General features: G+C 64.3%; 51 protein-coding genes and 1 pseudogene (1 of these 52 running past the window's edge). 25 read left to right on the forward strand and 27 right to left on the reverse strand.

The annotated features are described in order from the left end of the window. Together hydA and XH85_RS07110 are read right to left on the reverse strand one after the other, a co-directional pair. A protein-coding gene (gene hydA / locus XH85_RS07105) for a dihydropyrimidinase (protein ID WP_128931322.1) crosses the window boundary here: on the reverse strand, positions 1 to 322 show its start. The gene continues 1,133 nt to the left of window position 1, outside the view; 322 of the gene's 1,455 nt are visible here — the first part of the coding sequence; the start codon lies at positions 320 to 322; its stop codon lies off the left edge, out of view. Positions 323 to 436: 114 nt separating this feature from the next. Continuing rightward, positions 437 to 1,045, reverse strand: a complete 609-nt coding sequence (locus XH85_RS07110; protein ID WP_128931323.1) for a TetR/AcrR family transcriptional regulator — start codon at positions 1,043 to 1,045, stop codon at positions 437 to 439. Positions 1,046 to 1,146: 101 nt separating this feature from the next. Between XH85_RS07110 and XH85_RS07115 the strand changes: the two genes are divergently transcribed. From XH85_RS07115 to XH85_RS07125, 3 genes are all read left to right on the forward strand, one after another. Next, a complete protein-coding gene (locus tag XH85_RS07115; protein ID WP_128931324.1) occupies positions 1,147 to 1,842 on the forward strand; it encodes a PspA/IM30 family protein in 696 nt (231 codons plus the stop codon). Between the two features lie 55 nt (positions 1,843 to 1,897). Beyond that, positions 1,898 to 2,173, forward strand: a complete 276-nt coding sequence (locus XH85_RS07120; RefSeq protein WP_061846546.1) for a YiaA/YiaB family inner membrane protein — start codon at positions 1,898 to 1,900, stop codon at positions 2,171 to 2,173. Between the two features lie 276 nt (positions 2,174 to 2,449). Beyond that, on the forward strand, positions 2,450 to 2,656 hold the full coding sequence (locus XH85_RS07125; RefSeq protein ID WP_025033895.1) for a hypothetical protein: 207 nt from the start codon (positions 2,450 to 2,452) through the stop codon (positions 2,654 to 2,656). 439 nt (positions 2,657 to 3,095) lie between these two features. Here XH85_RS07125 and XH85_RS07130 read toward each other — a convergent pair. Then, positions 3,096 to 3,655, reverse strand: a pseudogene (locus XH85_RS07130) (SDR family NAD(P)-dependent oxidoreductase); the annotation flags it as partial. 191 nt (positions 3,656 to 3,846) lie between these two features. On the opposite strand from XH85_RS07130, the gene XH85_RS07135 reads away from it, so the two are divergent. The 4 genes from XH85_RS07135 to XH85_RS07150 all read left to right on the forward strand — a co-directional run bounded on the left by XH85_RS07135 (position 3,847) and on the right by XH85_RS07150 (position 9,246). Next, positions 3,847 to 5,343 (forward strand): aldehyde dehydrogenase family protein, encoded by a 1,497-nt coding sequence (locus tag XH85_RS07135; RefSeq protein ID WP_128931325.1) that lies wholly within the window; start codon positions 3,847 to 3,849, stop codon positions 5,341 to 5,343. 117 nt (positions 5,344 to 5,460) lie between these two features. Beyond that, entirely contained in the window at positions 5,461 to 6,588 is a 1,128-nt protein-coding gene (locus XH85_RS07140; protein WP_128931326.1) for an alkene reductase, read from the forward strand. Between the two features lie 222 nt (positions 6,589 to 6,810). Next, the gene (locus XH85_RS07145; protein ID WP_128931327.1) at positions 6,811 to 7,314 is read left to right on the forward strand and encodes a GFA family protein; all 504 of its coding nucleotides are present in this window, start codon (positions 6,811 to 6,813) and stop codon (positions 7,312 to 7,314) included. Positions 7,315 to 7,584: 270 nt separating this feature from the next. Continuing rightward, positions 7,585 to 9,246: a thiamine pyrophosphate-binding protein gene (locus tag XH85_RS07150; RefSeq protein ID WP_128931328.1), complete on the forward strand. Its 1,662-nt coding sequence runs from the start codon at positions 7,585 to 7,587 to the stop codon at positions 9,244 to 9,246. 183 nt (positions 9,247 to 9,429) lie between these two features. On the opposite strand, the gene XH85_RS07155 is transcribed toward XH85_RS07150, so the two are convergent. Further along, a complete protein-coding gene (locus XH85_RS07155) occupies positions 9,430 to 10,809 on the reverse strand; it encodes an LLM class flavin-dependent oxidoreductase (protein ID WP_128931329.1) in 1,380 nt (459 codons plus the stop codon). 264 nt (positions 10,810 to 11,073) lie between these two features. Here XH85_RS07155 and XH85_RS07160 point away from each other — a divergent pair, with 264 nt between their 5' ends. The 6 genes from XH85_RS07160 to XH85_RS07185 all read left to right on the forward strand — a co-directional run bounded on the left by XH85_RS07160 (position 11,074) and on the right by XH85_RS07185 (position 16,807). Next, on the forward strand, positions 11,074 to 12,459 hold the full coding sequence (locus tag XH85_RS07160) for a M20 family metallopeptidase (protein ID WP_128931330.1): 1,386 nt from the start codon (positions 11,074 to 11,076) through the stop codon (positions 12,457 to 12,459). Positions 12,460 to 12,545: 86 nt separating this feature from the next. Further along, positions 12,546 to 13,457, forward strand: a complete 912-nt coding sequence (locus XH85_RS07165; protein WP_128931331.1) for an amino acid ABC transporter substrate-binding protein — start codon at positions 12,546 to 12,548, stop codon at positions 13,455 to 13,457. Positions 13,458 to 13,572: 115 nt separating this feature from the next. Further along, positions 13,573 to 14,304, forward strand: coding sequence for an amino acid ABC transporter permease (locus tag XH85_RS07170; RefSeq protein WP_128931332.1), 732 nt, complete (start codon positions 13,573 to 13,575; stop codon positions 14,302 to 14,304). A 3-nt stretch (positions 14,305 to 14,307) separates the two neighbouring features. Beyond that, positions 14,308 to 15,000: an amino acid ABC transporter permease gene (locus XH85_RS07175; RefSeq protein ID WP_091887045.1), complete on the forward strand. Its 693-nt coding sequence runs from the start codon at positions 14,308 to 14,310 to the stop codon at positions 14,998 to 15,000. A 12-nt stretch (positions 15,001 to 15,012) separates the two neighbouring features. Further along, complete coding sequence (locus tag XH85_RS07180) at positions 15,013 to 15,744, forward strand: amino acid ABC transporter ATP-binding protein (RefSeq protein WP_128931333.1); 732 nt, start codon at positions 15,013 to 15,015, stop codon at positions 15,742 to 15,744. A gap of 202 nt (positions 15,745 to 15,946) precedes the next feature. Then, entirely contained in the window at positions 15,947 to 16,807 is an 861-nt protein-coding gene (locus XH85_RS07185) for a D-amino-acid transaminase (RefSeq protein WP_128931334.1), read from the forward strand. A 146-nt stretch (positions 16,808 to 16,953) separates the two neighbouring features. Here XH85_RS07185 and XH85_RS07190 read toward each other — a convergent pair whose 3' ends face one another. The 3 genes from XH85_RS07190 to XH85_RS07200 are packed head-to-tail and all read right to left on the reverse strand — an operon-like array spanning position 16,954 to position 20,250. Next, positions 16,954 to 17,415 (reverse strand): carboxymuconolactone decarboxylase family protein, encoded by a 462-nt coding sequence (locus XH85_RS07190; RefSeq protein WP_128931335.1) that lies wholly within the window; start codon positions 17,413 to 17,415, stop codon positions 16,954 to 16,956. Between the two features lie 26 nt (positions 17,416 to 17,441). Beyond that, positions 17,442 to 19,052 (reverse strand): DHA2 family efflux MFS transporter permease subunit, encoded by a 1,611-nt coding sequence (locus XH85_RS07195; protein WP_128931336.1) that lies wholly within the window; start codon positions 19,050 to 19,052, stop codon positions 17,442 to 17,444. A 16-nt stretch (positions 19,053 to 19,068) separates the two neighbouring features. After that, entirely contained in the window at positions 19,069 to 20,250 is a 1,182-nt protein-coding gene (locus tag XH85_RS07200) for an HlyD family secretion protein (protein ID WP_128931337.1), read from the reverse strand. Between the two features lie 301 nt (positions 20,251 to 20,551). Here XH85_RS07200 and XH85_RS07205 point away from each other — a divergent pair, with 301 nt between their 5' ends. Then, positions 20,552 to 21,463: a LysR family transcriptional regulator gene (locus tag XH85_RS07205; protein ID WP_128931338.1), complete on the forward strand. Its 912-nt coding sequence runs from the start codon at positions 20,552 to 20,554 to the stop codon at positions 21,461 to 21,463. Positions 21,464 to 21,470: 7 nt separating this feature from the next. Here XH85_RS07205 and XH85_RS07210 read toward each other — a convergent pair whose 3' ends face one another. Further along, positions 21,471 to 24,902, reverse strand: a complete 3,432-nt coding sequence (locus tag XH85_RS07210; RefSeq protein ID WP_128931339.1) for an indolepyruvate ferredoxin oxidoreductase family protein — start codon at positions 24,900 to 24,902, stop codon at positions 21,471 to 21,473. A 154-nt stretch (positions 24,903 to 25,056) separates the two neighbouring features. Here XH85_RS07210 and XH85_RS07215 point away from each other — a divergent pair, with 154 nt between their 5' ends. Continuing rightward, positions 25,057 to 25,512, forward strand: a complete 456-nt coding sequence (locus XH85_RS07215) for an Lrp/AsnC family transcriptional regulator (protein ID WP_091887029.1) — start codon at positions 25,057 to 25,059, stop codon at positions 25,510 to 25,512. Between the two features lie 25 nt (positions 25,513 to 25,537). Here the strand turns inward: XH85_RS07215 and XH85_RS07220 are convergent, their stop codons facing one another. The 3 genes from XH85_RS07220 to XH85_RS46130 form a co-directional block, all read right to left on the reverse strand. After that, on the reverse strand, positions 25,538 to 26,302 hold the full coding sequence (locus XH85_RS07220; protein ID WP_245473897.1) for an MFS transporter: 765 nt from the start codon (positions 26,300 to 26,302) through the stop codon (positions 25,538 to 25,540). A 65-nt stretch (positions 26,303 to 26,367) separates the two neighbouring features. Continuing rightward, a complete protein-coding gene (locus tag XH85_RS07225; protein WP_245473390.1) occupies positions 26,368 to 26,961 on the reverse strand; it encodes a hypothetical protein in 594 nt (197 codons plus the stop codon). A 74-nt stretch (positions 26,962 to 27,035) separates the two neighbouring features. Next, on the reverse strand, positions 27,036 to 27,506 hold the full coding sequence (locus XH85_RS46130; protein ID WP_128931341.1) for a hypothetical protein: 471 nt from the start codon (positions 27,504 to 27,506) through the stop codon (positions 27,036 to 27,038). A 62-nt stretch (positions 27,507 to 27,568) separates the two neighbouring features. Here XH85_RS46130 and XH85_RS07235 point away from each other — a divergent pair, with 62 nt between their 5' ends. Continuing rightward, positions 27,569 to 28,489 carry a LysR substrate-binding domain-containing protein gene (locus XH85_RS07235; protein ID WP_128931342.1) on the forward strand — a complete coding sequence of 307 codons (921 nt, stop codon included), beginning with the start codon at positions 27,569 to 27,571 and terminating at the stop codon, positions 28,487 to 28,489. 1 nt (position 28,490) lies between these two features. Here the strand turns inward: XH85_RS07235 and XH85_RS07240 are convergent, their stop codons facing one another. From XH85_RS07240 to XH85_RS07250, 3 genes are read right to left on the reverse strand one after another with little or no spacing between them, the layout of a single operon-like run. Then, complete coding sequence (locus tag XH85_RS07240; RefSeq protein WP_128931343.1) at positions 28,491 to 29,276, reverse strand: fumarylacetoacetate hydrolase family protein; 786 nt, start codon at positions 29,274 to 29,276, stop codon at positions 28,491 to 28,493. A gap of 15 nt (positions 29,277 to 29,291) precedes the next feature. After that, on the reverse strand, positions 29,292 to 30,659 hold the full coding sequence (locus XH85_RS07245; protein WP_128931344.1) for an LLM class flavin-dependent oxidoreductase: 1,368 nt from the start codon (positions 30,657 to 30,659) through the stop codon (positions 29,292 to 29,294). 21 nt (positions 30,660 to 30,680) lie between these two features. After that, positions 30,681 to 31,733: an Ldh family oxidoreductase gene (locus XH85_RS07250; protein ID WP_128931345.1), complete on the reverse strand. Its 1,053-nt coding sequence runs from the start codon at positions 31,731 to 31,733 to the stop codon at positions 30,681 to 30,683. 296 nt (positions 31,734 to 32,029) lie between these two features. Here XH85_RS07250 and XH85_RS07255 point away from each other — a divergent pair, with 296 nt between their 5' ends. Then, positions 32,030 to 36,145, forward strand: a complete 4,116-nt coding sequence (locus XH85_RS07255; protein WP_128931346.1) for a sensor domain-containing phosphodiesterase — start codon at positions 32,030 to 32,032, stop codon at positions 36,143 to 36,145. Here XH85_RS07255 and XH85_RS07260 read toward each other — a convergent pair. From XH85_RS07260 to XH85_RS07280, 5 genes are all read right to left on the reverse strand, one after another. After that, positions 36,119 to 36,460, reverse strand: coding sequence for a hypothetical protein (locus tag XH85_RS07260; protein ID WP_128931347.1), 342 nt, complete (start codon positions 36,458 to 36,460; stop codon positions 36,119 to 36,121). The two genes, XH85_RS07255 and XH85_RS07260, sit on opposite strands and share 27 nt — an antisense overlap. Positions 36,461 to 36,688: 228 nt before the next feature. Next, positions 36,689 to 37,681: a UDP-glucose 4-epimerase GalE gene (gene galE / locus XH85_RS07265; RefSeq protein ID WP_128931348.1), complete on the reverse strand. Its 993-nt coding sequence runs from the start codon at positions 37,679 to 37,681 to the stop codon at positions 36,689 to 36,691. A 19-nt stretch (positions 37,682 to 37,700) separates the two neighbouring features. Further along, positions 37,701 to 38,504, reverse strand: a complete 804-nt coding sequence (locus tag XH85_RS07270; protein ID WP_128931349.1) for a WecB/TagA/CpsF family glycosyltransferase — start codon at positions 38,502 to 38,504, stop codon at positions 37,701 to 37,703. Continuing rightward, on the reverse strand, positions 38,497 to 40,872 hold the full coding sequence (locus XH85_RS07275; RefSeq protein ID WP_128931350.1) for an exopolysaccharide transport family protein: 2,376 nt from the start codon (positions 40,870 to 40,872) through the stop codon (positions 38,497 to 38,499). Before XH85_RS07275 ends, XH85_RS07270 begins: the two co-directional genes overlap by 8 nt. Before the next feature lie 279 nt (positions 40,873 to 41,151). Beyond that, positions 41,152 to 41,952 carry a class I SAM-dependent methyltransferase gene (locus tag XH85_RS07280; RefSeq protein WP_128931351.1) on the reverse strand — a complete coding sequence of 267 codons (801 nt, stop codon included), beginning with the start codon at positions 41,950 to 41,952 and terminating at the stop codon, positions 41,152 to 41,154. Between the two features lie 396 nt (positions 41,953 to 42,348). Here XH85_RS07280 and XH85_RS07285 point away from each other — a divergent pair, with 396 nt between their 5' ends. After that, positions 42,349 to 43,377 (forward strand): glycosyltransferase family 2 protein, encoded by a 1,029-nt coding sequence (locus XH85_RS07285; protein WP_128931352.1) that lies wholly within the window; start codon positions 42,349 to 42,351, stop codon positions 43,375 to 43,377. A 15-nt stretch (positions 43,378 to 43,392) separates the two neighbouring features. Here the strand turns inward: XH85_RS07285 and XH85_RS07290 are convergent, their stop codons facing one another. Next, positions 43,393 to 44,379 (reverse strand): glycosyltransferase, encoded by a 987-nt coding sequence (locus tag XH85_RS07290; protein WP_164940096.1) that lies wholly within the window; start codon positions 44,377 to 44,379, stop codon positions 43,393 to 43,395. Positions 44,380 to 44,726: 347 nt separating this feature from the next. Between XH85_RS07290 and XH85_RS07295 the strand changes: the two genes are divergently transcribed. Next, positions 44,727 to 46,079: an O-antigen ligase family protein gene (locus XH85_RS07295; RefSeq protein ID WP_128931353.1), complete on the forward strand. Its 1,353-nt coding sequence runs from the start codon at positions 44,727 to 44,729 to the stop codon at positions 46,077 to 46,079. Positions 46,080 to 46,197: 118 nt separating this feature from the next. Next, positions 46,198 to 47,331, forward strand: coding sequence for a GNAT family N-acetyltransferase (locus XH85_RS44765; protein WP_164940095.1), 1,134 nt, complete (start codon positions 46,198 to 46,200; stop codon positions 47,329 to 47,331). A gap of 38 nt (positions 47,332 to 47,369) precedes the next feature. Here XH85_RS44765 and wrbA read toward each other — a convergent pair whose 3' ends face one another. The 3 genes from wrbA to XH85_RS07315 all read right to left on the reverse strand — a co-directional run bounded on the left by wrbA (position 47,370) and on the right by XH85_RS07315 (position 49,576). Beyond that, a complete protein-coding gene (gene wrbA, locus XH85_RS07305) occupies positions 47,370 to 47,969 on the reverse strand; it encodes an NAD(P)H:quinone oxidoreductase (protein WP_091887000.1) in 600 nt (199 codons plus the stop codon). A 118-nt stretch (positions 47,970 to 48,087) separates the two neighbouring features. Further along, a complete protein-coding gene (locus XH85_RS07310) occupies positions 48,088 to 48,786 on the reverse strand; it encodes a pirin family protein (protein WP_128931354.1) in 699 nt (232 codons plus the stop codon). A 37-nt stretch (positions 48,787 to 48,823) separates the two neighbouring features. Then, positions 48,824 to 49,576: an SDR family NAD(P)-dependent oxidoreductase gene (locus XH85_RS07315; RefSeq protein ID WP_128931355.1), complete on the reverse strand. Its 753-nt coding sequence runs from the start codon at positions 49,574 to 49,576 to the stop codon at positions 48,824 to 48,826. 118 nt (positions 49,577 to 49,694) lie between these two features. Between XH85_RS07315 and XH85_RS07320 the strand changes: the two genes are divergently transcribed. Then, positions 49,695 to 50,630 carry a LysR family transcriptional regulator gene (locus tag XH85_RS07320; RefSeq protein ID WP_128931356.1) on the forward strand — a complete coding sequence of 312 codons (936 nt, stop codon included), beginning with the start codon at positions 49,695 to 49,697 and terminating at the stop codon, positions 50,628 to 50,630. A 114-nt stretch (positions 50,631 to 50,744) separates the two neighbouring features. Here the strand turns inward: XH85_RS07320 and XH85_RS07325 are convergent, their stop codons facing one another. Further along, positions 50,745 to 51,002: a hypothetical protein gene (locus tag XH85_RS07325; protein ID WP_128931357.1), complete on the reverse strand. Its 258-nt coding sequence runs from the start codon at positions 51,000 to 51,002 to the stop codon at positions 50,745 to 50,747. A gap of 147 nt (positions 51,003 to 51,149) precedes the next feature. Here XH85_RS07325 and XH85_RS07330 point away from each other — a divergent pair, with 147 nt between their 5' ends. Both XH85_RS07330 and XH85_RS07335 read left to right on the forward strand, forming a co-directional pair. After that, complete coding sequence (locus XH85_RS07330) at positions 51,150 to 52,136, forward strand: tripartite tricarboxylate transporter substrate binding protein (protein ID WP_128931358.1); 987 nt, start codon at positions 51,150 to 51,152, stop codon at positions 52,134 to 52,136. Between the two features lie 96 nt (positions 52,137 to 52,232). After that, positions 52,233 to 52,577: a hypothetical protein gene (locus XH85_RS07335; protein ID WP_091887079.1), complete on the forward strand. Its 345-nt coding sequence runs from the start codon at positions 52,233 to 52,235 to the stop codon at positions 52,575 to 52,577. Between the two features lie 6 nt (positions 52,578 to 52,583). On the opposite strand, the gene XH85_RS07340 is transcribed toward XH85_RS07335, so the two are convergent. The 3 genes from XH85_RS07340 to XH85_RS07350 all read right to left on the reverse strand — a co-directional run bounded on the left by XH85_RS07340 (position 52,584) and on the right by XH85_RS07350 (position 54,889). Further along, positions 52,584 to 53,051 carry a YbaK/EbsC family protein gene (locus tag XH85_RS07340; RefSeq protein ID WP_128931359.1) on the reverse strand — a complete coding sequence of 156 codons (468 nt, stop codon included), beginning with the start codon at positions 53,049 to 53,051 and terminating at the stop codon, positions 52,584 to 52,586. Positions 53,052 to 53,092: 41 nt separating this feature from the next. Continuing rightward, positions 53,093 to 53,824, reverse strand: a complete 732-nt coding sequence (locus XH85_RS07345; RefSeq protein ID WP_128931360.1) for a haloacid dehalogenase type II — start codon at positions 53,822 to 53,824, stop codon at positions 53,093 to 53,095. A 180-nt stretch (positions 53,825 to 54,004) separates the two neighbouring features. Then, positions 54,005 to 54,889: an amidohydrolase family protein gene (locus tag XH85_RS07350; protein ID WP_128931361.1), complete on the reverse strand. Its 885-nt coding sequence runs from the start codon at positions 54,887 to 54,889 to the stop codon at positions 54,005 to 54,007. Positions 54,890 to 55,195: 306 nt separating this feature from the next. On the opposite strand from XH85_RS07350, the gene ykgO reads away from it, so the two are divergent. Both ykgO and XH85_RS07360 read left to right on the forward strand, forming a co-directional pair. After that, positions 55,196 to 55,321, forward strand: a complete 126-nt coding sequence (gene ykgO, locus XH85_RS07355) for a type B 50S ribosomal protein L36 (RefSeq protein WP_006611362.1) — start codon at positions 55,196 to 55,198, stop codon at positions 55,319 to 55,321. 104 nt (positions 55,322 to 55,425) lie between these two features. Beyond that, positions 55,426 to 56,067 carry a tetratricopeptide repeat protein gene (locus XH85_RS07360; protein WP_091886982.1) on the forward strand — a complete coding sequence of 214 codons (642 nt, stop codon included), beginning with the start codon at positions 55,426 to 55,428 and terminating at the stop codon, positions 56,065 to 56,067. Positions 56,068 to 56,094 lie beyond the last annotated feature (27 nt).

The following is a 56,094-nucleotide window of genomic DNA, read 5'->3' on the forward strand; positions in this document are numbered from 1 at the left end:
TCTGATAGGCGGCGAGCATCGACTGACCGGGATCGGGCAGGCAGAAATCCACCACCATGGTGGTGCCGCCGGCGAGCGCCGCCTTGGTTCCTGATTCGAAATCATCGGCGGTGACGGTGCCCATGAACGGCATTTCGAGATGGGTATGCGGGTCGATGCCACCAGGGATGACATAGGCGCCGCCGGCGTCGATCACTTCAGTGCCGGTGGGCGCATCGAGCGAGGCCCCGATCGCGACGATGATCTCGCCGTCGATCAGCACGTCCGCGCGGCGCGAATGATCGTGATTGACGACGGTGCCGCCGCGGATGAGGAGGGGCATGGAGGGCTCCGGGAGAGGTGAGGGGACGTCTCGCTGCGAAGGCTAGGCGCGGCGACAGCGATGCGACAGGCGAAATTTTAGTCAGCCTCCGCCGATGGTTTCACCGCGCTGTGTCTACTTTGCGTGGGCGACCAGCCCATCCAGCATTGCGCGCACGAGGCCTGCGATCTCCTTGCGCAGCGCCGGCAGCGGCACGGCGACCAACTTCTGTTCCAACCCCAGCGCCACCATGCCATGAACCGCCGAGAACAGGCTGCGCGCGGTGATGCTCAACTCCTCCGGACCGCGCTTGGGAAGTAGCGCGGCCAGCGGCTGGTAGATGTGGCGGAACAGCTGCATCTGGTCGTGGATCGACCAGTCGGGGACAATCTTGTCGGCCTCCATACGATGCTCGAACAACGCGCGCCAGAGCTGGAGATTTTCGGCGGCGAAATCGCAATAGGCGATGGCGATGCGAACCAAGGCTTCTTGTGGCGAGGGCTCGCCAGCGCTCTCCGCCGCGCTGAGCGCCTCGTCGAGCCGAAGCAGCGTGCGCGAGCCGACGCGCAGGATCAATTCGTCGACATCGGCCACAAGATTATAGACCGCGCCATTGGCGCAGCCGATCTCGCGGGCAAGATCGCGTGTCTTCAGGCCCGCCAATCCTCGTTCAGCGATCATCCGCTCCGCTGCCAGGATCAGGTCGGCTCGAAGTTTCTCTCGACGTTCCATGGTCTTAGACATCTATTTACCAGATTTGTGAACATCGTTCAAAAACATCTTGAGCATTGCTCAAGATGTGCTACAAAGCATCCGTGAGCAATGCTCATAACAGGGAGCAACAAATGTTCAAGACCGTAGTGACGCTTTTCCGCGGCAGCGTGGCCGCTGCGGGCGAGGAGCTGGAAGACCGGACCGCTCTTCTGATCCTCGATCAGCAGATGCGTGATGCGGCCGCGGCCGTCGAGCGCAGCAAGCGCACGCTGGCGCTGGCGATCGCGCAGGACCAGCAGGAGGGCCGCAAGCTCGAAGCGACGAATGCCCGCATCGCCGACCTCGAGACCCGTGCCGTTGCGGCGCTCGACGGCGGCCGCGAAGACCTCGCCAAGGATGCCGCCGAAGCCATCGCGGGCTTAGAGGCCGATCGCGATGCGGCGATGACGGCGCGCGCGCTGTTCGCGACCGAGATCGCGCGGCTGAAGCGCCACGTCACCAGCGCGCAGGCCCGCATCACCGAGCTCGACCGCGGCCGCCGTATTGCCCGTGCCTCGGAAGCGGTGCGCTCGCTTCGTCGCGGCGGCATCGAGGCTGCACGTCCCTACGAATCCACACTGCCGGAGGCGGAGGGCACGTTGAGGCGTCTGCGCGAGCGGCAGATGGAAGCCCAGGCCGCTGACGATGCCCTGGTCGAACTCGATGCGGCCACCGGTCCGCTCGCCACTGCCGAGAGGCTAGCCGAACAGGGCTTTGGTCCCCGGCTCAAGACGACCGCGGACGACGTGCTGGCGCGGTTGAAATCCAAGCGCATGCCGTCAGCCTGATCTCACATCCAATCCCTCGAACCCAATCATCATTCGAACCAACAGGAGACCCATCATGAACCAGAACGGCCAGCCCCACAGCAGCGCCTGGGTGAGCTTCACTTACGCGTCCTTCGCAGCCTCCGCCTTCCTCGTCGCCATCGGCATCTTCTTCCTGCCGATCGACCTCTGGATGAAGGGCTATCTCACCATGGGCATCGTCATGCTGATCCAGACCTGCATCACGCTGACCAAGACTGTGCGCGACAATCACGAGAGCAGCCGCCTCGTGAACCGCATCGAGGACGCCAAGGCCGAGCGTCTGCTGATGGAGGTGTCGAAGGCGGCTTGAGGAGACCAGCGCGGGAAAGGAGCGCTCTGCGCAGGGCGGCTGATGCCGAGCATCCGCCGCCCGCTGTATTTCCGGTCATTTGCCACAATCGCGGCATCGTCTGCGAAATGCAGTCGAGCCATCATGGCAGGGCGTTGCGCCCATATGTTGCCGAGAGCCTTCTCGTGCATGCCGAGGACTGGCACGTGATTGTCGAGGTCAGAGCAGGCTTTGCCGATTGTGATTTGAACGCAGGTGCGATATGGCTCTCGCGCTTTCCAGAGGCGGAGACGAGCTTTGTCGAAACAATCCCTGCGTGAGGAGGCCGAGCGCCTGATCCGCGAATCGATGGAAAAGAAGACCATCGTCGTCAAGCAGGGCACCACCCGCATCGAGGCCGTCTGCGGCAAGTGCGGCGCGCCGAACCGGGTGCAGGCGGAAAAGGGTCAGACCCGCGTCAAGTTCGCCTGCAAGAATTGCGGGCATAAGCAAGAGACGCTGTAGGGTCGTTCGCCCGAACTTACCGTGCGCGAAGACTCTAACCCTCATCCTGAGGAGCCCGCTGAGCGGGCGTCTCGAAGGATAGAGGCCGAGCTGCTGCAGCGAGGCCTGCATGGTTCGAGACGCGCGCAAGGGCGCGCTCATGAGGGTCTGCTAGTTACTCTCCCTTCACGAATTTCGCGAATGCATCCGCGTAATCCGGGTGCCAGCGCGAGAGCGGCGGGCGGTTCTCGATGATATCGCCGGCGGCCCACAGCATGCGCTTCTCGTCGAGTGAGCGGGGCACGTCATTGTCCGGGCACAGGATGTAGAAGTCGCCGACCTCGAGCCGCCTCAGCATGAAATCCACGGTCTGCTCCGGCGTCCAGGCGCCTGCGGGCTTCTCGGTGCGGCCCTTGGCGGTGAGGCCGGTGAAGACGAAGCCTGGAATGAGCAGATGCGCAGTGACGCGGCAGTCCCTGGTATTGCGCAGCTCGTGCTGGAGGGCTTCCGTAAAAGCCTTCACGCCGGCCTTGGAGACATTGTAGGCGGGATCGCCGGGCGGAGTGGTGATGCCTTGCTTCGAGCCGGTGTTGATGATGAGGCCGGGTTTGCCGCGCGCGATCATGCCGGGCGCGAAGATGCGCGAGCCGTTGATGATGCCCCACATGTTGACGCCGATGATGCGCTGCCAATTGTCAGGCCCGGTGAACAATGTGCTGCCGGGCTGGATGCCGGCATGTTCATCAGGATATCGGTGCCGCCGAAGCGGGCGCACACGGCGCGTTCCAGTTCCATCACGCTCTCGACCTTGCTGACATCTACGGCAGACGTCATTACATTCCCGGCACCTGCGACGGATGACAGTTTTGTTGCGGCCTCAGCCAGCCGCGGCTGATCGACATCGGCGATGCACAGCTTCATGCCGGTGCGCGCAAACGCCGCGGCGGCGGCAAATCCGATGCCGGACGCGCCTCCCGTGATCACGGCAACGTTGTCTTTGACGATGGCGGGATGTGACATGGCGGGGTCTCCGGCGAAGCTACATTGCGCTCCATCGCGTTATAGCACGTGCCTCTTGCGACCCTGCACAAGTCGGCATGGGAGGTCTTCGCTCCGCGCCGCCTTTACGCCTCTCCGGCGCGGCTATATTTTATGCGACGAACGATCCCGCGCAGATCGAACCAATCAATCACCTGACAGGGAGTGCAGCCATGGCTGTGTCGCAGGCTATTCCGATCACGCGCCATCCATTCGCGAACGGGTCCTACAAGCAGATGCTGATCGACGGGAAGTGGGTCGACGCTGCCTCAGGCAAGCGCTTCGAGACCCGCAATCCCGCCACCGGCGAACTGCTCGCAACCGTTGCCGAAGGCGACAAGGAAGACATCGACCGCGCGGTCGCCGCCGCACGTCGTGCGTTCGAGGGTCCGTGGAGCAAGGTCAAGCCGTTCGAGCGGCAAAACCTCCTCTTGAAGCTCGCCGATCTCGTCGAGAAGAATTTCGATGAATTGTCGCAGCTCGACACGCTCGACATGGGGGCTCCCGTCAGCCGCACCCGCGCCTATCGCCTGCGCGCGATCGGCATGCTGCGTTACTACGCCGGTCAGACCACCGCGATCCATGGAGAGACCATCGAGAACTCGCTGCCCGGCGAGATCTTCTCGTACACGCTGAAGGAGCCGGTCGGTGTCGTCGGCGCCATCATCCCCTGGAACGGGCCGCTGACGGCGACGATCTGGAAGATCGGCCCGGCGCTCGCGACTGGTTGCACCGTGGTGCTCAAGCCCGCCGAAGAGGCGCCGCTGACCTCGCTGCGCATCGCCGAGCTCGCGATGGAAGCGGGTGTGCCGCCCGGCGTCATCAACGTCGTTCCCGGCTATGGCGAGACCGCAGGCGCGGCGCTCGCCTCGCATCACGACGTCGACAAGGTCGCCTTCACCGGCTCGCACGTCACGGGCCAGTCGATCATCCGTGCGTCGGCCGGCAACCTTAAGCGCGTCTCGCTCGAGCTCGGCGGCAAGTCGCCGGACATCGTGTTCGCGGACGCCGATCTCGATGCCGCGGTGCCGGGTGCTGCGATGGCGGTGTTCGCCAATTCGGGGCAGATCTGCAGCGCGGGCACGCGTCTGTTCGTCGAGCAGTCGATCTACGAAGAATTCGTCGGCCGCGTCGCCGAGTTCGGCAAGAACCTGCAAGTCGGCAACGGTCTCGATCCCAACGTGCAGATCGGCCCGCTGGTGTCTGAGCAGCAGCTCGAGCGCGTCACCGGCTATCTCGATATCGGCCAGAAGGAAGGCGCCAAGGCGCTTGCCGGCGGCGCCCGTGTCACCGAGGGCGCGCTGTCGAAGGGCTTCTTCGTCTCGCCGACGGTGTTTGCGGGCGTCCAGGACAATATGCGCATTGCGCAAGAAGAGATTTTCGGGCCCGTCATCTCCGCGATCGCCTTCAAGGACATGGACGAGCTGGTCAAGCGCGCCAACGCCACCACGTTCGGCCTCGGCTCCGGCCTGTGGACTCGCGATGTCAGCAAGGCGCATGCGGTGGCGAGGAGCCTGCGCGCCGGCTCGGTGTGGGTGAATTGCTACCAGACGATGGACCCGGCCGTGCCGTTCGGCGGCTACAAGATGAGCGGCTACGGCCGCGAGTCCGGCAAGCAGCACGTCGAGGAATATCTCAACGTGAAGGCCGTCTGGGTCAAGACGGCGTAAGACCTGCTCTCTTCTGCGTTCCGTAAGAGGGAATATTTGATTTCGTGGGGCGGCGCTTTTCCGGTGGCCGCCCCTCGCTGTATGATCCGCATCCTTCCATAAACATTCGGGGCCAGCATGAAATTTCCGGCGTTGTTCAAACCGTTGCAGGTCGGTCCATACAGGCTTGCGCATCGCGTCGCGATGGCGCCGCTGACGCGGATGCGCGCCGAACGCGAGAGCTTTTCGCCGCGGCCGCTCAACGCGGAATATTACGGCCAGCGCGCGACGCAAGGCGGCCTGATCATCGCCGAAGCGTCCCCGGTGCTCTCGCACGGCCGTGGCAATCCGGCGACCCCCGGCATCTATTCGGAGACGCAGATCGCGGGCTGGCGCAAGGTGGTCGATGCCGTGCACGCCAAGGGCGGCATCATCTTCCTCCAGCTCTGGCATGTCGGCCGCGTCTCGCATTCTTCTTTCCACGGCGGCGCGCTGCCGGTGTCGGCCTCGGCGATCCCGATCAAGGCCGAGGGCATGAAGGCGATGACCGCCGACGGCAAGATTGCCGATTACGAGACGCCGCGCGCGCTCGAGACCGAGGAGGTCAAGGACATCGTCGAGGCGTTCCGCCAAGGTGCCAAGAACGCGCTCGCCGCCGGCTTCGACGGCGTCGAGATCCACGGCGCCAATGGCTATCTGCTCGAGCAGTTCCTGCAATCGCGCAGCAACCAGCGCACCGATCAGTATGGCGGCGGAATCGAGAACCGCGCGCGGCTGCTGCTCGAAGTGACCCAAGCCGCGATCGAGGTCTGGGGTGCGAATCGCGTCGCCGTGCGGCTGTCGCCACACGGTATCGCCAATGATTCCGGCGAGGGCGATCCGATGCCGCTCTATACCCATGTCGTGAAGGCGCTCGACGAGCTCGGTCTTGCCTATCTACACTTCATCGAGCCGCGCTCCAGTGGCGCGGGGCGTGCCGACGTCAACTGGCAGAACGTGCCGTCCGCGATGGTGCTGTTCCGCCCGCTCTACAGTGGCGTGCTGATGACCGCCGGCGGCTTTACCGGCGAGACCGCGAATGCGGCGATCGCCGAGGGACACGCCGACATCATCGCCTTCGGTCGCATCTTCATCTCCAACCCCGATCTGCCGCGCCGGCTGGCGCGCGATTACCCGATCACGCCGTACAACCGCGCGACGTTCTATGGCGGCGAAGAAAAGGGCTATACGGATTATCCGGTGTATGACGAGCTGACGCCGGCGTAGGGACCTCCGTAGCCCGGATGGAGCGCAGCGAAATCCGGGATTCGTGCCAGCGTCGAGATTCCCGGATTGCGCTGCGCTCCATCCGGGCTACGGAGTTGTTGCGTGGCTCCGACCGACCACATATTCCGTCATTGCGAGCGCAGCGAAGCAATCCAGAATCTTTCCGCGGATGCAGTCTGGATTGCTTCGCCGCGCTCGCAATGACGACGGAGAGAAATCCCCATGGCCAAAGCCGCAGCCGCCGCAGGAATCGCCACCGGCCAATGCCTGTGCGGCAAGGTCAGCTTCGAGATTGACGTGCCCGCGCGCTGGGCCTGGCACGATCATTCCGCCGCCAGCCGCCGCGCCCATGGCGCGGCCTACGCCACCTATGTCGGGAGCTGGAAGAAGCGCTTTCGCATCACCGCGGGCAAGGTCGCGCTCACGCGTTATGAAGACAAGGCCACCAAGACCACCCGCAGCTTCTGCTCGCATTGCGGCACGCCGATCGCCTATGAGCGCCCGCGCGGCCCGCACATGGTCAACATCCCCCGCGCGCCGTTCAACGAGCGCACCGGCCGCCAGCCACTCTATCACATCGCGATCGAAGAACTGCAGGAATGGGCCTATACCGGCGAGCCGCTGGTGCCGCTCAAAGGCTTTCCGGGCGTGGTCTGGCAACGCTCGAAAAAGAAGAAGCGGGCGAGGGGCGAGGACCCGTTCGAGCTTGGGCGCGAGGAGATGTAAGCGCACCGCGCTGCTCTCGTGCCCCGGACGCGGCGCAGCGCCTCTTCGGCGGTGCGCTGCTGAGCCGGGGCCCATGCACCAGCCATCGTCGTGCGAATTCTGGGTCCCGGCTCTGCGTCGCAACGTTACACGTTGAGCCGCGTCCGGGACACGAGAGAAGAGATCGGGGCGCTCGCGCAACGCAGCCATGACCGCACTTCCTTGCGCGCCTCCTCCGACTTCGGTCATCATGCTCCCGTCCTTGCGGCAACGTCCGCTCCTGGAGGAAACATGAAGAACAAGATCACCGGCCGCTCCGCCTTTCTCGCGTTGCTCAAGGACGAGGGCATCACGCATCTGTTCGGCAATCCCGGCACCACCGAGCTGCCGATCATGCACGCGCTGAAGGACCATCCTGATCTCACCTATGTGATGGCGATGCAGGAGAGCCTGGTGGTGGCGATTGCCGATGGTTACAGCCGCGCCTCCGGAAAGCTCGTCGCCTGCAACGTCCATGTCGCGCCAGGCCTCGGCAACGCGATGGGCTCGCTCTACAACGCGCAGTTCACGGGCACGCCGATGATCCTCACCGCCGGCCAGCAGGAGCAGGGCCACGGCCTGATGGAGCCGGTGCTGTACGGTCCCTTGGTGCGCATGGCCGAGCCGCTGGTGAAATGGGCGGTTGAGGTGACCCGGCTCGAGGATCTGCCGCGCGTCGTGCGCCGCGCGGCCAAGGTCGCGACCACGCCGCCGACCGGCCCCGTATTCATCTCGCTGCCTGGCGACATCCTGAACAGCGAGGCCGGCATCGATCTCGGCCGTTCCACCCGCATCGACGCACGTACCAAACCATCGGATGACGCGCTCAGGGCCTTTGCTGCGCGGCTGCTGAAAGCCGGGCGTCCTGTGATCGTCACCATGGACGAAGTGGTCAAGAGTGATGCTTTGAAGGAGGCGGCTGAATTGGCCGAGCTGCTCGGCGCCGCCGCGTATCAGTCCTCGACGCCCTATGGTTCGCACTTCCTCTCGGAGAGCCCGAGCTTCGTCGGCACGCTGGCGCGGGTTCAGAAGGCGGCGCGCGATACGCTCGCGCCTTACGATCTCCTGATCGCGCTTGGCGGCGATCCCCTGCGCATGTCGGTCCATAGCGAGGTCGATGCGCTGCCGGATGGTCTCGGCATCGTGCAGGTTGGTCTCGCGGATTGGGAGATCGCCAAGAACTACGGCGCCGAGATCGCGCTGAAGGCGGAATTAAAGGAAACGTTGCGCGCGCTGATCCCGGTGCTGAAGGAGCTGGGCGGCACGACACTCGCAAGCCGCGCCAGGCAACGTCTTGCCGAGCTTGCGCCGAAGAATTGGACTGCGCGCCGCGCCGCGCTGATCGAGCAGATCAGCAAGAGCGCCGGCCGCACGCCGATCGATCCGGACTTTCTGGTGCTGCAAATGGTCGAAGCCATGCCCGACCATGCCATTCTCGTCGACGAAGGGCTCACCTCCAGCCGCCAGATCACGGCGCTGCGTCCGCATCGCGATCGCTACGGCTATCACGGCCTCGCCTCCGGCGGCATCGGCTGGGGCCTGCCGGCCTCGGTCGGCGTCAGCATCGCCAATCCGGATCGTCCCGTCGTGTGTTTCTCCGGCGATGGCAGCGCGATGTATTCGATCCAGGCGCTGTGGACGGCGGCGCATCACAAGCTGCCGCTCAACGTCGTTATCGCCAACAATGGCGGTTACCGCATCATCAAGCAGCGCCTGCTTGCCTTCCATGGCGATGACAATTACGTCGGCATGGATTTCGTCGATCCGCCGGTGGATTTCGCCGGCATCGCCAAGGCGCTGGGCTGCGAGGCGATCAGGGTGAGCGATCCGCGGGAGCTGAAGGCAACGCTGGCGTCAGCGTTCGGCCGACCGGGGACGAAGCTGATCGAGGTGATGGTGGATGGGAAAGTGTAGGCACTCTGATAATGGCGGGCGCGATCCCTCCTCATCGTCGTCCCGGCGAAAGCCGGGACCCATAACCATAGGGAGGGGTTTGGCGAAGACTCGTCGTCCGGGACTACGACCAATCACAATCGAGGGATCACGCGGTATGGGTCCCGGCCTTCGCCGGGACGACGCCTGAGGGTGTGGCAGCGTCTACCCCCTCTTCCCTACCCGATATCCCGCCGCCGGGTGCGGCGCATCGAGCCTTGCGCGACCCTCACCGAACAGCTTCTCCCGTAGCGTACCCTTGGCATAGTCCGCCTTGTACCGTCCGCGCCGCGTCAGCTCCGGCACCAGCATATCGGCGATGTCCTCGAAATCGCCGGGCGAGATGGCAAAGGCGACGTTGAGGCCGTCGACGTCGGTCGCCTCGAACCATTGCTCGATCTTGTCGGCAACCATCTCCGGCGTGCCGACCACGACCGGGCCGGCGCCGCCGATGCCGACATGCTCGATGACGTCGCGCACGGTCCAGACCCGGTCGGGATCGGCGCGGGTGACGTTGTCCATCGCGCTGCGGCCGGCGTCATTCTGGACGTGCCGGACCTGCTGGTCGAGGTCGTAGCCGGAGAAATCGACGCCGGTCCACCCCGACATCAGCGCCAGCGCGCCTTCCGGGCTGATGTGGCGGCGATAGTCGGCGTATTTCTCTTTCGCCTCGGCTTCCGTCCGTCCCAGGATGATCGTCATCATCGAGAACATCAGGATCTCGGCCGGGTTGCGGCCAAGCGCGGCGGCCTCTTGCCGGATTGCTGACACGCGCGGCGCGATCACCTTGGCCGACGGTCCCGACATGAACACGCATTCGGCATGCTGTGCCGCGAACTGCCGGCCGCGCGGCGAGGTGCCGGCCTGATAGAGCACGGGCGTGCGCTGCGGCGACGGCTCGCTGAGATGAATGGTGTTGTTGATGCGGTAGTTCGCGCCATCATGATTGACGCGATGCACTTTCGTGGGATCGGTGAAAATGCCGCGCTTGCGATCCCGCAGCACCGCATCGTCCTCCCAGCTTCCTTCCCAGAGCTTGTAGACGACCTCCATATATTCGTCCGCGATGTCGTAGCGGTCGTCATGCCCGGTCTGCTTGTCCTTGCCGGCGCCGCGCGCGGCGCTGTCGAGATAGCCGGTGACCACGTTCCAGCCGATCCGCCCCTCGGTGAGGTGATCGAGCGTCGACATCCGCCGTGCGAACGGGTAGGGCGGCTCGAAGGACAGATTGCTGGTGACGCCGAAACCGAGATTTTGCGTCACCGCGGCCATCGCCGAAAGCAGCAGCAGCGGCTCGTTCGACGGCGTCTGCGCCGCATTGCGCAAGGCTGCGTCAGGGCTATTGCCGTAGACGTCATAGACCCCGAGCACGTCGGCCAGGAACAGCCCGTCGAAGCGGCCGCGTTCCAGCGTCTTGGCGAGATCGATCCAGTAGGGCAGGCGGTTATAGTCGGCAGTGCGGTCGCGCGGATGAGTCCACAGGCCCGGTGACTGGTGTGCGACGCAATTCATCGCAAAGGCGTTGAGCCTGATCTGCTTGGCCATGATGTCCCTCGGCACTCTGTACTGAGCGCTCTTCGAATGGTAGACGTGCGCCCGAATTGGCGAAGTTCTTGCATATCCTAGACTTGGATGTCTCGGCCTTGGCAAGGCCAAAATCCGTAGCGCTGCCGCGCTTGGCAAGCCGATCTCAAGAGAGCAAGAACGAAATCCCAAGAGAACTCCAAGAACTATCGACGTCCCCGCCACTTTCGAAGTCCCGCCCGTCTCGGGTAATGTCCTTCGTCTCAAAACCTCGAAAAGCAAGTCATGACCAGAGCCGACGCCATCGCCCGCGCCCGTGAGGATTTCAAATCCGGTGCGTTTCTCACCGAGCTCGACCGCCGCGTCGCTTATCGGACCGAGAGCCAGAATCCGTCGCGCGGCACTGAGCTGCGCGCCTATCTGGAACAGGAAATGCAGCCGGCCTTTGCTGCGCTTGATTTCACCAGCCGCATCGTCGAATCCCCAAGCGGCAAGGCGCCGTTCCTGTTCGCCGAGCACCACGAGAACGATTCAGTGCCGACCGTGCTGATCTATGGCCATGGCGACGTCGTCGATGGCATGGAGGGCGAGTGGCGCGACGGCCGCGATCCCTGGCGCACGACGGTTGCGGGCACGCGCCTCTATGGCCGCGGCACCGCCGACAACAAGGGCCAGCACAGCATCAACATGGCGGCGCTCCGCGCGGTGCGCGAGGCGCGAGGCGGCAAGCTCGGTTTCAACGCCAAATTCATCGTCGAGATGGGCGAGGAAATCGGCTCGCCCGATCTCGGCAAGGTCTGCGATCTCAATCGCGACGCGCTCAAGGCCGATTTGTTCATGGCCTCCGACGGGCCGCGCCTGTCCGCCGACCGTCCGACGTTGTTTCTGGGCTGCCGAGGTGGCATCCGCATCCATCTCGACGTGAACCTGCGTGATGGCGGCCACCATTCCGGCAATTGGGGCGGCGTGCTCGCCAACCCAGCGACCATCCTGGTCAACGCGATTTCCACGCTGGTCGACGGCCACGGCCGCCTCCAGCTCGACGCGCTGAAGCCGCCGCGGCTCACCAACCAGATCCGCAGCTATCTCGCCGACGTGCAAGTGGTGCCGACCGCGGACGAGCCGGCGCTGGCCGAGAATTGGGGCGAGGACGGACTATCGGCGGCCGAACGGCTCTACGCCTGGAACACGCTGGAAGTGCTGGCGATGTCCTCGGGCAATATCGAGAAGCCGGCGAACGCCATTCCCGGCCATGCCAATGCCGTGCTGCAACTGCGTTTCGTGGTCGGGACCAAGATCGAGGGCCTGATCGATGCCATCCGCGCGCATCTGGTCGCGAGGGGTTTTCCGATGGTCGAGGTGCGGGCGGCCCAGAGTTTTGCTGCATCGCGCACAGACTTCGACAGCCCCTGGATCAAATGGGCGGCGGATTCGGTACAGGAGACCACCGGCAAGGCGCCGGCCGTGCTGCCGAATTTCGGCGGCTCGCTGCCCAATGACGTGTTCTCCGAGATCCTGGGCCTGCCGACGATCTGGGTGCCGCACTCCTATCCCGGCTGCTCCCAGCATGCGCCCAATGAGCACATCCTGCTGCCATTGACCGAAGAGGCCTTGACGGTGATGGCCGGGCTGTTCTGGGATCTCGGCGAGTTGCCGGCGCCGTTAACCTGAGCCCTTGATCCAGCCGAAAGTTACATTCTAATCCGGCTCGATTTGTGCTTGCATCCGGGCCGCATCATCCGAAAGGGGAAGAAAAAGTGAAACATTTCCGTCACATCGGGCTCGCGCTGGCCGCGACCTTCGTCGTCAGCCAGGCCGGGGCCCAGGGGCTGACCGGCACGCTGAAGAACATCAAGGACACCGGCGCGATCACGCTGGGCTTCCGCGACTCCTCGATCCCGTTCTCCTATCTCGACGACAACCAGAAGCCGGTCGGGTTCGCGATGGACATCTGCTACAAGATCGTCGACGCCGTGAAGAAGGAGCTCAAGCTCGACAAGCTCGAGGTCAAGCTCAACCCGGTGACCTCGGCAACCCGCATCCCCTTGATGGCGAACGGCACGATCGATCTCGAATGCGGCTCGACGACCAACAACGCCGAGCGCCAGAAGCAGGTCGCCTTCACCAACACCCACTTCCTGACGGCAAGCCGCTACGTGTTCAAGAAGTCGAGCGGCCTGAAGTCGATCGACGATCTCAAGGGCAAGGCGGTGGTCTCGACCGCCGGCACCACCAACATCAAGCAGCTCACCGAAGCCAACGTCGCGAGGGGCCTCGGCGCCAACATCATTCCGGCCAAGGACCACGCCGAAGCCTTCCTGATGGTCGAGACCGACCGCGCCGTCGCCTTCGTGATGGACGACATCCTGCTGGCGAGCCTCGTTGCCGGCTCGAAGTCGCCGAACGACTATGCCATCTCCAAGGACGCGTTCTCCAAGCCCGAGCCCTATGGCATCATGCTGCGCAAGGACGATGCCCCCTTCAAGAAGGTGGTCGATGCGGCGACGGCGGCCCTCTACACGTCCGGCGAAGCCCAGAAGATCTACGACAAATGGTTCACCCAGAAAATCCCGCCGAAGGGACTGAACCTCAACACGCCGATCTCGGCCGAGTTGAAGAACGAGTTCGCCAAGCCGACAGACTCGCCGAACCCGGACGACTATAAGTAATATAGACCTCGATCTTTCGATCGGAATCATGTCCGGCCACTCTTGACACCAGGGTGGCCGGACATTTGCATAGGCGCCGGGACATCCATAACTGGCGCGTTCGCGCGGGGGACACGTGAACTATAACTGGAACTGGGGAATCTTTTTCCAGCCGAACCCGATGGGGACCGGCACCTATCTCGATATGCTGCTGGCGGGCCTGGTGCTAACCCTCAAGACGGCGGCGCTGGCCTGGGTCATCGCGCTGATCACCGGCTCGATCGTCGGCGTGATGCGGACGCTGCCGTCGAAGGGCGCCACCTGGTTCGGCTTCGCCTATGTCGAATTCTTCCGCAACATGCCGCTTCTGGTGCAGCTGTTCCTGTGGTTCTTCGTGCTGCCGGAAATCCTGCCGAAGGCCGCAGGCCTCTGGTTGAAGCAGCTGCCGAACGCGCCGTTCTGGACGGCCGCGATCGGCGTCGGCTTCTTCATGTCGGCGCGCGTGGCCGTGCAGCTGCAGGCCGGCATCTTGTCGCTGCCGCGTGGGCAGAAGATGGCGGCAACTGCGCTGGGTCTGACCACGGTGCAGGCCTATCGCTACGTGCTGCTGCCGATGGCGTTCCGCATCATCCTGCCGCCGCTGACGTCCGAGTTCCTCAACACCATCAAGAACACAGCGGTCGCGATCACCATCGGTCTGCTCGAGCTGACCGGACAGGCGCGCTCCATGCAGGAATTCTCGTTCCAGGTGTTCGAGGCCTTTACCGCCGCGACCATCCTCTACCTCCTCGTCAACGCCGTCGTCGTGACCGCGATGCGCTTCCTCGAGCGCTGGGTTGCGATCCCCGGCTACATCACGGGGAAATAAGCGATGCTCGGCAATTTCGATTTCGACGTCATCCGCCGCGCGCTGCCCTACCTGTTCTACGAGGGCATGACCTTCACGCTGACGCTAACGGGGCTCGCGGCTCTCGGCGGTCTCATCTTCGGCACGGCGCTCGCCCTGATGCGCCTGTCCGGCTTCAAGATCCTTGGCCGCATCGCCGGCGTCTATGTCGACTTCATGCGCTCGCTGCCGCTGGTTCTGGTCATCTTCTGGTTCTACTTCCTGGTGCCCTATATCGGGCAGTGGCTGACCGGCGCCTCGCGCCCGATCAGCGTCGGCGCGTTCGCATCCTCGCTCATCACTTTCATCATGTTCGAGGCGGCGTATTTCTCCGAGATCATGCGCGCCGGCATCCAGTCGATCTCGCGCGGGCAGCCCGCCGCGGCCAGCGCGCTGGGGCTGACTTACGCTCAGACCATGCGCTACGTCGTGCTGCCGCAGGCCTTCCGCAACATGCTGCCGGTTCTGATCACGCAGACCATCGTGCTGTTCCAGGACACCTCGCTGGTCTACGTGCTGTCGATCACCGACTTCCTCGGCGCCGCCAGCAAGGTGGCGCAGCGCGACGGGCGCCTGGTCGAAATGTATCTGTTCGCAGCTGTCGTCTACTTCACCATTTCCTGTATCGCGTCGTTCGGCGTCCGCCGGCTCCAGGCGCGCATCGCCATCATTCGCTAGAGCGTGTCGGTCATGATCGAAATCAGCCACGTCAACAAATGGTACACTCCGAGTTTCCAGGTGCTGACGGATTGCACCACCAGCGTCACCAAGGGCGAGGTGGTCGTGGTCTGCGGTCCGTCGGGCTCGGGCAAGTCGACGCTGATCAAATGCGTCAATGCGCTGGAGCCGTTCCAGAGCGGCGACATCCTGGTCGACGGCACCAAGGTCAACGATCCCAAGACCGATCTGCCGAAGCTGCGTTCGCGCGTCGGCATGGTGTTCCAGCACTTCGAGCTGTTTCCGCACCTCAAGATCATCGACAATCTCTGCCTCGCGCAGGAGAAGGTGCTGGGGCGGTCGCACGACAAGGCGCTGACCAAGGGCATGCAGCTTCTGGAGCGCGTTGGATTGAAAGAGCAGGCGCAGAAATTTCCGGCGCAGCTCTCCGGTGGCCAGCAGCAGCGCGTCGCCATCGCACGCGCGCTCGCCATGGACCCCATCGCCATGCTGTTCGACGAGCCAACCTCGGCGCTCGATCCGGAGATGATCAGCGAGGTGCTCGACGTCATGGTCGACCTCGCCCGCGAAGGTATGACCATGATGGTTGTGACCCACGAGATGGGCTTTGCCCGCAAGGTCGCCAACCGCGTCATCTTCATGGACCGCGGCGAGATCGTCGAGGACGCAGCGAAGGACGATTTCTTCGGTAAGCCCCGCAGCGACCGCGCGCAGAAGTTCTTGTCGAAGATCCTGTCGCATTAATTCCTGTCGTCATTCCGGGACGCGCCTCTTGGCGCGGGCCCGGAATCCATCGAGCGGCAGGACGCGAGGTGAAATGGATTCTCGGATGCGCATCATAGCTCGTCGCTTCGCGCCGCCCCGGAATGACGAATAGAGGGGTGATCGCGACCCCCGTTTCGCGTATAACGCCCCAAATTTCCCATTCCCCGCCAGGAGACCTGCCTTGGACTCGATCGCCTACGTCAACGGCTCATTCGTCCCGCTCTCGGACGCGAAAGTCTCGATCCTCGATCGCGGCTTCCTGTTCGCCGACGGCATCTACGAGGTCTCGGCCGTGCTCGACGGCAAGCTGGTCGACAACGCCTCACATCTGGCGCGGCTGGAGCGCTCGGTCGGCGAGATCAAGCTGAAGTTGCCCGAGACGGTCGAGCGCATCACCGAGCTCCAGAAAGAGCTGATCGCGCGCAACAAGGTCGAGAGCGGTCTCGTCTACCTCCAGGTGACGCGCGGCGCCGACAAGGGCCGCGACTTCGCGTTTCCCAAGGGCGACGTCAAGTCGAGCCTGGTGATGTTCACCTCGGAGAAGGACATCATCAACGCGGCGTCGGCGAAGACGGGCATCAACGTGATCACCGTGCCGGACATCCGCTGGGAGCGGCGCGACATCAAGAGCGTGGCGCTGCTGGCGCAGGTGCTGGCGAAGCAGGCCGCGGCCGAAGCCGGCGCCGGCGAAGCCTGGATGCTGGAAGACGGCTATGTCACCGAAGGCGGCTCGTCCTCGGCATTCATCCTGACACAGGACGACGTCATCGTGACCCGCAAGAACTCCAACGCGATTCTGCCGGGCTGCACTCGCAAGGCCGTGGTGGCGCTCGCCGAAGAGCGGCAGCTCCGCGTCGAGGAGCGTTCTTTCACCGTGGCCGAGGCGCTCGCCGCCAAGGAGGCGTTTGCGACGTCGGCCTCGCTGTTCGTCCAGCCGGTGGTCGCGATCGACGGCAAGAAGATCGGCGACGGCAAGCCCGGCCCGACGGCAACGCGGCTGCGCGAGATCTATGTGGAGTTCGCCAAGGCGACGGCGGTTTAGGCGGCGCATCCAGGTGTCATCGCCCGGCTTGACCGGGCGATCCAGTACGCCGCGGCGGTCGTAATTGGATCGAGAGGCCGCGGCGTACTGGATGCCCCGCCTTCGCGGGGCATGACGGCGGCGTGAGTTGTGACAGCGACCAACCCTCACGCCACGGACGCCTTCACCTTCACCGGATGAACCGCGCGGAACGAGATCGCAATCCTGTTCCAGGCGTTGATGGCGCCGATCAGCATGGTCAGGTTCACCGTCTCCTCCTCGGAGAAATGTGCCCGGACCTGCTCGTAGACGTCGTCCGGCGCATGCGTCTGCGAGATCAGCGTCACCGCTTCCGTCCAGGCCAGTGCGGCGCGCTCGCGGTCGGAATAGAGCGGGGATTCGCGCCAGGCGTTGAGCAGATAGATGCGCTGCTCGGTCTCGCCGCGCTTGCGGGCGTCCTCGGTGTGCATGTTGATGCAATAGGCGCAGCCGTTGATCTGCGAGGCCCTGATCTTGACGAGCTCGATCAGTGATTTCTCCAGGCCCGTCGACTGGATCTGCGTCTCCAGCGCCATCAGTGCTTTGATCGTGTCGGGCGCGGCCTGGTAGTAGTTCATGCGGGGCTTCATGGTCGTTCTCCTTTCGTGGGGTGAGGTCAGTGGGCTCCGCCGGCGGAAGTCTGGCCGGGCTTCTTCAGGAACAGAGCCGCGATCAGGGCAACGATCAGCGCCGCGCCGAGCAGATAGAAGGTGTCGCTGAAGGCGAGGATATAGGCCTGCTTCTGCACGATGCGGCCGATCGCGACATAGGCACGATGCGACGCATCCGCATGGTCCAGGATGCCGTGATTGATGAAATATTGCGTGAGCTGCTCCAGTCGCGTGCGCGTCGCCTGCTCGAATACCGAGACCGACTGCATCAGCACGTTGGAGTGATACTGCTCGCGCTTGGTCAGCACGGTCTGCAGCAGCGCGATGCCGACGGCGCCGCCGAGATTGCGCATCATGTTGAACAGGCCGGACGCCGAGCCCGCGTTTTCCGGTTCGATGCCTGATGTCGCCACCGCGGACAGCGGCGCCATCACCAGCGCCTGGCCGATCGCCCGAACCACATTGGGCCAGAGCAACTGATCGGCGGCATAGTTGCTGGTCATATAGATATTCATGAAGTTGGAAGCCGCGAACAGGACGAAACCGACACCGATGATGATCCTCGCGTCGAACTTTTGCATCAGCCGCGGCACCAGCGGAATCAGCATGAGCTGCGGCAAGCCGGTCCATGCCAGCACAAAGCCGATCTGCTCGGCGTTGTAGCCCTGGATGCGAGCCAGATATTGCGGCAGGATGAAGACCGAGCCGTAGAGCGCGACGCCGAGCAGGAAGTTCGCGAGCATGCCGAAGCCGAAATTGCGGCGCACGAGCAGGCGAAGGTTCAGGAGCGGCTTCTTGACCGTGAGCTCGATGATCAGGAACGCAGTCAGCGCAACGACGGCGATCACCGACAGTTTCACGATGAAGGGGGAGCCGAACCAGTCGTCCTTGTTGCCCTCCTCCAGCACGGTCTGGAGCGCGGACAGGCCGATTGCCATGGTGATGATGCCGGCCCAGTCGCCCTCGCGCAGTAACGACAGCTTCATGGGCTTTGCGTCGAGCGCGTACCAGAGCATGCCGACCATGATCGCGCCGGGAACGAGGTTGACGTAGAAGATGTATTGCCAGCCGAAATTCTCGGTGAGATAGCCGCCGATGGTCGGGCCGATCGCGGGCGCGAAGGTCGCCGACAGCGCGAACAGGGCAAGGCCCACCGGCTGTTTTCCGCGCGGCAGCAACGTGATGATCAGCGTGAACGCCATCGGAATCAGCACACCGCCGGTGAAGCCTTGCACCGCGCGCAGCACGATCATCTGCGACAGATCCTGCGCCAGCGCGCAGGCCGCGGACAGCGCCAAAAACAGGATCGCGTTGGTGAGGAGATAGATGCGGATCGAGAACACCTGCGCGAGCCAGCCGGAGAGCGGGATCACCACGATCTCGGCGATCAGATAGGAGGTCGAGATCCAGCCGCCGTCGTCGATGCCGGCACCGATCGCACCCTGGATGTCGGCCAGCGAGGCGTTGACGATCTGGATGTTCAGCACCGCCATGAAGGCGCCCAGCGTCGCGCCGATCACGGCGATCCATGTTCTTGCGGAAACCGCCGGCGTGGTGGGCGCAGCAGGGGCGGGGAGGTCGGCTGCGGCGTCGAGGGTGGGTTGGAGCGTGCTCATGGAAGCCTCGTCAGCTTCAGCCGCCGTTTGGGCGGGATGTGTTGTCGGCGAGATGTCTGGTCGTCTCGCGTTCGGCCAGCACCGACTGCTTGGTGTCGACGGTCGGCACCGCGGACATGCCGGGGCGCAGCAGGCCGGTGAGGTTATTATCGTCGAGCACGATCTTCACCGGCACGCGCTGCACGATCTTGGTGAAATTGCCGGTGGCGTTGTCCGGCGGCAGCAGAGCGAACTCGAGCCCGCTCGCCGGCGACAGACTATCGATATGGCCGCGCAGGGGCTGGCTGCGGAAGCTGTCGACGCGCAGCTCGACCGGCTGGCCGGGACGCATATGTGTGAGCTGAGTCTCCTTGAAGTTCGCAACGACATAGACCGCATCGAGTGGCACCACGGCCATCAGCTGTGTGCCGGCCTGCACGTACTGGCCGACGCGCAGCGAACGTGCGCCAACCGTGCCGTCGACTGGCGCTGCGATCTCGGTGTAGGACAGGTTCAGCGCCGCCTGCTGCGCCACCGCACGGGCGCGCTCGAGCTGGGCCGTCGCCTGGGCGCGCTGGGTGGTGAGCACGTCGACCTTGCGCTGCGCCGCCAAGAGGCCGGATTTGGCGTGCTGCAATTGCGCCGTGCTGGCGCGCAGCGCCGCATCGGTCTGCTGCGCGCGCTGGATCGTGCCGGAGCCCGACTTCATCAGGTCGTCGTAGCGGGCGCGTTCCTCCTGGGCGAATTTCAGAGTGGCGTCCGCAGCAGTGACGTCGGCGGTGCTCTGCGCGATGATCGGCTGTTGCAATTCGAGCTGGGCATCGATGTTGCGCACCGAGGCTTCGCCGGCGGCGACATCGGCGCGGGCCTGGTCGAGCGCTGCCTCGAAGTCGCGATCGTCGATCTTGGCCAGCGGCTGGCCCGCTTTGACCTTCTCGTTGTCGCCGACCAGCACCTTCGCGATGTAGCCGGAGACCTTTGGCGCGATGATCGTGGAATCGGCCTTCACATAGGCGTCGTCGGTGGATTCGAGGTAGCGGCCGGTGGTCCAATAGTCGTGTCCGAAATAGGCAACCGTTGCCGTGCCTGCGAGGAGCGCGAGCACCAGCGCCGCGCGCCGCATCATCGTCCGGGCTGGCAGGCGCGGCGGCGTCTTGGAATAATCATGAATGATTTCAGTTGCTTGCTGGAAATTTTCGGTGCGCGGCATTTCGGACATGGCGGTCTCCTATCGGCGTGCCGAGACTATCTGTCTTTCCAGCTCCGGTGATAATCAGCGAAATACCGGAAGGATTATCCATTAAGGGTGGATAGTCCGGGGGATATCACCTTGATGTCTGAGGTCTACCGAACTGGATGTGCCACTGCCCCAGAGCGATTGCCGCACCTGTCGCGCAATTGCTGCTAACGAGGCCCACGCCGCGCGAACCTGTAGGCGGACGAGACCGCCTGGGGTGATCTGTTAGATAATCCCGGCGAATTCCTTGCGATTATCGATCAAGAGCGGATAATCAGGCAGCATGGACCGATTGACCAGCCTCGAAGTCTTCAGCCGGGTGGTCGAGACCGGCGGCTTTTCCGCAGCAGCCCGCAAGCTCAACATGTCGACCAGCATGGTGAGCAACCACGTCCAGGCGCTGGAGGACCGGCTCGGCGTCCGGCTGCTCAATCGCACGACGCGCAAGGTCAGCCTCACCGAGATCGGCAAGGCCTATTACGACCGTGCCACGCAGATCCTCGCCGATCTCGAGCAGGCCGACGACATCGCGAGCGAATTGCAGTCGGTGCCCCGCGGTACGCTGCGCATCCACGTCGCCACGCACATGGTGCCGTTCGTCGCGCCGGTGGTGGCGCAGCTCCTGTCGACTTATCCGGAGCTCAAGATCGACCTACGGATGGGCGAGGCCGACGTCGACCTCATCGAGGAAGGCTATGACGTTGCCCTGCGCATGACCGCGCCGCCGGATTCGAGCCTGATCGTGCGTAGTCTCGCCACCTGGCGGCACGTGCTGTGCTGTTCGCACGATTATCTCGAGAGGCATGGTCGTGTTCAGAAGCTCGACGAACTCGCCGCGCACCATTGCGCCCGTCACTTGAACTATCCTTTTGGCGACGAGTGGCGCTTCTTCGACCGCAAGGGTGCTCCGGCCTCGGTACGCATCTCCGGCCGCTTCGTCACCAATAGCGGGGAAGCGCTGCGGAAAGTCGCGCTGGACGGGGCGGCTGTCTGCCTCATGGCCGGGTTTCTGGTTCAGGACGATCTTGAAGCAGGCCACCTCGTTCGGCTCCTACCCGAATATCGCCCGGTCGAGATGTCGATGAACGCGGTCTATCCGCACCGCCACCATCTGTCGGCGAAGGTCAGGACCTTCATCGACATGCTCGTGCATCACAGCGCCGAGCAGCAGAAGCTGATCAATCCCTATTCATGAGCGGCGGTCAGGCCGCTCGCGCCGTTATCGGCTGGGCCAGCAGGGATTCGACCTCTGACTTGACCGAGGCGATCGCAGCCTCTTTCACGGGCCCATAGCCGCGGATGTTCATGGGGGCCTTGGCCACGACGATGAGATCTGCCAGGCGTGCCGCGTCGAGCCCGCCGAGCATTCGGTCGATCAGGTCCTCGTACCAGGCGATCAACTCGCGCTCGGCGCGCCGTTCGGCGGTGTAGCCGAATGGATCGAACGGTGTTCCGCGCAGCCCCTTCAATCGCGCCAGCATGGCGAGCGGCATCTGGATCCACTGCCCGAAGGCGCGCTTGCGCGGACGTCCACGTGCGTCGCGCCTTGACGGCAGGAATGGCGGGGCAAGGTGATAGTGGATGCTGAAGCCGTCCTCGAACTCGCGCTTCAATTCGTCGATGAAGCCGCTCTGCATGTGCAGCCGCGCCACCTCGTATTCGTCCTTGTAGGCCATCAGCTTGAACAGGGCGCGGGCCACCGCATCGGTCAGGGCCTCGCTGCTCAGGACAGCCTCGGCGCGGCGGACCTTCGCGACGATCGCCCGATAGCGCGCTGCATAGGCCTCATCCTGATAGGCGGTGAGGAAATCGGCGCGGCGTTCAATGAGCTGGTCGAGTGTCTCGACCGTTGGCATATCGTCCGTCTTCGGCAAAAATTCCGGATCGGCAGCGGCGATGCGGCCCCAGGCGAAAGCCTGCTTGTTGCGCTCGATGGCGACGCCGTTGAGCTCGATCGCGCGCAGCAGCGCTTGCAGTGAGACCGGCGCCAGTCCGTGCTGCCAGGCAAAGCCCAGCATGATGATGTTGGCATAGACGGCATCGCCGAGCAGCCGTTCGGCCAGCGCATTCGCGTTGAGCGTGTCGAGATTGTTGTCGCCGATCACGCGGCCGATCGCGCGCAGGCGGGCAGGCGAGGCGAGGTCGGCATCGCGGAAGCGGACGACGTCGCCGGTCGGCATCTCCGCGGTATTGATCGCGGCGCGCGTGCCGCGGCGGTAGGTGCCGGAGGCCTTCGGCGAGGAGCTCACGACGAGGTCGCAGCCGATCAACGCGTCGGCCGCGCCCTGGTCGATGCGCACCTGATGCAGCGCCTCGGGGGAAGCGGCAAGCCGGATGTAGCTCAGCACGGGCCCGAATTTTTGCGCAAAGCCGGTAAAATCCAGCACCGAGACGCCGCTTCGCTCGAGATGCGCGGCCATACCGATCAGCGCACCGACCGTGATCACGCCGGTGCCGCCGACGCCGGTCACCAGCAGGTCATAGGGCCGGTCGAGCGGTGCGAAGGCAGGCAGGGGAAGCGTCGCGGCGCGGCCGATCGCGTCGATCTGGCTCGCGGTCTTCTTCCGGCGCGTCGCGCCCTCGACGGTAACAAAGCTCGGACAGAAGCCGTTGAGGCAGGAAAAGTCCTTGTTGCAGGTCGACAGATTGATCTGGCGCTTGCGGCCGAACGGCGTTTCCTTCGGCTCGACGCTGAGACAGTTGGATTCGACCGAGCAATCGCCGCAGCCTTCGCAGACGAGATCATTGATGTAGGCAAAGCGCTTCGGGTCGTCCATCTGGCCGCGCTTGCGCCGCCGCCGCTTCTCCGTGGCGCAGGTCTGCTGGTAGATCAGCACGGAGACGCCGGACACGCCGCGCAGTTCGCGCTGCACGGCGTCCATCTCCTCGCGTGGATGGATTGTGACGCCGGTTGGCAGGTCGGGCGGAGAAAATTGCGCGGGATGGTCCGACACTAGCGCGATGCGCTCAACACCTTCAGCGCGGACGCTGTGAGCGATGGCATGTACGCTGATGGGCCCGTCGACCGGCTGGCCGCCGGTCATTGCGACGGCGTCGTTGAACAGGATCTTGTAGGTGATGTTGGCCTTGGCGGCGATCGCCTGCCGGATCGCCATCGAGCCCGAGTGATAATAGGTGCCTTCACCGAGATTCTGAAACACGTGCTTGTGGCCGGTGAATTTCGATGAAGCCGCCCAGTTCACGCCCTCACCGCCCATCTGGATCAGCGAGGATGTCTCGCGGTCCATCCAGCTCGCCATGAAATGGCAGCCGATGCCGGCGAGTGCCTTGGAGCCCTCCGGCACCTTGGTCGACGTATTGTGCGGACATCCCGAGCAGAAATAGGGTGTGCGCGTTGCGCCTGGGACGTTGATCGTGCGTGCCGCCTCCGGCATCAAGGCAGCCGCCCGCGCGGCGAGATTGAGGCCCGGAAACATCGGGTCGAGCCGCCGCGCCAGCACGGCAGTCAGCGCGCGCGGCGACAATTCGCCGATCCAGGAGATCAGCCGCGCTCCTTGCTCGTCGTGCTTGCCGACCATGCGCTCGGGCTTCGTGCCCGGATAGTCGTAGAAATATTCCTTGAACTGGCTCTCGATGATGCCGCGCTTCTCCTCGACCACGAGAATCTCGCGCTTGCCCTTCACGAATTCCATCGCGTCATGCAGCGCCAGCGGCCAGACCATGCCGACCTTGTAGACGTCGATGCCGATGCTGCGGCAGGCCGCTTCATCGAGGCCCAACAGCCGCAGCGCTTCCATCAGGTCGAGATGCGCCTTGCCCGTGGTGACGATCCCGTAGGTCGCGTTCGGAATGTCGTAGATGTGCCTGTCGATCGGATTGGCCTTCGCAAAGGCGTAGACGGCGTGCTTCTTCGCTTCCAGCCGCTCCTCGATCTGCGGTCCCGGCAGGTCGGGCCAGCGATAGTGCAGGCCGCCCGGTGGCGGGATGAAGTCGGGCGCGCGGAAGTCGCGGGGCGGGCTTAGCGCCACGGAGGCGCCCGACTCCACGATCTCCGAAATCGCCTTGAAGCCGACCCACATGCCGGAGAAGCGGCTCAGCGCGTAGCCATATTCGCCGAATGCGAGGTATTCGCTGACGCTTGCGGGGTGCAGCGTCGGCATGAACCAGCTCATGAAGGCGACGTCGGACTGGTGCGGCATCGAGGACGAAACGCAGCCATGGTCGTCGCCGGCGACCACCAGCACGCCGCCATGCGGCGAGGAGCCATAGGCGTTGCCGTGCTTGAGCGCATCGCCGGAGCGGTCGACGCCGGGGCCCTTGCCGTACCAGAGCCCGAACACGCCATCGACCTCGCGGTCGGCTTGCGTCTCGACCTGCTGCGAGCCGAGCACGGCGGTCGCTGCGAGGTCTTCGTTCACGGCGGGGAGGAATTCGATGCGGTCACGCTTGAGCCGTTCCGGGATGCGCCAGAGCTCGAGATCGATGCCGCCGAGCGGCGAGCCGCGATAGCCGGAGATGAAGCCGGCGGTGTTGAGGCCGCGCGCGCGATCGCGCCTGACTTGGTCAAGTGCGACACGGACGATCGCCTGTGTGCCGGTCAGGAAGACACGGCCTTCCTCACGGTCGTAGCGGTCGGAGAGTTCGTAGGTGTCGAGGGTCGGAATGGCGTCCATGCGGATCTCCCGCGGCATTCCCTGCCGGATCAGCAGAGGTTAGGCCCGGCCGGCTGGTAGGTCTTACCTATCTTTCCCGATAGACGGCTAGTTCTGGTAGATATGTCCGATTTGACCTATTATTCGGTGAAATTATCCAGTTTGGCGGGATTTCATGATCGAAGAGCAGGACACGCGGATTCTTGCGCACCTCCAGAAGGACGGCCGCGCCACCAACCAGCAGCTTGCCGATGAGGTCGGCATGTCCACCTCGGCCTGTTGGCGCCGGGTACGCGCACTGGAGGAAAGCCGCGTCATCCGCGGCTACGCCGCGCTGATCGATCGCGAGCGGGCGGGCTTCGCGATGTCCGCCATCCTCCACGTCTCGCTGGAGCGGCATGACGCGAAGTTCGTCGACGAGTTTGTGTCTCGGGTCACCAAGCGCCGCGAGGTGCTGGAGTGCTTTGCGACCACGGGCGATGCCGACTATCATTTGCGCGTCGTTGTGCAGGACATGGCCGCCTACAACAGATTCTTGGACGAGTTCATGTTCCGCATTCCCGGCATCCGTTACGTCCGCAGCAACGTGGTGCTGAAGGAGATCAAGACCGGCGTGGCGCTGCCGTTTTGAAGCAATGTCGCCAGGGATCCGTGGCTCACACCGTCTCCGACCGCCGGCGCAGTTGGCGCAACGAGAGAAGATGCAGCAGGATCGAGCATGGCACGACGAAGGCAGGGGTCAGCACGTTCGGAAAACGATCCAGGGCCATGCTCGGGCCGTCCGGAATGATCAGCTGGAGCGGGCCCGGCGACATGATCATCCCCAAGGTGATCGCGACAGCCAAGTCCGCCAGGCCGAAGACGTTCCAGAAGATGCCTGCCTTCCGCCCGTCAGCTGTCCCGGTTGCCAAAGCCATGGCCGCCGGCACGGCAAGCAGGCCAGTCAGCACATCGCCGGTTCCTGCCGGTAGCGCCCACAATCCCGGCAGCAGCCCGCGCAGCCAGTAAGCCAGCCATTGGCTGCCGAAGATGCGGTAGAGTTGAAGGGCGATGAGCCAGGTCGTCGGCATTGCATCGAGCAGTTGTCCGATCCGCTTCGACGACAGCAACACCGGCGCACCGACGATTACCGGCAGCAGGATCGCCGCCGGAAGCAGCGGCAAGGGCGAAGCGCCGGTGCCGAATGCGCCGTTGATGGCTGCGGTCCAGGTGACGGCTGCCCAGAGCGTGAAGGGGACCATCAAGGCCAACCAGGTTGCCCGGCGCTGTGCCGGCGCCAATTCCGTGTTTTCGAGGCAGAGCCACAAGCCGAGCGCAATGAGTCCATGGGTCATCAACCGAACGCCAAGCGCAGGAAAGCCGCTCTCCGGAAGTGCGGGTAGCGCGATGATCAGCCAGGTCCACAGCAGGGCGAACGGCACGGTCCAGGTCAGGCTGAGCCAGAGGGGACGCTGGGCAGTCATGGTGGCGGAAACAGCATCGGTGCTCATGTGCTCACTCCATTTGGAACGCCGTGGTTGCGGGCGTGTGCAAGGGCAGCATCGCGGCCGGCACCCGACCGATCGCGATCCTGTCCGAGGTCACGGACTTTTTTCTCTGTTCCGGTCCTGAGCAGAATCATGAAGGCAAGGGCGTGGCCGACGAGCAGCAGTGGTACGTAGAGTGTGGGGATATAAATGCCGGCGCCGAACAGGCCGGGATCCGGGATCTTTGTCGCGCCCATGTAGTACGCGTTCAGGAGGTCAAGCGTCCCCCAGACGTTGAAGATCCAGACCACCGGGATGGCGATCGACCATCGCCACGAGAGAGCCGCCATCGATAGAAGCGCGAGGACAGCAGCGATAAGATCACCCCATCCCACCTCGGCGGCAAAGCGCGAACTCAACTCCGCAGAGACGAACCCGGTCACCATGAAGTTCATTCCCAAGAACCTGAACGCATGGAAAGCTGCGATGAGTCTCAGGGCGTCATAGCGCGGCATCACGCGGATCGCCGGCCAAACATAGATGGCAGCGACCACCGAGCTGGTCAGGAAAGCGCCGGCGACGCTGAGAACGAATGGAAGATTGAAGTTCGGCACGTTCGGATTCCCTATGGTTGACCATGCTGTCGAGCCGGGACGATGCCTATCAATCCGGCTCGACGTGGCGACGCTCAGGGTTTGGCCATGAGCAGACGGAGCGGCATGAGCGGACCGACCGCGATGTACTCGTGGTCGATGAGGTTCTGCTTCGCCAGCGGCAGGCCTTCCATGATGGCGTGCCCTTCGGCGACATCCTTGACGTTCAGCAGGAAGACGGCTCCGCTCCCATCGGACCGCGAATACCATTCGCGGACCATCCCGTTGAGATAGAGCTGGGTGGTTTGCCTGATTTCATCGGGCATCACCGCCATGACCTGTTCGCGTGTGATGCCGGGCCTGACAGTCAGAATGACCATCACGCCGGTTGTCGGTGACGTGGTTTGTGCTTGGGCAAGGGATGGCTCTGCCATGGAGGTAACACCTGTCAGTGTGAGGGTGAGCGCCAGGACGATGTTGCGGATTGTCTTCATCGGTTTCATCTCTCTGATCACGGCCATTGCCGCGATGTCGCAAATGTCAGGCGCACCAGCGGCGCGGCGCATTTGCGATCCTGATGTAAGGCCGTCTTTGCGAGAGCGACTATTCGCGATAATATTGATAGGCCATGAAGCAGAACTTCACAGTCCGGCAAGGTGCGCTCGACGGTGTGGAGGCGTTCCTCAGCGTCGCCCAGCACCGCAGTTTCCGCCGGGCGGCTGCTGAGCTCGGGGTAACGCCGTCGGCGATCAGCCAGGCGGTGCGCGCACTCGAAGCACGCGTCGGCGCCGTGCTGTTCCTGCGCACGACTCGCAGCGTCAGTCTGACCGAGGCCGGCGAACGGTTCTTTGCGCGCGCAAGGCCTGCCTTCGAGGAGCTCGTCGCGGCAAGCGGCGCCGCGCGCGACCTCGGACAGCGACCGGCCGGGCTCTTGCGTCTCACGGTGCCGCGCTCGGTCGTGCCGATTCTGCTGGAGCCCCTGGTCGCCTCGTTCTGTCAGGCCTTTCCGGAGATCGAGGTGGAGCTTGCTGCAAGCGAAGAGCTGGTCGACCTCGCCGCTGGAGGTTTCGATGCCGGCATCAGGATGGGGCAGTTCATCTCCCCGGACATGATTGCGGTCCGCCTGACGAAGCCGTTGCCTTTCCTGATCGTCGGCAGCCCGGCCTACCTCGAACGTCGCGGCCGGCCCCGGCGGCCGGACGATCTGCGCGAGCACGCATGCCTGAGATTGCGGCGATCAAACGGTGCGCTCGCACCCTGGTCGCTCAACGACGGCGGTCGTTCGATCGAGATTGCCGTTGCGGGACCCTTCATCGCCAACGACTTCCCGACGATGTTAGGTGCCGCCGTCGAAGGCGTCGGCCTTGCGCAAGTGCCAGGGCCGCTGGCGACCGACGCCGTCAGAACGGGAAAACTCGTCGCCGTGCTGGAGAAATTCGCGCCGATGACGCCGGGGGTGTTTCTCTACTATCCCAGCCATCGACAAATCATGCCGAAGCTTCGAGCCTTCATCGATCATGTGAAGGGCCGATCCCGGGCCGCGCGCTGAGCTATTGCCCCTCCCGCACGAACCTGTTGCGCAACGTCCCGATGCCGGTGATCTCGATCTCGACGACATCGCCGTGCTTGATGTCCGGCGAGGCGCCGTCGGTGCCCATCCAGATCACGTCGCCGGGCCACAGCGTAAAATACTTCGTCAGCTCGACCAGGAACGGCACCATGCCGAAGATCATGTCATTGGTGTGGAAGCGGTTGGTCTCCTTGCCGTTGACCCGGACGATGGTCTCCATCTTTTCGAGATCGGCCTCGGTCTCGATCCACGGTCCCATCGGCTTGAACGTGTCGGCGTTCTTGGAACGCCACAGGCTGCGATCGGCCCTCTGCCAGCTGCGCTCGCTCACGTCATTGCCGATGGTGTAGCCGAACACGCAATCCATCGCGTTCGCTTCGGTGAGATGTTTCACCTTCTTGCCGATGACAACGACGAGCTCGCCTTCATAGTGGATCTTGTCCGTCGCAAAGGACGGGATTACGACCTCCTCGTCATGCGCGATCAGCGCGTTCTGCGCGCGATAGCCGATTTCGGGCCGGTCGGGCACCGCCGGTACCTCACCGCGTTTGTCGGCGGCCTCCTTCAGGTGCTTCAGATAGTTCAGGCCGACACAATAGAAGGTACGCGGGATCAGTGGCAGCTCGATCTTGACCTGTGCCAGCGAATGCGTGCGCGAGGTCCGCTGCCATTCACTGAAGGGATCGCCGTCGACGGCGATCACCTGGTCACCCTCGACGATCCCCCAGGATGTCTTGTTCGAGGCGGTGAATTTCAGCCAGCGCATGTCATGTCCTCGTCGCTATTCCGCGGCATCGTGGGGCCGCGTCTTCCAGGCGCCTGCGGCCGGCCGCTTCAGCCCGAGATTGTCCCGCAACGTCTTGCCGCGGTACTCCTTCTGGAATAGCCCGCGCCGCTGCAATTCCGGCACGACGTGTTGCACGAAGTCCGCGTAGGAGCCGGGCACGTAAGTCGCGGCGATGACAAAACCGTCGCAGCCGTGCTCGACGAACATCTCCTCCAGCTTGTCCGCGATCTCCTTGGGCCCACCTACCATTGCGTCCTGGACCTGGCCGCGGCCGGAGAAGGTGACGAAGTCACGCGCGCTCGGGTGGCTCTTGCCCGAATTCTTCAGCACGCCGTCGCGAATGCCCAAGATGCCCTGCATGCTCTTCAGCTCGTCCGTCGTCAGCGGCTCGTCGAGATCCTTGGAGGCGAAGTCATAGTTGAGCGCTTCGGCCAGCAGTGACAGCGCATCGATCTCGAGCGGAAGTTTGTTGATCAGCGCCATCTTGTCTTCGGCCTCCGCCCTGGTCGCCGCGCAGACCGGCGTCGTCAAGTTGCAGAGGAACATCTGGTCGGGATCGCGGCCAGCCTTGGCGGCTTCGTTGCGCACGGAAGCATAGCCGTCCTTGGCGGCGGCGAGGTTGCGCGCGGCGGTGAAGATCACTTCGCCCCATCGCCCCGCAAAGCGCTGGCCGCGGCCCGACGCGCCGGCCTGGATGATCACGGGATGGCCCTGGTCCGAGCGCGGCACGGTGAACGGTCCGCGTGACTTGAAGGCCGGCCCCTTATGATCGAGCCGCTTGACCTTGGCCGGATCGGCAAAGCGACCGCTTTGCTTGTCCATGATGAGCGCGCCGTCCTCCCAGGTGTCCCAATGGCCGAGCACGACCTCCATGAACTCGTCGGCGCGGTCGTAGCGGGAGTCATGTTCCGGGTGGGAGTCGCGCCCCATGTTGAGCGCCTCGCCGTCGTTGAGCGAGGTGACGACGTTCCAGCCCGCGCGCCCACCGGACATCAGGTCGAGCGTTGCAAAGCGGCGCGCGACGTCGAACGGTTCGTAATAAGTGGTCGAGCAGGTTGCGCCAAGGCCGAGCTTCTCGGTGACCAAGCCCATCGTGGTCAGCACGATCAGCGGGTCCATCTTCACGCAGCGGATGCCGTATTCGACGGTGTGGGCGTGATCGTTGCCGTAGCGGTCCGGCATCGCCAGGCGGTCGTCGAAGAACGCCATATGGAACTTGCCCGCTTCGAGGATCCTGGCGATCTCCTGATAATAATCCGCCGACATGGAATCGTTGCGCGAGTCCGGATGCCGCCAGGAACTCGGCAAGTTCGTGCAGTTCTGCGCCTGAAGGAAGCCGACCAGTACCATCTGCCGCGTCATGCTGCTGTTCTCCTGATGCCATCAGGCCAGATCGAGGACGGTGTCGAGCCTGTACTCGCGCGCCAGCGCGCGCAGCTTCTCCCAGGTGGCATCCTCGATCTCGATGCCGTCGCGCAGGCGTTGCCGCTCGCGCAGGCCCTCGATCTCGCCGGGATAGAACACGCCGTTGCTGCCTTCGGACGGCGGTGTCGATTTGAGGTAGCGTGCAAACTCGGCGACTTCGCGCTTGAACTCCTGCAGCGGACGGAAGGCCGCGACGTTGAACACCGCCATGAAGCATCCGTCATTGTGTCGCCCCGTCGGCTCGACGCCGAAGCCGAGACCGGTGAGTAGGCCGCATAGCACCTCGACCATGGCAGCAAGGCCGCTGCCCTTGTAGCCTTCGGTGCCGCCGAGCGGCAGCAGCGCGCCGCCCTTGCGGTATTGGGTCGGATCGGTGGTGTGCCGCCCCTCGGCATCGATGATCCATCCCGTCGGAATTTCTTCGCCGCGGGCGACGGCGAGCTGGACCTTGCCGGCCGCCACCGCCGAGGTCGCCATGTCCAGATAGAACGGCGCGTCGAGGTCGGACGGCACCGCGATCGAGATCGGGTTGGTGCCGAGCCGCGCTTCCTTGCCGCCGAACGGGGCAACGTGCTTCGGCGAGCGCCCGGAATCCGCGGTCGCAATCCCGATCATGCCTTCGCGCATCGCCATCAACGGATAGGCGGCGAGGCGGCCGACATGGCTTTGCCGGAACACGGTGCAAGCAGCGACGTTCGCCGTCCTCGCCTTCTCGATGGTCAGTGCCATCGCCTTTGCGTTGACGTGGAAGCCGAATCCCCAATGGCCGTCGATCACTGTCGTGGTCGGCGATTCCTGGACGATGGTCCATTTGGCGCAGGGCACGATGTGTCCTGCCTTGATGCGGTCGATATAGGTGGGAACGGCGATCACGCCGTGCGAGTCATGGCCGGCGAGATTGGCGTTGACGCAGCCCGTGGCGACTGCGTCGGCCTCTTCCTCGGACGCTCCGGCGGCACGGAGCAGCGCGGCGCTGATGCGCGTGAGGCGGTCGGCCCTGACGATCGGCATGGCGTTCCCTCGGCTTGGTGCCCTTAACAGGCTGCTTGTTGGGTGCCATCGTCTCAAAGCGCCGCTGCGATATCAATCTCCCGTAAACCAATACAGGGCTGCAAATTCGTAAAGAGAGCGCGCCTTTGGTCGAAACTTCATCCCGTGCGGCGGTATTTTTGACAGTTTGGCGCCAGTCGTTCGCAGCTCATTCACTTTGATCGACGGTTTGCAGCGCGCAATAACGACCACTTAGGCGATCGGCATTCATAAAGTCACCCGGGAGAAATGGACAGAAATGCCCGGGAGCTGAGATCGTGCCGACGACACTCGCGCGCACCTTTGCGGCGTTGAGCGCCATCAACGAAGCGATCCTCTACGCGAAATCGCCGGACGAGCTGTACCAGAAGGTCTGCGACGCCGGGTTTTCGAGTGGGGACTTCTTGGCCGTCGCCGTATTCCTGGTGGGACCGGATTGCGGGCGGCTGCATTTTGCGGCCGGTTGCGGCGACGACGTTGCGCGGCTGCGCTCGATCATGATCACGACGGAAGCAGGCACGCCCGAAGGATCCGGCGTCGGCGGTGAGGCGTTTCGCGATCAGAAGCTGTGCATCAGCAACGACTATCTGAACGACCCGCGTTCGCTGGCGTGGCGCGAGGGAGCGGCCAAGGCCCATATCGGCGCGGCCGCAGCGCTGCCGCTACTCTGCAATGGCAACAGCGTCGGCGTGCTCTACGTGACCCGCCGCGAAGCCGGCTCGCTGAACGAGCAGATGGTGTCGCTGTTCGAGCGCATGTCGGCCAATATCTCCTATGCGATCGAGAATTTCGAGCGAGAAGGAGCACGCCGGGACAGCGAGGCGGCGATGCGGCGGCTCAATCGCATGTTTGGGGCGCTGAGCGCGACGAACGAAGCAATCCTCAAAGCCAGCACCGAATTGGACTTGTATCAGCGGGTCTGCGACGCAGCAGTTCATGGCGGCAAATCGCTGGCGACTTTCGTGCTGCTGCGCGAGGAGAACTCGCACTGGCTGATGCCGGTGGCTGCAACCGGACAAAATCTCGACCTGATCAGGCAGGCGCGCTACTCGGTCGATCCCGACCATCCTCACGGTCGGGGCATCTCCGGCCAGGTCTTCCGGACGCAGAAGGCGATGGTCGAAGACGACCTCGTCGGTCGCACCAAGGGAACGACCTGGGAGCGAGCCAACATCAATGCCGGCGCGGTCGCCTGCGTCGCCGCGCCACTGATCAAGCGCGGAACCAGCGTCGGCGTGATGTTCTTCTTCGTCAGCAAATCCTGGGCGAAGGACGAGGGTATCGTCGCGCTGTTGCTGCGCATGACCGAGAACGTGTGCTTTGCGCTCGAGAACTTCGATCGTGACGAGGAGAAGGCGAAGATCGCGCGCGAAGAGGAACGGCTCGCGCGCATGTACGCCGCGCTGAGCGCCACCAATGAAGCGATCATCCGGGCCACATCGCGCGCCGAGCTGTTCGATCTCGTATGCGAAGCTTCGGTACAGGGCGGTAAGTTCGGCTCGGCGACGATCGCGCTCGCCGAGCCTGCCTCCGAGCTGCTGCGAGTCGTCGCCTCTGCAGGGCCGAACTCCGATGAAGTACGCAGGCTCAAATTCGCCACGACCGACAATGTGCCGGAGGGAAGAGGCCTGACCGGCACGTGCTTCCGCACCGGGCAGCCGTGCCTCACCAACGACCTGTTCGCCGACGAACGCCTCAAGCCCTGGTACGACAGTGCCCGCCGCACCGGCGTCAAGTCCTCCGCGGCGCTGCCATTGCTCAATGGCGAACGCGCCGAGGGTGTGTTCCTGTTCAATTCCCTCGAGATCGGCACGTTCACGCCGGAATTGGTCGAACTGCTGGAACGGCTCGCCCGCAATGTGTCATTTGCGATCGCAAATCTCGACCGCGCCGAGGAGAAGGCGAAGGCCGACAAGCAGCGAGACCGGCTGAGCGGCATGTTCGCAGCGTTGAGCGCTACCAACGAAGCCATCGTGCGCGCCGAGACCCGCGAGGAGCTGTTCGAGGTCGCATGTCAGGCGGCCGTGCTGGGCGGTATGTTCGCCTCGGCGACGATTGGAATCATCGACGAGAAATGTGAGCTGGTCCGGGTCGTCGCCGTGAAGGGGCGGCTTCAGGAGCGAATGGTCGGGCGCACCTGCGCGATTTCCCCAGATCATCCCGAGGGCCAAGGGATCATCGGAACCTCGCTGCGGACGTGCCGGCCCAGTGTCATCAACGACTATATGAACGACCCGCGCTCGGCACATTGGCACTCCAAGGCAGTCGAGGACGGGACCCGCGCCGCTGCCAGCTTCCCGCTTCTGCGCGCCGGTCAGGAGCCGATCGGCATTCTGCTGTTCCTTGCTCCTGAGGAGGATACATTCACGCCCGATCTGGTCGAGCTGCTGGCTCGCCTTGCCGAAAACGTCTCCTTCGCGCTCGACAACTTCGATCGCGCCGAGGAAAAGGCCCGCACCGAGGCGCAGAAGGAGCGTCTGACCCGCATGTTCGCGGCGCTGAGCGCGACCAACGAGGCGATCATGCGGGCGAAATCGCGCGCCGAATTATTCGACCTCGTGTGCCTTGCCGCATCGAATGGCGCCAAGTTCACCTCGACGACGATTGCGCTCGCCAGCGCCGACAGCGACCAGCTCAAGATCGTCGCCAGCGCCGGACCGTCGTCCGACACCACGCGCAATGTCCGCCTCTCGGTCGATCCCGAGCGCCCCGAAGGCCGGGGCATGGCCGGCACAGCGTTCCGAACCCGGCAGCCCTGCATCAGCAACGACTATCTCAACGACCAGCGCGTGAGCGCCTTCCACGCCATCGTTCGCGGCGACGGTGCGCGCTCGGGCGCGGCGATCCCGCTCGTCGTTCACGACCTGGCTGTCGGCGTCATGATCTACATGTCGACCGAAAAGGACACGTTCACGGCCGAGTTCGTCGAGCTGTTGCAGCGCCTCGCCGATAACGTCGCCTTCGCGATGGAGAATTTCGATCGCGCCGACGAGAAGAACAAGGCGGATGAGCGGATCGAATACCTCGCCTCGCATGACAGCCTGACGGACCTGCCGAACCGCGAGACGTTCAACGGATTGCTGCGCGAGGCGATCGAGGTGGCGCAGCGCCACGATCACCGTTTTGCGGTGCTGTTCATCGATCTCGACCGCTTCAAGGTCATCAACGATTCGCTGGGTCACGAGGCTGGCGACCTGCTCCTGCTCGAAGTGGCGAATCGCTTGCGCGGCGCGCTGCGGGCAAGCGACGTGGTGGCGCGGCTCGGCGGCGACGAGTTCGTGGTGATCCTCGACCAGTGCGGCGAGATGGACGACGTCCAGCGCATCGCCAGCGGACTGCTCGCCGCGCTTGCCGAACCCACGGAGCTGGCCGGCCACGAGTGCCATACCACGGCCTCGATCGGCATCGCGATGTATCCGGCCAACGGCTCCGACGCGCAGACGCTGACCAAGAATGCCGACATGGCGATGTATCTCGCCAAGGAAGACGGCAAGAACAGCTATCGCTTCTTCTCCAAGGAAGTGAAGACGCAGTCCATCGAACGTCTGTCGCTGGAGAGCGCGCTGCGCCGGGCGCTGGAGCGCGAGCAGTTTTCGCTGAACTACCAGCCCAAGGTGGATATGGAGACCGGCCAGATCACCGGCGTGGAAGCGCTGCTGCGCTGGACGCATCCCGATCTCGGCAATGTCTCGCCGGCGCAATTCATTCCGCTTGCGGAGGAGACCGGGTTGATCGTGCCGATCGGCCGCTGGGTGCTGAATGAGGCCTGCGCGCAAGCCATGGCCTGGCAGCGCCGCGGCCTGCTGCCGCTGTCGATGGCGGTCAACCTGTCGCCGCGCCAGTTCGCCGACGAGCATCTGTTGCAGGACGTCGACGAGGCGCTCGCCGCCAGCGGCATGTCGCCGGTGCTGCTCCAGCTGGAGGTCACCGAGAGCATGATGATGCGCAATGTCGGGCGTGCGCTCAAGGTGCTCGACGCCATCCAGAGCCGCGGGATTCGCCTTGCCATCGACGATTTCGGTACCGGCTATTCGTCGATGTCGCTGATGAAGCACTTCCCGATCGACACCATCAAGATCGACCGCTCCTTCGTGCGCGACCTGCCGCAGGACTCGGAAGACCAGGCGATCGCGCAGGCGATCATCAGCATGGGCAAGGCGCTCGGCATGACTGTCGTCGCCGAAGGCGTCGAGAATGCCGAGCAGGAGGCGTTCCTGCGCACCCATGGCTGCGACGAGATGCAGGGCTATCTGATCGCCAAGCCGCTGCCGCCGCGACAGATGGCCGAACTGCTGCGGCCGATGGTTCTGCCCGTGGCGCCACCGCTCCAGCCGGAGCGGGATCCGGTCGCCGAGGAGGCCGCAGCGTTACGGCTGAAACGCGCTGTCGTCTGACGGCTGCGGGTGCAGCTCGCGGACGGCGTGTTCTCCGCCCTCGGCCTTGTTCGGAAACTGCTGCGGTCCAGTCAGCGACGTCTGCTCGACGAACAGGGCGAGAATGCTGCGCGCGCCCTCGGCGAAGCTCGACCTCTCGTTCAAGCCGAGCTCGGCGCACCACGCGCAATCCATCGGCTCATTGTCGTCGAGCACCGCCATCGCAGGCCCCCACCACCAAGCCGGCGCGGGGGAACGCTCGCCCTCGGGCACGACCTGCCAGCGGGCGAACTCTTCCATCACGCGCTCGAACTCCAGGCGTGCAGCCTGATGCATGCGGTCGATACTCCCTCGATCCACGCCCGATGATAGGCCGGCAGGCGGATTTGATCGTGGCCTTCGTTCGGAAAAATCAGCTCGCGCAAATGGGCCGAGCCATGCAAGCCGACATCATCGTCGGCAATGCGAAAACGTGCGGCCGTCAGCGATGCGCCAACGGCGGCAGCGAATATCCATTCTAGCCGTTTCGAGGCACGGCAGGCAAGCTGCGGGTGCCGCGATTGCCTAACGCGATCTGAACGGATGCGCCTTCTGGTGCCAGGCCCAGGCGGTGCGGATGATCGTCGGCAGGTCGGAGTGACAGGGCACGAAGTTGAGCACCTTCTTCGCAGCAGAGGGATCCGCGACCAGATAGGTGGGATCGCCGGCGCGGCGCGGCTTGATGGTGTGCGGCACCTCGCGTCCGGTCTCCTGCCTGATGGCGTTGAGGATCTCGCGAACGGAGAAGCCGGAGCCGGTGCCGAGATTGAAGCTGCTGCCGGCATGCCCCTGCTCCAGAAGCTTCAGTGCTGCGACATGCGCCGCGGCGAGGTCGGTGACGTGGATGTAATCGCGGATCGCGGTGCCGTCGGGCGTGTCGTAGTCATCGCCGAATACGGCGAACTCGACATGACCCTGAAGTGCCATCATCGCGCGCGGAATGAGATGGGTTTCGTTGTCGCGCAATTCGCCGATGCCGCCGGCCGGGTCGGCGCCGCTGGCGTTGAAATAGCGCAGGCAGAATGCGCCGAAGCCATAGGCCGTGCGGTAATCGGCGAGCATGCGCTCGATCATCCACTTCGAGGCGCCGTAGGGGTTGATCGGCGCGCAGGGAAAGTCTTCCGGCAGTTCCTTGGAATCGGCGTTGCCGTAGACGGCGCCGGTCGAGGAGAACACGATGCGACGGCAGTTCGCGTTGCGCATGGCCTGCAACAGCGACAGCGTGCCCTGCACGTTGTTGATGTAATATTTCTGCGGGTCGGTCATCGACTCCCCGACCAGGCTCGCCGCCGCAAAATGCATCACCGCCGTAATGTTGTAATCGGCGAAGGCGCGCGCCAGCGCCGTGCCGTCGAGCAGATCGCCCGTCACCAGTGGGCCGGTAACGAAACTGCGATGACCTGTCGAGAGATTGTCATAAACGACGGGCTGATAGCCGGCGGCGGTCAGTGCGCGGCACGCATGCGAGCCAATATAGCCTGCGCCCCCGGTGACGAGGACGGTCGGTCGGTCGGTCATGTCGTCTTCTGCTCTTCTCTTAGCGGAGGGATCGGTGGCGGCTGAAGAGAAGATAGAGCGCGCGGGGGTTGGTGGTCAAATAGCGCCAGAGCAGGCGGCGCGGTTCGAGCCACGTGCGCCAGGCCCATTCGAGTCCGATCTTCTGCATCCATTGCGGCGCGCGGGAACGGCTGCCCGACAAAAAGTTGAACAGACCGCCGGATGTCTTGATAACGCCAACATTGGTGAGATGCGGAGTGAATTCCTCCACGAATGCCTGCTCGTTGGGCACGCCGAGCGCGATCCACAGATAATCCGGCGCAAGCGCGTTGATTTCCTCGACCTTCGCGTGCAGCGCCTCGCCACGCAGATAGCCGTGGCTGCGTCCGACGATCTTGAGGTTCGGATACATCTTCTGGACGTTCTCGACCGCTGCGATGTTTTCGGCTTCGCTGGCGCCGAACATGTAGAAGGTGCGGCCAACCGCTTCCGCCTTGCGCGCGACGACGTGGAACAGGTCCGTGGTTGCAACGCGCTCCGGCAGCGGAAACCAGGATTGCAGCTTCGAAGCCGCAACCAGCGGCTGGCCGTCGGCGTTGATCAGGTCGGCGGCGCGGAACAGGCGTTCGGTCTGCGGTTCCGTCGAGCAGCGCGCCAGCACCTCGCCATTGGCCGAGGTCAGGAACAGCGGACGGCCGATGCGATTGTCAGGATCGGTCGCCTCGATCATGAAATCGGCGGTTTCTTCCAGGTCGATCGCGGCCATGCGAAGGCCGCCGACGGTGATCCGCGGCACCTCGGCAGTTGCCGCCCGTCCATCGAGGTTGACGCGGCGCTCAAGCATATTGTCTGCCTCGCTGGCGCGTTTGGGCTGCGGGAGTGAGTTCGTCGAGCACGACGCCGACGAGCTTGCGCTCGGCGCGGCCGAGCGCGGTCAAGATCTCTTCCAGGCTGTCGTTGATGTCGAGGCTGGTCGGCAGCACCGCCACCAGCGCGTCGGTTTCGTCCAGCAGCTTGCGGCCGCCGGCCGAGAGCGGCACCGCGGGGCCGTCGAGGATCACGAGATCATAGCCGCCCGCGGCGCGCGCCTGTGCAATCGCTTTGCGAATGGCATCAGTCGCCTTGCCGGCATCGCCCCCAGCGGCCGGCAGCACCGAGATGCCGTTGACCGTCTTGATCTCGCGGGCGTCCTTGCCGCCGATCGAGAGCCAGCCGAGCCGGCTCGGTTCGCTCTTGCCGCGCCGGTTGAGCTTGTTCGAGAGCGAGCGTGCCTGATGATCGGCATCGATCATCAGCACGCGGGCGCCGTCGCGCGCGGCCGCCAGCGCGAAATTCAGCGCGGTCACGCTGCGACCGGTGGTCTCGCCGGTGCCGACGAGCGCGATGACCGGCATCGCCTTGCCGTCGGCGCGCCGGGCCACAGCAGTGCGCATGTCGCGCCAGGCATTGAGCAGCGTGGTCAGGGGGAAGCCGGGACGCAGGGTCGGCCAGCCCAGCCGGGTGAGATCGATGCCGCCGCCCGTGGCGAGAATGGCGCCGAGCGTGTGAATGACATCGGCCTCCTGGAGGCGTGCGATCAGCGGCTTTTCGATCAGGGGCTTCTCGACCATCGAAGGCTGTAACGGAGGAGCGGCAAGTTCCGGCGGAGCTTGCGCAACTTCCGGAGCTCGCGAGACCTGCTGGGGCGGCGAGGCCTCCGAGGCCTCTGCAGCCCGCGGGCGCTGCGGAGCTCGCGTTGCATCCGGCGCAGGCGTGCGCTGTGGACGGGCAGGCGTCGGCGCTGGCGCGGTCGCACCGGCGAACAGGAGCTCGGCCGCAGCGAACCAGCTTGACGCTGCGACCGCGCCGAAGATGAAGCCGATCATGGCGAACAGGCTCATCGCCGGCGGGAACGAGCGTCGCTGCGGCACCGTCGCTTCGCCGATGACGCGGGCTGCGGACGTGTTCAGGCTCTCCTGCTCCTCGGTCTCGCGCGAACGCTTGAGGAATGATTGATAGACGTCGCGGCTGGCGTCGGCCTCGCGCTCGAGCTCGCGCAGGCGGACTGCGGCCTGGCTGAGCTGGACGCTCTGCCGCTTCTGCGCTTCCAGCGCCCGGTTGAGCGAAGCTTCGAAGTCGCGGGCACGCGTCAGGTCGTTCTTGGCGGACTGGGCGAAGCGGTCGATCTCCTCGTTGATGGTGCGCTTGAGATCCTCGACCTGCTTCTCGGTCTGGCGCAGCGCCGGATGGCGCGGGCCGAGCTCGCCGGCCTGCTCCGCGTATTTCTTGCGGGCGTCCGCATATTGCGCGCGCAGGTTCGCAATCGTCGGCGATTGCAGCGCCTCGGGGATCGCGCCCGCATCCGCGGCCGTGCGCCGGCTCGCCTCGATCTGGTCGAGCCGCGCCTGCGCATCCATTGTCGCCGCGCGGGCCGCGGCCAGCCGCTGGTTGCTGGCGGAGAGCTGCTGGTCGCTGATCAGCGTGTCCTGGGTGCCGACGAAATTGTTCTGGGCCTTGTAGGTGGCAAGCGCAGTCTCGGCGTTGCGCAGCCGCTCGCGCAGCTCCTTCAACCGGCTGGAGAGATCACTGGTGGCGCGCCGAGCGGCCGAGGCCTGCGAGTTGCGGGATTCCGCGAGATAGGCATTGGTCAGCGTGTTGGCGAGCATCGCCGCTTTCGCGGGATCCGTCGACCAGACCTCGATGTCGACGATGAAGCTCTTCTCGGTCTTGCGGATCGTGATGTGCTTGTTCAGCGCGTCGAGCGCTGCGAGCTGCACTTCCTTCTTTTCCGAGGGCGCGCGGGGCTGAAGGCCGATCAGGCCGAGCAGCGACGACATCAGGCTCGCGCCCTCGCCGCCGCCGAATTCCGGATCCTTGTCGAGACCGGCCTGCTCGATGACCTGGAGCAGCACGCTATTGGAGGTGATCAGGCGCGCCTGGCTCTCCACCACCATGGACATGCCGGAGACGTCCTGCGCGCGCGGCGTGAGCTCGCGATCGACGAGCTGAAGCTCGCGCGGGTCGACATAGAGCTGGGCGGTGGCGGTGTAGCGAGGCGTCAGGCTCTTGCCGATGGTGACCGCAAGCGTCGCGCCGAGCAGGGCGGCCGCGGCAATCGCGACCTTTCGCCGCCAGAGCAGATTGGCGAGCTCCAGCACGCTGAAGCCGGCCTGAGGCTTCCGTTGCGGGGCCTCCGGTCTGGCCCGATCAATCGGCTGGTTATAGTCAAGCATGATCCCCAGCTTTCATTCCAACTGCCGCGGGCTGAGGGGTTACTCTTCGCTTTACGCCACGCACCCGGGATATGGGGGCCCAATCAACGCAACAGGGAAAATTAACCATACTCATTGAGGGACTATTCACCGAAATGGCAAACAAAGCGTTTAAGCGCATGCCGCTCCTCGGCGCGTCGCTGCGACGCTGAGGTCCCTCAGAGATTAACGGTTCGTTACCGCGCACAGCGTGGCCGCGAAGCTTCGCTTGTTGTGCGATCCGCTGCGCGCGCATGGCGGTCAGCTCTTCCGCAGGATGACGTGATAGTCGCCGCGACGGACGTCGGTGCCGCGCGGCAGCACCGCGTTCAGCACCGCGGCGCCGGCGTCGACCAGGGCCGCAAACAGCGGCTTGCGCCGCCGCATCTCGGGATAGCGCGGGCTCTCGACTTCGCGACGATAGATCATCTCGAGACCGTTGGCGGCCGCGAATGCTTCGAGCCTCGGCAGTGTCACCAGCGGATGGAAGAATGTCGGGAACGGCGGCTCGCCGGGCAGGCCGGCATCCTTGATGCCGCGGATGTTCCGGTAGAACCAGACGTGAAACCAGTGCGGCGAATATTTGGTGACCACGCCCGACAGCGAGCGCGGATTGGGCGCGCCGATCAGGATCATTCCGCCGCGCCTGAGCGCGTCGCGGAAATTCAACAGTGCGGATTCGACGTCGGGAAGGTGTTCGATCACGTTGTAGCAGATCACGAGATCGAAGCTCTCCCGCCCGAAACGGTAGGTCTGGACGTCACCGAGGATCGCCTCGTCCGCGTAGGTATTGTTGCGGACCTGATCCTCGTCGATGTCGACGACGGTGACGTGGCTGCGGCTCGGCAATTCCGGCGGCAGAACGCTGCACGAGCCGCCGCCAGCTTCATAGATGGCGAGCCGGCCCTGCGGCAGTTCGCGGCGCAGCATGTCATGAACAGCGAGCAGGCTGTCGCGGGCTTCGCCAGGGATCAGATCGTGCAGCGCCTGGGTGGGTGGAGTGGCCGCGGAGACATTGATTGCCGTGGCTGTCGCGAAATCGATCGTGGCTGGCTTGTTCATGAATTTCTGACTGCGCTTGTTCTATTCAAATTTACAGGAAAAAACTCGCTCGCCCGAAGAGCAAAACTGATGCCGCGCCACCTCACTGGTCGCAGTGCTTACGGTCGGGTTAATGCGCATGGGCGTTAACTACGGCATTGTTCATGTTGCGGCGTTGTCGGTGCAGTGGACCGCGAATTGCACTATCACGCGTGCGACGTTTCGCAGCAGAAACACGCGAAGGCGGTTAAGTGCATGGTGTTGTGCCGAGATGGTTGGAGGTCGCCGGCATGCGTCCTGCGGCCGTCGTTCATTTTGGGACGCATCTGTGCCGCGGCGATGTGCCGTCGCGGGACGGGGCCGATCCGCGCGATCGAAGCAGGGCTTTTTCAATATATCTCGGACATCTAGGACGTCATGACATTGATCCCGACAGACCTGTCCGCCACGCGCATTCCGGACGTCGTGCGCGATCCCAACCGGGAGATCGTGGCGAGCTCCCGCGTCATCGACCTGTCGGTCGGCATCGTCGTCTGCATTCCCTGCTTCCGCCGCCCGCAACATCTGCGGTTGACGCTGGACTCGCTGGTGAGCCAGCGTACCCCCCGCTCCTTTGCCGTCGTCATGGTCGAGAACGATGCTGCGCGGCGCGAGAGCGCGCCGGTCGCCGCGGAGTATCTCGCCGGCGGCAGGCTTCAGGGCATCTGCCTCGTCGAGAAGCGGCAGGGTAATTGCCAGGCGATCAACGCCGCGTTCGAGACGGCGCAGGCGCTGTTTCCCGCCGCGACCCGCTTCCTGATGATCGACGACGACGAGATCGCCTCGCCCGATTGGCTCGAGCTGATGGTTCGTACCGCGGAGGCGACCGGCGCCGACGTGGTCGGCGGGCCGGTGGTGCCGGTCTTCGACGACGACAGCCAGCCCTGGCTGTCGCGTCATCCCGCCTTCTGTCCTGCCTATGATTACAGCGGCGCGGTGCCGCTGATCTATGGCTGCGGCAATTGTCTGATCACGCGCGCGGTGTTCGAGCGGTTCGAGCGACCGGCCTTCGATCTGCGTTTCAATTTCCTCGGCGGCGGCGACTGCGATTTCTTCGTGCGGTGTCGCGATGCCGGCATGACATTCCACTGGACCGCGGAGGCAGTCATCACCGAGACCGTGCCGCAGAGCCGCACCAGTCTCGGTTGGATCGCAAAACGAGGCCTGCGCATCGGCGCGATCAATTATCGTGTGCAGTCCAAGGCGGCGCGGAGCGCGGCGGCCCGGATGCTGGTGTTTGCGCAGATGGTCGGGCGGTTGCCGTTGTCGCTGGTGCGCGCGGCCAGTCTGCTGACGTCGTCGAAGACCGTTGTCGCGATGCATCCCGTGATGGTCGCGCTCGGCTCCGTGCTCGCAGCTTTCGGCATCGAGCCGAAGCCCTATGAAGCCTCGAAGATCGTGTCCTGACGCCCTAGTCGCGGGTTAGATGCCGAAACGGGCGAGGGCGACCCGGAGCGCGGAGCGCGGCAGCGATTTGAGCGACCGCTGGCCGACCATCCCAAGATAGGCGAAGGCTTCGCGATATCTGCCGAAGCGCACCGCCTGCATCGCCGAATAGGTGACGAGATGAATCTCGGCGGCCCGCCGCAGCGCGCCGGCCGCGCCTTCGGGCAGTCGCGCCAGGATCAGCCCGTCGTCGAAGACGCGCGCGACCGCCGGAAGGAAGTCCTGCGGCGTCCGCACCGCCGCGTTCATCGTGTTGGCCGTGTGCAGGCGATAGTCGAGCAGGAGCTTTGGTGCGAACTCGAACTCGCCGATCGCGGCAAGGCGGCACCAGCAATGCCAATCCTCGCAATATCTGAGGGAGACGTCGAAGCCGCCGATGGCGCGGAAGGCCTCCGCACGGGTGAGCACGATGCCGCCATTGACGATGAAGTTGCCGGCCGCGAGCCGCGTCAGCACATCGCCGGACGGCTTGCGGCGTGCCTTCAGCAGATCGCGCCGGCCGATTTGACGTCCCTCGCTATCGATCGTGTTGTAGTCGCCATAGACGAGAACTGCGCGCGGAGCGCCGCGCGCTGCCGCCAGCAGTGCCGCCACTGCATCGGGACGCAAGCGGTCGTCGGCATCGAGGAAGAGCAGCCAATCCCCGATCGCCTGCCGCGCGCCGAGATTGCGCGCCGCCGACACGCCGGCGGAGTCGTTGTGTATCAGACGCAGCCGTGGATCACGCATGGCGCGGACGATCGCCATGGTGCCGTCGATCGAGCCGTCGTCCACGACAATCACTTCGGTGACATCGCCTTGCGCGAGCGCGCTCGCGATGGTTTCACGGACATAGGCCGCGGCATTTTTGGCGGGAATCACGACGGAGACCGACGCGCCCGGGTGCACGGGCAGCGGCGGGCGCGCCGCCGGCATCACGCGTGAGGCAGCCGGCAATTCGAGAACGTCGTCGGCGGTGATCAAGCTGCGGCTCGTCTTTAATGATCCGTTAACCAGGCGCATCCGCTGAGCTGGCAACGCCAACGATCGCAACCTCGGCCAATGCGGATGATACCCGCATTACGGTCAAATCATTGCGCGGAAGGCCTGGGTGGTGCCAGTTTCGTGGATTAGCGTTAAGCCGCCGGCATTGAGCTTGTGGCAATTCGCAAGGAGTGCGACAGGGCTGCCCGTTGCAGAAGATGCCTGCCATCGCCTGCATGCTGGTTGACGGGCGGTTAACGGGGATTGGTTAAGGTCTTCAGCTTCCCTTGAATGTCGCTTTGACCTTCCTTCGGCTTCGTCACCTGCCTTGAGCCATGAATCGCAGCTTGGATCGCAGCGCCGCTGAGATGACTGACGTCGAGCGCCGATCGTTCGGCCACGTCCTGCGCGATGGGCTCGCGGGGCTGAACGCCGTGCAGGCGGCGCGCTGCCTCGTCGCCGTCACGGCGCTGCTGCTGGTGCTGGTCACGCTCGATCCCTTCCCGGACCTGCGCAACCCCGATGCCGCCACTGCCGTCGGCGGACGAATGGCGCTGACCTATGTCTCCTTCGGCCTCTTGGCTGCGGTCGCGGTGCTGCTCGCCGCCGCCACCGACGGTCTCTCGCTGAAGACCCTTGTGACCCCGCTGCATCTCTGTCTCGTCGGTTGGCTTTTGATCAACATCGCCTTCTCCGAGAGCCGCGGCGTTTCGCTCCAGCGCTTCGTGCTCGCGGCGAGCGTGACGTCGCTCGCCGTGCTCCTGCCGCTATTGCCGCCGACGCAGCGCAGCTTCAACCTGTGCCTCGGCGGTGCCGCGCTCGCGCTGCTCGCACTGTGCTATCTCGGCGTCTTCCTCGCGCCGCAATATTCGATCCACACCGCGCTCGACATCACCGAGCCGCAGCTTGCCGGCGACTGGCGCGGCAGCTTCGGTCACAAGAACGTCGCCTCGCCCGTGATGACCATCCTGGTCTATGTCGGCATCTACCTTTGCGCGGTCGGCTCGTTCGTGATGGGCCCGGCGATCGCCGCGCTGGCGGGCATCTTCCTGATCTTCACCGGCGGCAAGACATCCTCGGTGCTGTGCCTCGCGATCTATGCGCTGGCGTCGCTGGTCTACGTCACGCGGAGCCTGTGGCTGAAGCGGATCATCTGCTTCGTGCCGCTGATCGTGATGAACCTCCTGACGGTCGGCAGCGTCTTGAGTCCGGCGCTCGGCGCCATGACGCGGCTGCTTCCGCTCGATCCCACCTTCACAGGCCGCTCCGCGATCTGGGAATTCGCGCTCGCAGCCGTCGCCGAGAAGCCGATCATCGGCCACGGCTATGCGGTCTTCTGGGACGACGTGACCGAGCGGCAGACCGCCCAAGGCGCCGAATGGGCGACGACTGCGGCACACAGCCACAACAGCTATCTCGATCTCGCGGTCACCATCGGCCTGCCGGGGCTGCTGCTCGTGATCCTCGTCTTCGTGCTCGCGCCGCTCGGCAATTTCCAGTCGGCCCAGGCGCACAACCGTAGTAGCGCGCTGGCAAAGCTGTTCCTCACCGTATGGCTGTTCGGTCTGTATTACGGAGTCACCGAGACCTTCCTGCTCGAACGACAGAGCCCGATCTGGTTCATGTTCGTCCTCGCGGTGGCCGGCCTGCACTTCCTGGCCAGGTTCCAGTGCGTCGGGCAGGTGGGACCTGAGCACTGACGCCTTGTCGCAGCGGAGCGGCTCGGGCGACATCGCTTAACGATAAGCAGCGAGGTTACTTGTGGTTGCGACGAAACATAATCTATCTGGAAAGACTCAGTAACCGTATGTCCCGCGGATGACGTTCCTCAGCGTCGAGCAATCAGCAGGTCGGGTGTCCAGCACGTCGGGAATCGTGGTCGATTTCATGCGTGACTGGCGGCGGGCAGCATTGCGCGTGAGCGCAGGCCATCGCACCGCGTTCCAGCACGGCTACTGGCTCGGCGCCTGGTATGAGGCGTTTCACGACCTCGCACCGCTGATCGCCGTGATTTCCGATGTCGCGACCGGCAAGGACATCGCACTTGTGCCGATGATCAGCCATGTCAGGCGCGGCATCCGCGTGGTCGAATTCGCCGATCTCGGCGTCTCCGACAACAACGCGCCGATCCTGTCGCTTGATGCGGATGCGACAGAAGGCATCGGCAAGGCGTTGATCGACGCGCTGCGCGCCTTGCCCGACGGCTTCGATCTGCTGCGCCTGAGGAAGATGCCGGCCCACATCGGAGGCAAGCCGAACCCGCTGGTGTCGCTCGGCCGGATCGGATCCTCCTCGCTCAACGGCAATCTCGTGCTGATGGGCGAGAACTATGAAGATTACCAGGCCTCGATCAAGCGCATGCAGCTGCCGCGCTGTTGGCGCGTCTTCAGCCGTCATGCCGGCGCGCGGTTCGAAATCGCCACGGACGTCGCCCGCGCGCATGAACTGCTGGACGTGATGGATGTGCAGCAGCAGGCGCGCATGCGAAAGCTCGGCTCGCCATTTGTGCTTAACGACGAGACCCATGCGCGATTCTACCGCGAGGTCGCCCGCCAAGGCGTCGCAGAAGGCTACGCCGTCGTCTCGGCACTGGTCTGCGACGACGGCGTCATCGCCACCTCGCTCGGCGTCAGGCAAGGCGCGACTTACTACCTGCTGCGCATCAGTCACGCCGGCGAATCATGGTCGAGCTGCTCGCCGGGGCTGCTCGTCACCGAGCGTACCATGGCGGCGCTGCATGCACGGGGCGTGCGCCGTTTCGATCTCAGCATCGGCAACCAGGACTACAAGCGCCGCTTCGGCGCTCAGAAGGTCCCGCTGACCGATGTCAGCGTCGTGCTGTCCTGGCGCGGCTTGCCCTATGCATGGCGTGACCATGCCGCGCAGGGCCTGCGCCGCCACCCCAGGCTCGCCGCCTTTGCGGCGCGGGCGATGGGCAAGGGGACACGCTGAAGCGGCATTCTCGAACGAGAATGCCGCCCGCGATCGCATCAGCCATGCAGCTTTTTCGCGGTCTCCGCGATCTGGCGCCCTTGATAGCGTGCGCCGGCGAGCTCGTTGGCGCTGGGCTGACGGCTGCCGTCGCCGCCGGTGATCGTGGTGGCGCCATAGGGCGCGCCGCCGGTGACCTCGTCGAGCTTCATCTGGCCGGCGAAGCCGTAGTTCATGCCGACGACGACCATGCCGAAATGCAGCAGGTTGGTGATGATCGAGAACAGCGTCGTCTCCTGCCCACCGTGCTGGGTCGCGCTTGAGGTGAACGCGCCGCCGACCTTGCCGTGCAGCGCGCCCTTGGCCCAGAGCCCGCCCGCCTGGTCGAGGAAGTTGGCCATCTGCGAGGCGATGCGGCCAAAGCGGGTGCCGGTGCCGACGATGATCGCGTCGTAATTGGTGAGGTCTTCGATCTTGGCGATGGGCGCAGCCTGATCGAGCTTGTAATGGGAGGCTTTTGCGACCTCTGCCGGCACCAGCTCCGGAACGCGCTTGATGTCGACAGTAGCGCCGGCTTCGCGCGCGCCTTCCGCAACGGCATTCGCCATCGCTTCGATGTGGCCGTAGGCGGAATAATAGAGGACGAGAACTTTGGTCATGGGTGGTCTCCGTTGGATGACGAGGTGAGTTGTTTGTTCGTTTCCGGGCTTGCCCCGGCCGAAGCCTCTTCGGCGTGGCGTAGGCCCGGCATGACGAGTTGCTGTGTGGGGTCGGCGTTTACGCCGCGTCGACGAGCACGAGCTCCGAATCTTCCAGAGCGGTGATTTTCAAGTTGTCCTCGTCGCGGATCGCGGCGCCGTCGCGGGCGTTGACGCGCACGCCGTTGATCTCGACTGAACCTGCCGCGGGCACGAGATAGAGGTGCCGTGACTTCTGCGGCGCGTATTCCGCGCTCTCGCCGGCCTTCAGCGTGGTGGCGAGCACCCGCGCATCGGCGCGGATCGGCAGCGCGTCCGCATCGTCTTCGAAGCCGCTCGCGATGGTGACGAGCTTGCCGGAGCGGTCCGCCTTGGGGAACGGTTTCGAGCCCCAGGTCGGCTGACCGCCGCGCGCCGTCGGCTCGATCCAGATCTGGAAGATCCGCGTCCTGGTCGGCTCGAGATTGTACTCGGAGTGGCGGATTCCGCTGCCGGCGCTCATCACCTGCACGTCGCCCGCTTCGGTCCGCCCCTCGTTGCCGAGGCTGTCCTGATGGGTGATCGCGCCCTCGCGCACATAGGTGATGATCTCCATGTTGGCGTGGGGATGGGCGGGAAAGCCGGTGTTCGGCGCGATCTCGTCGTCGTTCCACACCCGCAGCGCACCGTGCCCCATGTTGTTCGGGTCATAATGGCTGGCGAAGGAGAAATGATGCTTGGCCTTGAGCCAGCCGTGATCGGCACCGCCGAGCTTTGCGAAAGGTCTGAGTTCGATCATCTGCGTAATCCTTGATTTGAACGGGTGGCGGTTCGGATCAGGCGCCGAACCCGCCGTCGACATTGAGCACGGTGCCGGTGACGAAGGAGGCCTCGGGGCTTGCGAGGAAGACGACGCCGGCGGCGATTTCTTCCGCGGTCCCGAAGCGTTGCAGTGCGTGCTGCTTGCGCTGCGCGTCGGCGAATTCACGATCGTCGTCGGGGTTCATGTCCGTGTTGATTGAGCCCGGCTGCAGCACGTTGACCGTGATGCCGCGCGGTCCGAGGTCGCGCGAAGCGCCCTTGGAGTAACCGACGATCGCAGCCTTGGTCGCAGCGTAATCGGCGAGGCCAGGGAACGAGGCGCGTGTGGCAATACCGGAACCGATCGTGACGATGCGGCCGCCTTCGCCCATCAGCTTCGAGGCCGAGCGGATCGCGGCGATCACGCCGTGCACGTTGATGTCTTCCTGGCGGGCGAGCGCGGCGGTGTCGGTCGCGGCATCGTCGATCAACCCGCCGACGGCGACGCCGGCGTTGTTGACGAGGATATCTAGCCGGCCGAAATCACTGGCGACGCTCCTGACCAGTTGATCGACCTCCTTGGCCGAGGCCTGATCGGCCTTGTAGGCGCGGGCCTTGACGCCATGGGCCTTCAGCTCGGCGACGACGGCCTCCGCCTTGTCGGGCGAAGCGACATAGCTGATGGCGACATCAGCACCTTCATCGGCGAGTGCGCGGGCCGAAGCCGCGCCGATGCCGCGCGAGCCGCCGGTGACGAGGGCAACCTTGCCTGAGAGCTTCTTGGTCATTGGGTTTCTCCAGTCCCTGAATGTCTGATGACCCCTGGATAAGCCTCCGCCTGTGGTATAGAAATAGAAACTGTTGAAATCCATTGTTTCTAAAACTACCCAATTGGGATTGGCTGCCATGGCAAAACTCCCCGATTTCGAGGCGCTCGCGGTTTTCGCAAAAGTTGTGGAATTACGGTCGTTTGCGGGGGCCGCAAGCGAGCTCGCGATGTCCAAGGCGACGGTCTCCAAGGCGGTCACGCGGCTGGAGGAGCGGCTCGGCGCCCGCCTGTTCAACCGTACCTCGCGCCGGCTCGCATTGACCGATGCCGGCCACAAGCTCGCCGAACGCGCGACGCGCCTGCTGGCCGATGGCGAAGCGGCGGAGAACGAAGCGCTGGCGCAATCGGTGGCACCGCGCGGTCTGGTCCGGCTCGCCGTGCCCATGACGTTCGGCATCAAGGCGGTCGCGCCGCTGCTGCCGGAATTCTTTCAGGCCTACCCGGAAGTCTCGGTCGACCTGCATCTGAGCGATGCGACCGTCGACCTGATCGGAGAAGGATTTGACATGGCGGTGCGGATCGCGCGGCTGCCGGATTCCTCGCTGATCGCACGGCAGCTCTTCACCATGCCGCGCTATACCGTGGCCGCGCCGTCCTATCTCAAACAGCACGGCCGGCCGACGCATCCGATGCATCTGGCCGAGCACAAATGCTTCAGCTACGCCTATCTCTCCACGCCCAACGTCTGGCACTACACCAATTCGGCCGGCGAGCAGGCCAGCGTGCGCCCGGGCGGCCAGCTCCGCGTCAACAATGGTGAGGCGGTGATGCCGGCGCTGATCGCAGGCCTCGGCATCGCCGAGCTTCCCGAGTTCATCGTCGGTGAGGCGATCTCCTCAGGCCAGGTCGAGGTGATCCTGAAGGATTGGAAGCAGGCCGAAGGCGCCGTGCACCTGGTGACGCCGCCCGGCGGCCCGCGCCCCGCGCGCGTAGAGGCGCTCGGCGATTTCCTGGCCGCGAAGCTGCCGGGCACGTGCAAGCGGCGGCCACGTGGGAAAGCAACGACTTCGTAGCGACCGGCTTCAACAACTTCGTCATTGCGAGCGCAGCGAAGCAATCCAGAGTGTCTCCGCGGAGAGATTCTGGATTGCTTCGTCGCAAGAGCTCCTCGCAATGACGGTATTCGACTACGACACCTTCACGCCGTCGATCGCGACAATGCGCAAGCTTGGCTTCAGCGTGTCTTCCAGCTGCGACTTCAGCTCGTGAACACGCGGGTCGGTCGAGCGTCTCGCGCAAACCGCATATTGATGGACGGATTGCGCCAGTGCGCGCCGCGCTTCCGGCGTTCGCGTCATTTCGGGCGTTGAAAGTCGCAAGACGATCGCGGCGAGATTCACCAGCATCTCGTCCAAGGCGATGTCGATGGCCGCGAGTTTTCCCATGGCACACTCCTGGAAGGGCAACGGAGGGCTCAGGCATGCGTTCCGGGCTCGGTCGAACATGGCTAATGCTTCGTAAACATCTTGTTCTTGCCGATCGCGACGTTAGGCTGGCTGGCGAAACAAAGAAAATGAGGGGAGGGACCTGCCATGGATCGACGCGACGTCCTTCGCGCCGCTGCTACACTGCCGTTGTTGCGCGCTGCGTTACCTGACAAAGCCTTCGCTCAAACCTATCCCGCCCGCAACATCACCATGATCGTGCCGTTTCCGGCGGGCGGACAGGCCGATCTCGCCGCGCGTCCGGTGGCACAGGCGCTGGAGCGGGTCCTCGGCAAGCCCGTGATCGTCGACAACAGAGCCGGCGGTGGCGGCGGATCGGTCGGCAATGCCGCTGCGGCGCGCGCCGAGCCCGATGGCTACACGCTGCTGATGACGCTGTCCTCGCTCGCGGTGCTCCCCGAGGCCGATCGGCTGTTCGAGCGTCCCGTTGCCTACGAGGTCTCGCAGTTCATGCCGATCGCGCGCGTGCTCGCCGATCCCACGCTGCTCGCGGTGCCGGCCTCGGCGCCGTGGAAGACGGCGCAGGATTTCGTGGAGGACGCGAAGAAGCGGCCAGGCCAGATCACCTATGGCTCGTCCGGGCCCTACGGCACGCTGCACGTGGCGATGGAGATGTTCGCAAGCAGCGCCGGCATCAAGCTGCTGCACGTGCCGTTCCGCGGGGCAGGTCCGGCACTGACGGCGATCCTGGGTGGTACCGTGCAGGCGATCGCCGCCGCACCCGGAACGCTGAAGCCGCAGGTCGACGGCGGCAAGCTGCGCGTGCTCGGCAATTGCGGCGCGCAGCGCATCGCGAGCTTCCCCGACGTGCCGACCTTCCAGGAGCTCGGCTACAGGGATGTCGAGATGTACATCTGGGCCGGCCTGTTCGCGCAAAGCGCGCTGCCGGCCCCGATCGCGACCCGTCTGCGCGAGGCGATGGCGCAGGTCATGACCAGTCCGGACGTGCTCAAATCGTTCGAGGCCTCGGGCAGTCTCGTGGCCTATCAGGATGCGCCGGCCTTCGCGCAATTCGTCGCGGCCGACAGCGCGCGGCTGATCGCGGCGGTGAAGAAGATCGGCAAGGTGGAGTAGGTTCCAGGCGTTCTTTCACATTTTGTTGTTGGTCCAGAACCTTCCCCCGCCTCATTGATTGAGGAGGTTTTGATGGGATTCGGGAAGGATCGGGACATGCGAACAGAGCGGATTGCGCTGGGTGTGGCGCTCGCGATCGGCGGCATCGTCGCGCAGAACGCAGCATTCGCCCAGGAATATCGCGGCACGATGGAACAACAGATGGCCTGCACGCCCGATGTGTGGCGTCTGTGCAGCGATCAGATTCCCGACGTGAACCGTATCGTGGCCTGCTTGCAGCAGAACACGCCGCAGCTCTCGAGCGGCTGCCGTGCGGTGTTCCAATCGAACAACCAGGCCCAGCCGCAGCAGCCGGTGCCGCGCAACCGCGCCGCGCCCCCGCCGCGCTACAACACAGCCCCGCCCCCGCCACCGCGGCCCTATTATGACGAGGATGATTAGCCTCGCTTAGGATCGGTGTTCGCAGACATCGACCCATTCGGCCGCGACGAGCTCAGCCATCCGCTCCGGGGTGATGCGCACGGCGCTGTGGGTCGAGCCTGCGGCCGGCACCACCACGTCGAACGCTTTCAGCGAGACGTCGCAATAGATCGGCAGCGGCGCCTTCAGTCCGAACGGACAGACGCCGCCGACCTCGTGGCCGGTGATCTCGGCGACCTCCTCCAGTCCCAGCATTTTCGGCTTGCCCCCGAACTGCGCCTTCACCTTCTTGTTGTCCATGCGCGATGTGCCGGCAGCGACGATCAGGATCACGCGTTCGCCGATGCGCAACGAGAGCGTCTTGGCGATGCGCCCCGGCTCGACGCCATAGGCTTCCGCCGCCAGCGTCACCGTGGCAGAGCTGATCGGGGATTCGATGACGGTAATGTCGGGGGCTTTCTCGGCGAAGAAATCGCGAACGGATTGAAGGCTCATTCCAAACAGCTCATTCCAAGCACATGGGCGGGCGGTGATCCCTAAGCGATTCCTGGCAGCTCGGAGAGCGCGCGGATGCGGTGATCCGGCGCGAAGCCGAGCTCGTCCATCTGGGTGCGGATCGCCTTGAACATCGTCAGCGGTGCCACGAGTTCGTTCTCGACGCAAGCCAGCGCCATGGCTTCGGGCGTCACCCGTCCGATCCAGGCGACCTTCAATCCGAACGATTTCGCGCCGGCGGCGTCCCAGGGATTGGAGGAGACGAACAGAACCTCGTTCGGCTTGGTGCCGAGCACCTCGCCGATCAGCTCATAGACGTCCGGGCTCGGTTTGAAGATTTTCTTCGCGTCGACGCTGATGGTGGCATCGAGCAGGGCGTCGAGGCCGGAATTGCGCACGAGCGCATTGAGCATGTCCGGACTGCCGTTGGAGAGGATGGCAAGCTTTCGCGGTCTCAGGGCTGCAAGCGCTGCGGTCGCATCCGGATAAAGATCGAGGTGCAGATACTTCTCGATCACGCGCTCGAATGCGTCGTTCTCGTAAGCGATCCCAAGCACGCGCAGCGTATAGGCAAGCGAGTGGCGCGTGACAGTGGCAAAATGTTCGTAGCGCCGCATCAGCGAGCGCAACCAGGTGTATTCGAGCTGCTTGATACGCCAGACCTGCGTGATGATCTCGCCATAGCCCGGAAACGCATCCTCAGTGATCTCTGCGACCGACTGGATGTCGTAGAGCGTGCCGTAGGCGTCGAAGACGACGGCTTTGATGCTCATTGACCCCTCCCTTGGATCGTTGCAGGCGCAGGGACTATATCGGAACGGCCAGCTATCGTCGTTCTATATTCCGAGCCTCCCGCTCGGCGAAGACCCGGCTGAGGCCTCGAGCGTCCGAGCGTGAGGGCTTCGGTCACTGGGATCGAAGCCCTCGATGCGCTACGGGCGATGGGTGAGCGCCTAGATTCCCAACAGCTTGCGCGCGTTGGCCTTGAGCACCTTCGGCCGGATCTCGTCGCGGATGTCGATCTTGGCAAAATCCGACAGCCAGCGGTCCGGCGTGATCACCGGCCAATCCGAGCCGAACAGCATCTTGTCCTGAAGAATCGAGTTGATGTAGCGCACCAGGATCGGCGGAAAATACTTCGGCGACCAGCCGGAGAGGTCGATATAGACGTTCGGCTTGTGGGTCGCGACCGACAGCGCCTCCTCCTGCCAGGGGAAGGAGGGGTGGGCGAGGATGATCTTGAGGTCGGGGAAATCGGCCGCGACGTCGTCCGTGTACATCGGGTTGGAATATTTCAGCCGCATCCCCATTCCGCCGGGCATGCCGGAGCCGACACCGGTCTGGCCGGTGTGGAACAGCGCGATCGCGCCGCCATTGTTGATCTCTTCATAGAGCGGGTAGGCCATGCGGTCGTTGGCGTAGAAGCCCTGCATGGTCGGGTGGAATTTGAAGCCGCGCACTCCGTATTCCTCGATCAGCTTGCGCGCCTCGCGGGCGCCCAGCTTGCCCTTGTGCGGATCGATCGAGACGAAAGGGATGAGGACGTCGAGATGGTCGGAGGCGACCTCCAGCATCTCGTAATTGTTATAGCGGCGGAAGCCGGTCTCGCGCTCGGCGTCGACCGGGAAGATCACGGCGGCGATGTTCTTGGAGCGGTAGTACGCCGCGGTCTCCGGCACCGTTGGCGGATGCTTGTTGGGTGACTTGAAATACTCCGCCATCTGCGCCTGGAAATCGTCATAGCCGTCGTCGGCATGGCAGCCGCAGGGCTCTTCGGCATGGGTGTGGATGTCGATGGCAACGACATCGTCGATATTGGGCAGCTTCAGTTTCGGCATTGGTTTCCTCCCGACGGGTTGCCAAATTGATTATATCATATAACGAAATTGGCAAGGCGCTGCCGTAGGTTCTCGGCTTGGCAGATCGGGCCGATCCGGCCATTTCTACTGTGCATTGGGGTTGTTTTCGCGAATTTTGCTGGTTCGGAACCGGGCAGTTAACATTGACATCACCTCCCGCGATGCCTTAAGAACCGCCCCGTCCCGGGCGGTCATCCGCCAGCGGGAAAAATCTCATTTTGCCACATTCGCGCGTGCCGAAACGGTAGTGCCGAACACGGCCTTTCGAACGTTCAGGATTCTGCCATGAAGGTCCGTAACTCGCTGAAATCGTTGCGCGGTCGCCATCGCGCCAACCGCCTGGTCCGCCGCAAGGGCCGGGTCTATGTGATCAACAAGGTGCAGCGTCGCTTCAAGGCGCGCCAGGGCTGATCTCGCCCTGCCGGAGGCCTTCGCGCTCCGCAACACCACGGTCTCACACGAGTTTGACGCCGCCCTGCTTTGCAAGGGCGGCTTTGCGCGTTTAGACTTTGCCCATGGCACTGAGATTCCTCTGCGCGCCCACCCTGTGTCTGGCTCTCGTCCTGGGGACCGCCGGCTTCGCCCCGGTGCTGGCGCAGCAGATTGAGCCGCCGCCTCCGCCGGGCCAGCAGAAGAAGCTGCCGGAAGCGCCGGCCAAGCTGCCCAAGGTCGACCGCACCAAGAATCTCGATTTCCTGTTCGGCGCGCTGAAGGCAGCGCCCGACGAGACCAGCGCCAAGCATGTCGAGGCGCGGATCTGGGCGATCTGGCTCCAGACCCCGAGCGACACCGCGGCACTGTTGATGTCGCGCGCCAAGACCGCGGTCGAGGCGCAGAAGATCGATGTCGCAATCAAGCTGCTGGATTCGATCATCAAGCTCAGGCCCGACTATATCGAGGCCTGGAACCGGCGCGCCACGCTCTATTACATGCAGAACGATTATGGCCGCTCACTCGCCGACATCCAGCAAGTGCTGATCCGGGAGCCGCGCCATTTCGGTGCGCTCGCAGGGCTCGGCATGATCATGCAGGAGGTCGGCAACGAGAAGCGCGCGCTGGAAGCCTACCGCAAGGCGCTCGCCGTCAATCCGCACCTCGAGAAGATCCCCGACCAGGTCAAGGCGCTGACCGAGAAGGTCGAAGGCCGCGACATCTAGCCTATAACTCGATCATTTCTTGAGCGA

This window comes from Bradyrhizobium zhanjiangense (assembly GCF_004114935.1).
Classification (GTDB): Bacteria; Pseudomonadota; Alphaproteobacteria; order Rhizobiales; family Xanthobacteraceae; genus Bradyrhizobium; species Bradyrhizobium zhanjiangense.

Coding starts and splice junctions, on each gene's coding strand:
- XH85_RS07335 (WP_091887079.1), top strand. CDS start 52,233: ATGCGAACAGAGCGGATTGCGCTGGGTGTGGCGCTCGCGATCGGCGGC.
- XH85_RS07115 (WP_128931324.1), top strand. CDS start 1,147: ATGTTCAAGACCGTAGTGACGCTTTTCCGCGGCAGCGTGGCCGCTGCG.
- XH85_RS07140 (WP_128931326.1), top strand. CDS start 5,461: ATGAAATTTCCGGCGTTGTTCAAACCGTTGCAGGTCGGTCCATACAGG.
- XH85_RS07210 (WP_128931339.1), bottom strand. CDS start 24,902: ATGGACGCCATTCCGACCCTCGACACCTACGAACTCTCCGACCGCTAC.
- XH85_RS07160 (WP_128931330.1), top strand. CDS start 11,074: ATGACCAGAGCCGACGCCATCGCCCGCGCCCGTGAGGATTTCAAATCC.
- XH85_RS07215 (WP_091887029.1), top strand. CDS start 25,057: ATGATCGAAGAGCAGGACACGCGGATTCTTGCGCACCTCCAGAAGGAC.
- XH85_RS07235 (WP_128931342.1), top strand. CDS start 27,569: ATGAAGCAGAACTTCACAGTCCGGCAAGGTGCGCTCGACGGTGTGGAG.
- XH85_RS07285 (WP_128931352.1), top strand. CDS start 42,349: ATGACATTGATCCCGACAGACCTGTCCGCCACGCGCATTCCGGACGTC.
- galE (WP_128931348.1), bottom strand. CDS start 37,681: ATGACCGACCGACCGACCGTCCTCGTCACCGGGGGCGCAGGCTATATT.
- wrbA (WP_091887000.1), bottom strand. CDS start 47,969: ATGACCAAAGTTCTCGTCCTCTATTATTCCGCCTACGGCCACATCGAA.
- XH85_RS07155 (WP_128931329.1), bottom strand. CDS start 10,809: ATGGCCAAGCAGATCAGGCTCAACGCCTTTGCGATGAATTGCGTCGCA.
- XH85_RS07330 (WP_128931358.1), top strand. CDS start 51,150: ATGGATCGACGCGACGTCCTTCGCGCCGCTGCTACACTGCCGTTGTTG.
- XH85_RS46130 (WP_128931341.1), bottom strand. CDS start 27,506: ATGCGCCGCGCCGCTGGTGCGCCTGACATTTGCGACATCGCGGCAATG.
- XH85_RS07280 (WP_128931351.1), bottom strand. CDS start 41,952: ATGAACAAGCCAGCCACGATCGATTTCGCGACAGCCACGGCAATCAAT.
- XH85_RS07315 (WP_128931355.1), bottom strand. CDS start 49,576: ATGACCAAGAAGCTCTCAGGCAAGGTTGCCCTCGTCACCGGCGGCTCG.
- XH85_RS07195 (WP_128931336.1), bottom strand. CDS start 19,052: ATGAGCACGCTCCAACCCACCCTCGACGCCGCAGCCGACCTCCCCGCC.
- XH85_RS07250 (WP_128931345.1), bottom strand. CDS start 31,733: ATGCCGATCGTCAGGGCCGACCGCCTCACGCGCATCAGCGCCGCGCTG.
- XH85_RS07270 (WP_128931349.1), bottom strand. CDS start 38,504: ATGCTTGAGCGCCGCGTCAACCTCGATGGACGGGCGGCAACTGCCGAG.
- ykgO (WP_006611362.1), top strand. CDS start 55,196: ATGAAGGTCCGTAACTCGCTGAAATCGTTGCGCGGTCGCCATCGCGCC.
- XH85_RS07320 (WP_128931356.1), top strand. CDS start 49,695: ATGGCAAAACTCCCCGATTTCGAGGCGCTCGCGGTTTTCGCAAAAGTT.
- XH85_RS07245 (WP_128931344.1), bottom strand. CDS start 30,659: ATGACGCGGCAGATGGTACTGGTCGGCTTCCTTCAGGCGCAGAACTGC.
- XH85_RS07110 (WP_128931323.1), bottom strand. CDS start 1,045: ATGTCTAAGACCATGGAACGTCGAGAGAAACTTCGAGCCGACCTGATC.
- XH85_RS07175 (WP_091887045.1), top strand. CDS start 14,308: ATGCTCGGCAATTTCGATTTCGACGTCATCCGCCGCGCGCTGCCCTAC.
- XH85_RS07360 (WP_091886982.1), top strand. CDS start 55,426: ATGGCACTGAGATTCCTCTGCGCGCCCACCCTGTGTCTGGCTCTCGTC.
- XH85_RS07150 (WP_128931328.1), top strand. CDS start 7,585: ATGAAGAACAAGATCACCGGCCGCTCCGCCTTTCTCGCGTTGCTCAAG.
- XH85_RS07310 (WP_128931354.1), bottom strand. CDS start 48,786: ATGATCGAACTCAGACCTTTCGCAAAGCTCGGCGGTGCCGATCACGGC.
- XH85_RS07145 (WP_128931327.1), top strand. CDS start 6,811: ATGGCCAAAGCCGCAGCCGCCGCAGGAATCGCCACCGGCCAATGCCTG.
- XH85_RS07205 (WP_128931338.1), top strand. CDS start 20,552: ATGGACCGATTGACCAGCCTCGAAGTCTTCAGCCGGGTGGTCGAGACC.
- XH85_RS07325 (WP_128931357.1), bottom strand. CDS start 51,002: ATGGGAAAACTCGCGGCCATCGACATCGCCTTGGACGAGATGCTGGTG.
- XH85_RS07340 (WP_128931359.1), bottom strand. CDS start 53,051: ATGAGCCTTCAATCCGTTCGCGATTTCTTCGCCGAGAAAGCCCCCGAC.
- XH85_RS07350 (WP_128931361.1), bottom strand. CDS start 54,889: ATGCCGAAACTGAAGCTGCCCAATATCGACGATGTCGTTGCCATCGAC.
- XH85_RS07260 (WP_128931347.1), bottom strand. CDS start 36,460: ATGCATCAGGCTGCACGCCTGGAGTTCGAGCGCGTGATGGAAGAGTTC.
- XH85_RS07190 (WP_128931335.1), bottom strand. CDS start 17,415: ATGAAGCCCCGCATGAACTACTACCAGGCCGCGCCCGACACGATCAAA.
- XH85_RS44765 (WP_164940095.1), top strand. CDS start 46,198: ATGACGTTCCTCAGCGTCGAGCAATCAGCAGGTCGGGTGTCCAGCACG.
- XH85_RS07275 (WP_128931350.1), bottom strand. CDS start 40,872: ATGCTTGACTATAACCAGCCGATTGATCGGGCCAGACCGGAGGCCCCG.
- XH85_RS07180 (WP_128931333.1), top strand. CDS start 15,013: ATGATCGAAATCAGCCACGTCAACAAATGGTACACTCCGAGTTTCCAG.
- XH85_RS07345 (WP_128931360.1), bottom strand. CDS start 53,824: ATGAGCATCAAAGCCGTCGTCTTCGACGCCTACGGCACGCTCTACGAC.
- XH85_RS07135 (WP_128931325.1), top strand. CDS start 3,847: ATGGCTGTGTCGCAGGCTATTCCGATCACGCGCCATCCATTCGCGAAC.
- XH85_RS07200 (WP_128931337.1), bottom strand. CDS start 20,250: ATGTCCGAAATGCCGCGCACCGAAAATTTCCAGCAAGCAACTGAAATC.
- XH85_RS07120 (WP_061846546.1), top strand. CDS start 1,898: ATGAACCAGAACGGCCAGCCCCACAGCAGCGCCTGGGTGAGCTTCACT.
- XH85_RS07240 (WP_128931343.1), bottom strand. CDS start 29,276: ATGCGCTGGCTGAAATTCACCGCCTCGAACAAGACATCCTGGGGGATC.